Raw genomic sequence first — 57,671 nt, forward strand, 5'->3', positions numbered from 1 at the left:
TACCGCCTGCTCGCGCATTTCCGGATGACGGATCTGATCGACACGCACGTTACCGCACGGTTACCGGGCGCCACCCCGACCTTTCTGATCAACCGGTATGGCGTGCTTTTCCATGAAGTGACCGCATCAGACCTCGTCAAGATAGATTGTGACGGAAACGTGATTGATAAGCGTGCTCATTCGATGCCCGGGCATTTCCGGGTCAACGCCGCTGGATTCACGATTCACTCGGCAATTCACATGGCTCGCGAAGACCTTACCTTCGTGATCCATACGCATACGGCTGCCGGGATCGCTGTGTCGGCGCAAACAGACGGTCTGATGCCGATCAGCCAACACGCGTTGAAATTTTTCAATCGGATCGGCTATCACGACTATGAAGGAATCGCGCTCGATCTCGATGAGCGTGCACGTCTGATCGCGGATCTGGGACCGCATAAGGCAATGATTCTGTCCAATCACGGGCTGCTTGCCGGCGGCACTTCGGCTGCGGAAGCATTTCACGAGATCTATATGCTCGAGCGCGCGTGCCAGGCACAAATTCAGGCGATGTCTGGTGGCACGCGCCTGATCATGCCTGGCGTCGAAGTATGTGAGCGCACTGCGAGACAGTTCGAGATGGATTGCGCTGACGGCGTGATCGATCTCGCGTGGGACGCCGCCTTACGCCTTCTTCAGGACTAAGCGTCTTTTGATGGACGCACACAACTGCGCTTTCAGACCGGCGCCAGAACACTGCGTGCCCGCCCCGCGCCCCTCCTCGTCTATCACCAATGCCATATAGCCGGGCCCATACCCGACACGCATACTGCAATCAGCCTAAGCGTCTCTGCAACCTCGCCCGATCGCACTCACTCCGTTCCACGGAGCGACCCGCTTTCTCCCTGGACACGGCGCACATCGGCGCTTCGGTTCGGCGCAGTGGGTGCAGGCGCCGCCACTTCTAAAGGAGAGTCAAAATGAAGACAGCACTTTTACTGGTCAGCGGCGTGCTCTGCGCGTGCTCATGGCAGGCAAACGCGCAGGACACCACCGCGCAACAGCCGCCGACGGCGACCGAAATCATGAACAGTTCGCAAGGGCCAGACATGTCGACCAACTCGATGTCGGGCGGCGCCGCGACTCAGCAGGGCAAAACCCGCGCCGATGTCTATCAGGACCTCGTGCGCTCGCAGCGGAACGGAGAAGCCGCAAGGCTCCAGGAGCTTTTCAAGGGAGGTCAATGATCTTCCTGTCCGCTCCGAATGCCTGCAGCGGACGCACGTGATGCACATGACGCAGGTAACGCACGACGAGGACCGGGTGAACAAGACCCGGTCCTCGGCGCGCTATGGCTTCGCTACAGCTTGATACCTCTTTTCTTCCAGCGCGGCGAAGGCAACCTGCCGGAGCCCGCCCGAATCGCAGGCAGACGCGGCACATAGGCGTGTTGACCGATCGCTACCGGCGGTGGGTTCAACGTGCCGACACATGAGCCTAGCAGGTGAGGAACCGACGCGACCTGATCCGGATCGAGGGAATTCGCCTCGGTTTCAATCCACACGCGAGCGGAAGGCTGAGGCGTGAACGTATTGGGCTGCAATCCATTCGCGTGCTCGATGATTTTTTGCCTCGCCAGCAAGCGTGCCACCTGCGGCGCCGCGGCGCTGGTTCCACTCAACGCAACGAGGCAGCCGCTGCGCGTACTCGCAGCCAGCACACCTGCGCATGCGACGGAGTCTTCGCTGACCGCCGCCGCATCCGGACCCAATCGCTGCGTCGCCAGAAGAGAAGGTCCGGTCGATGAGTAAGTCGCCGCGCGTCCATCAGTCCTGCGATAGGCACCGACCACGACGGTGTGCTCGCCGGTCGCAATGGAACTCAACGTGCCGCCACGCTTGATCCACGTCGGCGGATCGCCTTGGTCGAAGTCCCGCACGTGGGCTCCAAAAACAAACCGCTTGTATGCCGGATCCTCGAAGCGCGACTGGCGCCCTCGCAATGGATAGCCGTAGGCCGTTTCATTACGCTGCACCCACGCATGAATCTCCAGATCGTCACTCGACCCGTTCGTCAACGTCACGGTCCAGTTGCCCGCCGGCGCCGGATCGCGCTGAGACTGATTCATCGTCGTAGGGGCGAGTGCAATCAGGATCATCTTGCAGTCCCCCGTCGCGACGCAGTCCAGATAGACCACCGTGCACAGCACATTGCGCCCCGGTTGCCACGTGTAGAGATTCTCGACGGGAAACGCGGGGCTTGTGTCTCCCCCCGGAGGTGTGATCTGAACGGTCAGCTTGGATACGTCGACATGCTTCGGCAACCATATCTCAAGAAAGCCAGGCGTGGCGCAATCGGGCAGGACACGCCACGTAAGCGGGCTCGACGTTCCTTTTTTAACCAGGAGTTCCGCGTGACAGCGCAGCATGTTGCTGTTTCCCGCGGGTATGACGATGGATAGATCGCGATGCAGACCGATCAGTTCGTCCATCGCGCATTCAATGATCGAACTGCCGTCGTGCGGACCCGCCATATAGCCATAGCTCAGGTTGAGTACAACCGAGTACTCTGCGCCGTCGGCAAGATCGTCGGCGCGACGCAGGAGGTAGCGGATCGCGTCGAGCGCGTGAACGGCGAACCAGAGCCCGGAGGTGTCGCGAATCGTTCGCCCTGCCGTCTTGAACTGGACGCATAGGATACGCGGCGGTTGAACCGTTCCCGTCCGCTCCCCTTCAAGGGTCAACGCGGCGGCCTCGATCTTGTTGGGCCTCACGCCGCACGCGAGATCCATGACCTCCGTGCCGTGTGCCCAGCGTTTGCGCGCACCGACGTAACCGTTGAGTCGATACACGGCGTCTTCATCGACGAGTCCGTTGCACGCGCACTGTTTAAGCAAGCCGTTAATCCGGTCGCTGTCTAGCTCACGCCCATAGTGCACATTGAGCGGTCCTGCCGCCGCGTCATCCTGATTCCAGAAGTATTCGATGCGAGTCGACGGATCATCGCCGACGGTACGAAAGCGTTCGTGAGCGAACGCCAGGCCATCGTCCATGACACCCATGAACACGGCGTGCGGCTGGTCAGCCGCGGCAGTGGACGCTGCGCCTCGTTGAGCGATGGGAACGAAGACGGGCGCCTTTCCCGGCAAGGGCGCTTTGGAACCAGGAGCCAAAGACGGCGCCGCGTCGCCAGGAGCGATCGGCATTCCGAGTTCGAAGCGCTTTACGACACCCTTCATGGCACGATCGATTTCTTTGAAGAACCGCTCTGTCACGATCGCAGTCAGGAAGCGCGACGCTTCCAGGTCATGCGGCGGAAAGAGATAGACGGTCGATACCTGAATCCACGTCTTCCACGCGGCGTTTCCGTTTTCCAAACTCTCCGCAAACGTCTGCGCGGTAAGGGGCGTAGCGGCCGCTCCTGGCCAGTGCGCTTCCAGTTCGAGGATGACGCGCACCCACGTGGGTTGCCCTCCGAGGTGAGCAAACGCCGTTGTGTCCGCCCACGCCAGATAGGGGTCGGCACGAGTGCTGTTAGCAGCCCGTCCGATCCAGTTGAGACCGCTCCACGCGCCGCCACCCGCCAAAGATTGCCAGCTCATATGCCACCTCGTATGCCACCTTTTCCGCACGCATCGACAGCTTACGGCTAACGCGTGTTCTGGAGACTCTTGCCCGTCCACTCGCTCGCCGCCTGGTTCCATAGCCACGACAGAATGGCGGATCCATCCACGGCCGTTTGCGTAGAGTCCCAGTCGATGAACGAGAAATAGGCTCGCACCTGTGGCGCGGTCATGCCCGAATTGTTCAGGATGTAGGTGGCGACATCGGTGTTGCTCAGCGGCTCGTGATAGTCGAAGTCCGGGTTGCCGCGCGGACCATTGGCGTTGATGCTGTTGCCCTTGAAATAGCGCGGAGTAATCATGCCGTTGCCGCCAAGCTTTCGCTTACACCGCGCAACAAAGTATTCCCCGAGTGAAGTACCGAGCACGTGCCCCGCAATGCTGTCGATCGGAAAATGCACACCCGCTACCGTGCGATTCACCGCGACGCGGTACGCCTGCCTCATCACCTGCTGTTGGAATACGGAGCCAGGCCCCTCATTGAACAATGCGCACAGCACTACCGCGATAATGAACGCCTGGGTCGAATGGCCGCTTGGTAGCGAGCCATGCCCTGGCGTCTGGATCATCGGCTGGACCTGGGTCGAATACTCGATCGGCCTTTGTGCCGCGATCGCATGCTTGAAACGAATTTCCGCGAAGATCGCGAATCGCACAGCGGTATCGAGCAGTTCGAGCGTCTTCGGCGTGCGGCTCGGGTGCAGAAAGATGAGAGTGCTCCAGAACGCCACTTGCGGACCCATCTGACACAGTATCTCCGCGGCGCGGTCCTCGCGCAGGTCCGAATAGAAGTCCAGCCAGTCGAGTTGTTTCGTGAAAACGGCCACGTCCGGGCGGCTCAAGGAGACGATATCCACGTCCGCGCCGCCTTGTGCGATTGCCCGGTGAGACAGCGTGGCGGTAGCAGGGTTTGGAAACGAAAAGCGCAAACTGCTCAGCAGTTCGAAATCGAGCACCGTCGCGCGGACCCAGGGCTCCCAGCGCCACAGTTGAGCGGGATCGTCGAGCGCAGGCGCGGTAGGGAGATCCTGCAGTTTCTGATTGTCGAAGTTGAGCGTCACCAGTTCCGGAGTCCGCCAACTGCCCACGATCCCGTCGCGGTGTCCGATCAGCGCTTCCGCGAGAAGCCGCGGGTCGCCCGAACTACCGCCGCCCGCATCATAGACACCGCCCGCGCCGCCACCGCCGGGCGGAATGCCAGCGCCGCCCGCCCCACCAGCACCACCCGCACCGCCTGCCCCGCCCGCACCGCCAAGTCCGCTCACGATATGTCTCCACTCTCAGGGATCCAGCACCGCATTCATTGCTTCTTTTATCTAACCAGGCAATCCCGCCTGACGAAGTGCCTCCGACCAGATCTTGCCGGTCTTGTATGCGCCGCTAGGCGAGCGTTCGAGATAACGTTGCACCGTCAGCGTCGGATCGATGGCCAGCACTTCGCCGACCGTCAGACGCGCCGCCTCGACGTTGCCGAGCAGCGACTGCGCGATCGCCAGCGCGCGTAACGTGGACGTGTTGGTACGGTTCACCCGCAGGGACCGTTGCGCCAGTTCCACCGCGCGTTCGTAGCGGCCTGCGGATAGCGCTGCCGTGGCTCCGAGCGATTCGTAGAAATAGCGCAAGGGATCGAGCGGCGAAAGGCGGAGGGCACGCTCGGTTGCGTCGACCGCCTCCTCGCCCTCGCCTTCGAATGCGTGCAGCGTGCCTTTGAGCAGCCATGCAAGCGAATCGTTGGGATTGACCGAGAGCGCGAGCGCGTAGCGCTGCTGCGCGACGTCGAGTTGCTTGAGCAGATTCGTGTACACGAATCCGTCGATAGTCAACGCGAGCGAACACTCAGGATCGGCGTCCAGCGCCTGTCGCGTGCATTCGAGCGCTATATGCGCTTCACCGCGGCGGTCGTCAGTCCAGCCGCGATTGAAGCGCAGGACATGCCACTTGGCGAGCCAGGCATGCGGCAATGCCTGTCTGCGCGCGCGCTCGATCACCGCGTCCAGCATGTCTCGCGCGCGATTGAAGTCGTCCGCTACGCCGCGATGCATCAGCACGATAGCGCTCATCAGCAGTGTCGAGATTTCGAGCGTGGGCAACGCCTGCGATCGTGCCCGATGCAGTTCGCGATTGATGATCGCATTGCTGACCCCGCCGACCACCCGGCCGATCAGTTCGTCTTCGCCGAGCATGATCTCGGACGTGCGGCCTCTGATGCTCTCGGTCCACAAGATGTGACGCGATTTGGCCTCGGCGAGTTCGGCGACGAGCACGAACTGATCGCCCGACATGCGATATGCGCCCGACAGCACGTAACGCGCGCCGAGAAACCCGCTGATTTCGTCGAGCGACGCGCCGCGCTCGCGAAACGCGGTCGTGGACAAACGCGAGATCACCTGAAGCTCGGCCGTGCGAGACAAGGAGGAAATGATTTCGTCAGCGAGCACTTCGCCGAGCATCCGCTGTTCGACGCCGCCGCCACGCAAGATGAAAGGAATCACCGCAATGGTGGGCCGCAGCTCCGGCAAAAAACCAGCGCCACGCTCGATCAGCGGACGTGGCCCAGGCGGGCCGATCCGATAGGCACGCACCGGATGCTCGAAATGCTTCAGATGGCATTCGCCGAGGTCGTCGATTTCCGCATCCAGTTCGGACGTCAGCTGGTCCCGTACCTGCGCGGACACCACGATCTCTCCCGGTCCCGCCAGCGTGTAGAGGCGCGCAGCCAGATTGACGCCGCGGCCGTACACATCACGCTCGTCTTCGTACAACTCCGTGACGTGCAAGCCCATCCGCAAGAGCATGTGCGTGCTCGCCGGCTCGCCTGCGTTGGCCTCGCGCGACGCGCGCTGGATCGCAAAGGTCGCGGCGAGTCCATCCTGCAGGCGCACGAACGTGACCATGAGTCCGTCGCCCTCGGTTCTGATCAGGCGGCCGGCATGCGCAGGCACCAATTCATTCTCGATCCGCGCCTTGAACGCGCGCCAGCGCCGCGCTGCTTCGACCTCGTTATCCTGCATCAGCCTGCAGGATTCAACGAGATCCATAAACAGCACGGAGCGAACGACACAAACCAGGCCATCCGGTAAATGGGGGAAATCTGCCATGACGTTTATTCAAGCCATTTTGTGGGCGTGCACGGTCCTATACGCAAAGGACTTCACTGTCCCAGCGCATTCTTTCAAATGTCACGTCGGAAGAGCCGCGCCCACGCAAGCGCAACCTTTCAGCGTTGAGCCGAAATGCTCGAAATGGTGAATCTCGCCGCCTGACGGGGCGACGCGGACGCGCGGCCGATGTCTTCAGCAGACTGGCGATTTGTATGTGTTATAGGTCAAAAAAACATCGGGAAAATGGCTTTTTTTGCCCGCGGTCCGCTTTATGTCAGTCGATATCGGACAAAGTTGAAGCACGTTGAATTGCCGTGTCTGCAATAAGCGTTCGAGCGTCGCGATTAACGCTTCGTGCGCAGCTTATCGGCCTCCAATCGGCGGGTAATCAAGTGAATCAGAAAGGTGGCGAAATCCGGATCTTGGTAATAAAGTCGCATCGCGTCGGTCGCCGAGACCACCAGTAATTCGCATTCGCTTTTGCAACGGGCCGTGCACGTGCGCCGATGGTCCGGAGAGAAGAGCCCGATTTCGCCCAGTATCGTGCCCTGCCCCACCTCGATGCCGATCTCCTCGAGCATGACTGTTCCGCGCACCATGTAGTAAAGCGCATCGCTTCGGTCATCTTTGTGAAAGAGAACGTGGCCAGATTGAAAACGGGTGGGCGCCGTATAAGCCAGCAGTCGACTGATTGAAAGCTGGCCGTCCAGCGCGTGGTGAAGCTGCACATCGCCGACCTTCTGCAAGCGCGCCGCGGCAACGCTCGCCTGCCCGCGACTGCCAACCTTGAGTGCTTTGTACACCGTATATAAGTGCACTTTTACGGTCCCTTCCGTAATGTTCAACTGCCGCGCGATCGACTTGTTCGAATCGCCGCGCGCCGCGAGCGCCAGCACTTGCAGTTGGCGAGGGGTCAGAAAGTCGGAATTGGGTTCGGCCGCGCCGGCGGACTTTGGCAGCGCGTCGGTGGAAGCGGTACCGGCGGTGTCCGCGGTGGACGCCGATAAGCGAATGTCCGATGGCAGATGCCGCCCGCCGGCAGCGAGGAGGCGCAGCGCACTGATCAGTGCATTGGTGGACTCCGATTTACCCAGGTGACCTGCCACGCCTGCCGAGATGAATTGCTCGACGGTCTGAGGATCGACCGAGGTCAGCAGTGCAAGCACGGGCAGATTAGGTGCACCGTGGCGAGAAGCGCTTGCGGTAGTAAGCGCTTCCGGCAGATAGTCACCGTCGAGCACGAGTACGTCGACCGTTTGCCCGTGGTCGAAAGGGTTCAATGTGTAGTCGGCGCATTTCACTTCGGCGCCGTCCGCCACCTCACCAAGCAGACGCGCGACGCCATCGCGAAACAGACCTGCGGGCGCAATGAAAAGGATCAGCATGAGCCGTGCACGCCACACATGGCGCCTCGGACTGATCGACGTCTCTTCACGACAGCGAGGCAAGCATGATCGACAACCTCTTCATGTGTGCCTTGAACGCGTCGCTCGCTTCCCGATCGGTTGTCGGATTCAGGTGCGAAGTCCCGGCGAGTTCAACCTGCTCATGAAAATCGTTGGCGACCGCGCGTCTGATGTCCGGAGGTAACGACCGTACGATGGAGACCAGTAAAGCCTCTTCGGCGTGAATCATGCCCAGAATCGAATGAGTATCCACGGCAGAACCTCCGTTGAAGGCGTCGTAAGTACACTCTAGTACACGCTGGTCAATCGTTTCAGGCTACCTGGGAGTTTCCTACTGATGGCGTCGGGCAGTCAGCGAGTATCACCGCCCGGCATCGTTACGGGGCGCGTAAGGCACCCTTTCCTCCTCGTACAACCGGTAGATGAGTTCAAGCAGTTCCCGAAGGTCGCGCGACTCGTCGAGCATTCGCGTGCTCATGATGATTGGGGACACCAGCGTGGGGTCGTCCAGTTCCTTGTAACTCACGTCGTCTCGCTTCAGGCCATACACGCTACTCGGAACGACGGAAATGCCTTCCCCCGCTGCGACGAGGCCCAGCGCAATCTGCAACTCCCGTACTTCATATATGCGACGAGGCTTGAGACCACGGTCTGCGAATGCCGATAGTACCTGGTCTGCATAACTGGGCCGCGGCGCCTTGGGGAAAATAATCAGGGTCTCGTTGACCAGGTCGCTGAGCCCGAGGACGGGCTTGCCCAATGAGAGTGCATGGCCCTCCGGGAAGGCGACAATCATCTTCTCCTCGCGAAGAATCACCCGGCGGATGTTGGCGTCCTCATGCCGGATACGGCCGAACCCGACATCGATCTGACCGTCTTTCAGCGCGCGAATCTGGTCCATCGTCGACATCTCATGGAGGCTGAGTTCGACGGTCGTGTTCTCGTCGCGAAAGCGCCGGATGATTTTTGGCAGCATGCCGTACAACGTCGAACCCACGAAACCGACAGAGAGGCTGCGCTCGATGTTGCCCACGCGCCGCGTCATTGATTCGAGTTCAGACGTCTGAGCCAGCAACTGGACGGCATGAGCATAGAAAAACTTGCCCGTCTCCGTGAGCTTCAACGGGCGCGAGTCGCGCTGGAATAACTGCACCTCGAGAATCTCTTCAAGTTGCTGTATCTGACGGCTCAGAGGCGGTTGGGCCATGTTCAGCCGCTGCGCAGCGCGCGTGAAATTACGTTCCTCGGCTACGGCGACGAAATAGCGAAGATGGCGCAGCTCCATTTCAATACCTTGTAGATATAGACCGATACTAAATCAGTGTTGGACGAGGCCTTCCGGCGTCCACTATCCTGCATTCACACTCTGTTTCAGCACCCATTATACCTTTCAAGCATATCCAAGGGGTCGCTAAAACAAGGGTTTACCCCAAAGAAAATAGAGATTCCGGAGCAGACATGAGCGTCAAAGTGTTCGATACGAAGGAAGCGCAGGACCTATTAAAGGCCGCTGCTAACGTCGGTAGCCAGGACGGCAGTGCTCGCGCCCAGCAAATTGTCCATCGCCTGTTGGGCGATCTGTTCAAGGCCATCGACGACCTTGACATGACGCCCGATGAAATCTGGGCCGGCGTTCACTATTTCAACAAGCTCGGCCAGGACGGCGAAGCGGCCCTGCTTGCCGCAGGTCTCGGTCTCGAGAAGTATCTCGACATTCGCATGGATGCAGAGGACAAGGCTGCTGAAATCACCGGTGGCACGCCGCGTACTATCGAAGGCCCGCTGTATGTCGCCGGTGCGCCGGTGCACGATGGCGTGTCGAAAATTGATATCGATCCGGACGAGGATGCTGGCCCGTTGGTGATCCGCGGCACCGTGACCGGCCCGGATGGCAAACCTGTCGCAGGTGCGGTGGTCGAATGCTGGCACGCAAATTCAAAAGGCTTCTATTCGCACTTCGACCCGACCGGCGCGCAGAGCGACTTCAACCTGCGCGGAGCGGTCAGCACCGGTTCCGACGGCAAGTACGAATTCCGTACGCTCATGCCCGTGGGCTACGGTTGCCCGCCGCAGGGCGCGACCCAACAACTGTTGAACGTGCTCGCCCGCCATGGCAACCGCCCGGCGCACGTGCACTTCTTCGTCACCAGCGACAAGCACCGCAAGCTGACGACGCAAATCAATATTGAAGGCGATCCGCTGATCTGGGATGACTTCGCCTACGCGACCCGCGAGGATCTGATTCCGCATGTCGTCGAAAAGACCGGCGGCACTGCGTTGGGTATGAAGGCCGACGCGTACAAGGAAATCGAGTTCAACATCGCGTTGACTCCGCTGGTTCAGGGCAAGGATAACCAGGCCGTCCATCGTCTGCGTGCGTCTGCTATCGCCTGACCGCTAAACGCGGCAGCTACGTCGTACCCCCGCTGCCGCTCAATCTTTCGCAAGAATCTTTCGACACCGATGCGCGTGCTCCATGACCTGGCGCACGCGTAGGGAGAGCACGCATGTCTGCAATTATCGACAAAGCCTCGCAACTGGATGAACTGCTGCATACCGCCGTTCAGGACGACAAGCAAAACGGCGTATTCCGTTGCCGCCGCGATATTTTCACCAACGCCGATCTGTTTGAGCTCGAGATGAAACATATCTTCGAGAGCAACTGGGTGTACCTGGCTCACGAAAGCCAGGTTGCCGACAACAACGACTACTACACCACCTGGATTGGCCGCCAGCCGATCGTGATCACTCGCGACAAAAACGGCGAACTACACGCGGTCATTAACGCCTGCGCGCACAAAGGCGCCATGCTTTGCCGGAAAAAACACGGCAACAAAGGCACCTTCACCTGTCCGTTCCATGGCTGGAGTTTCGCCAACACCGGCAAGCTCCTGAAAGTGAAGGACGTGAAGACCACCGAATATCCGGTGCAGTTCAACACCAACGGCTCGCACGATCTGAAGAAAGTCGCGCGCTTCCAGAGCTATCGCGGCTTCCTGTTCGGCAGCCTCAACGCGGACGCGAAACCGCTCGAGGACTACCTCGGCGAGACCAAGGTCATCATCGACCAGATCGTCGACCAGGCTGCGAACGGACTTGAAGTATTGCGGGGCAACTCCTCCTACATCTACGACGGCAACTGGAAGATGCAGATGGAGAACGGCTGCGACGGCTATCACGTCAGCACCGTGCACTGGAACTACGCTGCGACGATGGACCGCCGCAAGGTCGATGGCACGAAGGCTGTGGATGCGAATAGCTGGAGCAAGTCGGTAGCCGGCGTGTACGGCTTTGACCACGGCCACATTCTGTTGTGGACCAAGACGATGAACCCGGAAGTCCGACCGGTTTATCAATACCGCGAGGAAATCAAGGCACGCGTCGGCGAAGTCAAGGCGGATTTCATCGTCAACCAGACTCGAAACCTGTGCCTGTATCCGAACGTGTTCCTGATGGACCAGTTCAGCACCCAGATTCGCGTGATACGCCCGCTGAGCGTCGACAAGACCGAAGTCACCATCTTCTGCTTTGCCCCCAAGGGTGAGAGCGCAGCCGACCGCGCAACCCGCATTCGCCAATACGAGGATTTCTTCAACGTCACGGGCATGGGTACCGCGGATGACCTCGAAGAGTTCCGCGCCTGCCAGGCCGGCTATGCCGGCACCACGGCGATGTGGAACGACCTTTCGCGCGGCGCGCCCTTGTGGGTCGAAGGTCCCGACGCGAACGCGAAAAGCATGGGCATGAAGCCGCTCATCTCAGGCGAGCGCAGCGAAGACGAAGGCCTGTTTGTCTGCCAGCACGAATACTGGGTGCAAGTGATGCGCGATGCACTGAAGAAAGAACAAGAGGAGACCGTGGCATGAGCTTCGACTACCCCAAAATCTGCGCCACGCTTTACCGCGAAGCGCGTCTGCTCGACGACCGCCAGTGGGACGATTGGCTCGCCTGCTACGCCGAGGACGTCACCTACTGGATGCCCGCGTGGGACGACGACGACCGGCTCACCGATGACCACGAGAGTCAGATCTCGCTGATGTATTACCCGGACCGTGGCGGCCTGGAAGACCGGGTGTTCCGCATCAAGACCGAACGCAGTAGCGCGTCGATGCCTGAACCGCGGACCAGTCACAACGTCACCAATGTGGAAGTGCTGGCCGAACGCGGCAACGAAGTGGACGTGCGCTACAACTTCGACACGCTCAGCCACCGCTACAGAATCAACGATCATTTTTTCGGCACGATGTTCGTTACGTTGCGAAAGGTCGACGATGCCCTGCTGATTGCCAGCAAGAAAATCGTGCTGAAGAACGATTACATCCGCCAGGTGCTTGACATTTACCACGTTTGACGTCGAGCGCCGGGAGGGAACTGGAAGTAGAGGAGACAACATGTCCACTTACAACATTGCACTGAACTTCGAAGACGGCGTGACCCGCTTCGTCGCATGCAAGCCGGGCGAAAAGGTGCTCGATGCCGCCTTTCGCGCGAAAATCAACCTGCCAATGGATTGCTCCGATGGCGTGTGCGGCACCTGCAAGTGCCGCGCCGAAAGCGGCAGCTATGACCTTGGCGACGATTACATTGAAGACGCGCTGAGCGACGACGAGAAAGACAGTGGCCTTGTACTCACCTGCCAGATGGTGCCGCAAAGCGATTGTGTGATTGCCGTGCCCGCCTCTTCCACTGCATGCAAGACTGAACAGAGCCGGTTCGCCGCGACGGTATCGAAGGTGGAGCCGCACAACGATGCGGCAGTCGTACTCGAACTGGACGTGGATGCAAGCGCGCCGGTATTCCTGGCGGGCCAGTACGTCAACATTGATGTTCCCGGCAGCGGCCAGCATCGCTCGTATTCTTTCTCATCGGCTCCGGGGCAATCGAAAATCAGTTTTCTGATCAAGCGGATTCCCGGTGGCGTGATGAGCACCTGGCTCGATTCCGCGCAGCCTGGCAACAAGCTGGAACTGATCGGGCCGCTCGGTAGTTTCTATCTGCGCGCCGTGGAGCGGCCGTTGCTGTTCCTCGCTGGCGGCACGGGTCTGGCTCCGTTCCTGTCGATGCTGGAAGTGCTGGCGCGTACCGACTCGCAGCAGAAGGTCCACCTGATTTATGGCGTGACCCGCGACCTCGATCTGGTGCAGGTCGATGCCATTGAAGCCTACGTGGCGAAGTTGCCGAATTTCACCTACGCCACCGTCGTGGCCGACACGGATTCGACTCATCCCCGCAAAGGTTGGGTGACGCAGCACATGCCGGCCGAGGCCTTGAATGATGGTGACGTCGACGTTTATTTGTGCGGGCCGCCACCGATGGTCGATGCAGTGCGTAAGCATTTCGACGATAACGGCGTGAAGCCCAACAGCTTCCACTACGAGAAGTTCACTCCTAACGCAGCACCGAGGACCGCATGAGCACGCAACGATTTGCCGGCAAGGTCATGGTCGTCACAGGCGCGGCACAGGGCATTGGTCGCGCCGTAGCGCTGCGTGCGGCCGCTGAAGGTGGCAAGGTGCTGTTCGTCGACCGCGCGGAGTTCGTCTCTGAAGTCGCTGCTGAAGCAAGCGGCACGGAGACGGCAGGCTTTGTTGCCGACCTCGAGACGTACGAAGGCGCGGCATCGGCGATGGCTTTTGCAGTGAGCAAGTTTGGCGGCATCGACATACTGATCAATGGCGTTGGTGGCGCGATTCGCATGCGTCCATTCGCTGAGTTCGAACCTGAGCAGATTGACGCGGAAATTCGCCGATCACTCATGCCTACGCTTTATGCCTGCCATGCTGTGTTGCCGCACCTGCTCACGCGCGGTGGCGGCACCATCGTCAACGTCTCCTCGAATGCCACGCGCGGTATCCGCCGTGTACCCTATTCGGCGGCCAAGGGCGGTGTCAACGCGATCACGCAGTCACTGGCGATGGAGTACGCGGAGCACAACGTCCGTGTAGTCGCCACTGCACCGGGCGGGACCGACGCACCAGCGCGACGCGTTCCTCGCAATACCGCTGGCGACAGCGAACAGGAAAAGCTCTGGATGGGCGACGCGGTGAAGCAGGTCACGGAATCCACCTTCTTCAAACGCTACGGCAGCATCGACGAACAGGTCGCGCCGATTCTGTTCCTCGCTTCAGACGAGGCGAGCTATATCACCGGCACGGTGTTGCCGGTAGCGGGTGGTGATACCGGCTGAGGCGTGAGTGAACAGGATATTCCTTCAGCCCACTCCCCGCGAGTCCGCCGTCTGCGCACACGTACGCATCGCCGGGGCGCCATCCGCGATACTTGTGCTCCACGAATAGACGCTGCGGCGCATTCAACGAGAGCCCGTGAGGCGCCCGCCGAGCCACACGCGCAACGCCGCGATCTCCTCCTCACACACCGAATGCGGCATCGGATACGCACTCCAGGCGACGTTGCAACCTCGCGCGATCGCAAAGTCACGCGCGGCCTCCCCTAGCCGGATTGGCAACACGTCGTCGTGTATGCCATGCGCGGCAAAAATCGGCGTGCTGCTGTTTGCGGCGCTCAACCGGCTGTCCACAAAGCCTTGCGACGGTATATAGCCCGACATCACGATCAGGCCGGCAAGCGCCTCAGGGTGCGTCAGTCCTGCTGAATAGGTCATCGCCGCGCCCTGCGAAAAACCCGCGAGAAAGATGTTCGAAGTCGGAATGCCGCGCTGGTTCTGCACTTCGATCAATCGCCGCACGGTCGCGCAAGACGATTCGATACCGGCTTCGTCAACTTGTCGATTAACGTCCTGAAACGACCGTATGTCGTACCACGCGCGCATCACGTAGCCATCGTTTGCCGTAACGGCAATCTCAGGTGCATTGGGAAACACGAAGCGCACAGCGGGTCCGCCGGTGAGGCGCAATTCGGGGACAAGCGGCACGAAGTCATTGGCGTCGGCGCCGAGACCGTGCATCAGGATGACGGCGAATCTGGGATCTGGCGCGGTTTCGATTTCGATGGCTGGTGATGGCTCGGTCATGTTTCGCAACTCCTCGGCTTCGGAAAACGTTCAGATGATCGGGATCGATACAAGTAGGATACCGCCGGGCGGCACCAGCGCTTCGGTTGGTAGTCGATACGGCTCATCCTGTAGGAGAGACCGTAGTGGAAGAGCTGAGGCTTGCTCCTGCAACGCTAACGACCACCAATCCTGTTTGCACCGAAGCCTGCCGACGGAAAGCGGAGCGCACCATTCTGTGGATCAATGGTCCGCACTGGACGACCGGGCGCCGCCGGAACGGCAGTGGTGGGCGTGCTGCGCAGCCCCGGCGCAAGGTAGATGAATTTCCACCCGCCGTAAGTCTGCTCGGTCTCGAAGTCTACGTATCGCCGCGGGAACTCCGCGCGCTTGATCGTCGGCGCCTCCGAGCTACTATACACACCATAAAAGCGATCGCCCTGCCGCAAGAAGAGCCAATCGGTCTTGCCGGTGACCGGATCCGGGTATGCCTGACGCAGGTGATGCATCGGAACCGGGAAGCGCGCGTCGTCCAGCAGATCGTCGACCGACGCGGGGTAGACGCGACCAACGCGGTAATACCGCACGATTGCCTGCCGGTACTGGTCACCCACGAACAACAGTTGCTTCTCCTGCTCGCGCCGACGTTCCAACGACCAGACATCCAGCGCGCCCGCTAACGCAATCGACATCAACATCAGCGCGATCAATAGCGCCAGCATCACGAGCCCACGCTGGCGCGCGGCGCAAAGCGAGGCACGGCGTCGCGCAGCCCGCTTCGATACCGACGAAATGCGCGCGCCGCCTCGCGCTGAGAATGCGCCGCGACTCACTTGCCTGCTCCTGCCGGATCGGCAGGCGTGCCCTGCGCACCACTCGCCGGCACGACGTCGTACACGCCCGTCTTGCTTTCATCGGGCGAGGCGATTACCGCCCACTTGTCGTCGCCGTTGACCGGATCGACCGGAACCGCCCGCAGATAGTGTTTCGTCACCAGTTCATCGAGCGTATCCGGGTACTGGCCGTTGTCACCGTAGTATTTATCGATCGCATCGCGCATCACGGCGACGTTCTGCTGCCGGACCTGCTCCTTGCCGCGTTCGATGCTGTGCATATAACGCGGCAGAGCGATCGTCAAAAGCAGGCCAATGATCGCCATCACGACAACCAGTTCGATCAGCGTAAATGCGCGGAATCTGCGCGTATGAGCGGGTTTCATGATGCACCGTCACCATTGTTTGTACGGAACGCCGTTGATGCCGGCGCGATTGGATTTCGACGACACATCGAACACGTCCTTGCCGGCCTGATCATTCCCGGACGGCCCATCGGCGCCGGTCTGATCCGGCGGCACGCCATAGGACCGCACGTTCCAGGTGTCTTCCGCGGCCGTGTCCGGATCGCCAGAAAAAAACGGATCGCGCGGCACGTGGCGAAGGAACATCAACAGACTGCCTTTCGGATCCTTCGCATTGGGCACGCCCGTCACGAGCACGGTCAGCGACGGCGGATAGCCGGACGCCTCCGCCTCCTTGTCGATCAAACCCACGTCGCTCGAATCCTTATATGCGTCGAGTGCCGTGCGAATCTCGCGCAACGCGGCGCTCAACTGCTGTTCCTTCTGACGCTGCACGATCAGTTCGGAGAACGGCATGATCGCGAGCGACAGGATAGCCACAAGCGCGAGCGTAATCACCAGCTCGATCAACGTGAATCCACGCTGATCGGGCCGGCTTGCGCCACGCGAGCGGACTGTGTTCGTCGGCATGGCCACGGCTCAATACCCGTTCTGAATCGAGCGAAGCGGGTTATCGTTGCCCATGTCACCCGGCGGCATCTGCAAGATCGACGGAGCGGGCGCGGGCGCCGGTGCGGGTGCAGCCGGGGGAGGCGCGGGCGGCTGGGTGGCCGCCGGCGCCGCGTTCGCCCCAGCGCCCGGTTCGGCCTCTCCTCCCGCCTGCTCCGCTGCCGGCGGCGCATTGGGAACCGGCACCGGCGCCGGCGCGGTCGATTGCGGCGCAAAGCGTCCGCCGTAGGGTGCGGGTGGCGGCGTCGTGCGCTGCGGCGGCGGTAGTTGCCCAAACGAACCGGTCGCGGGCGCCGTCGTCGAACCGTTCGCCGCCGCACCCGCCTGTGCGGACTTGCCGCCCACCGTGCCACCGCCTACGCTGCCAGGCAGCGCCCTTACAGCAGGCGCTCCGGGCACCGCCGCGGCGGCCATGACGGGATCGAGCCGAAGCTGGTCGGCGTGCACATTGACGTCGGTGCCGGACCAGACCTCCTGCGTGTCCACATCCGCTGCGAGCTGCGGCCGCACAATGTGCGGTGTGATCTGCAATACGATCTCCGTCTTCACATGGTCGCCGTTGTGGTCCGAGAACAGGCGCCCGAGGATGGGCAACTGCCCGAGGCCAGGCACCTTGTCGGCCGACCTGCGGTCCTGATCAGAGATCAGCCCGCCGAGAATCTGGCTTTCGCCGTCTCTCAGACGCAGGCTTGTCGACGCGCTACGCGTTCCTATCTGATAGGCGAGCGAACTCAGACCTGTTTGCGAATTGCCGCTCTGGATCGTATTGGTGATATTGCTGACTTCGAGATTCAGTTTGATGCCGACATCGCCATCCCGATAGACCTGTGGCTCCACTTCGAGCTTGATGCCGACATCGATGTACTGAATCATTTGCGTGTATGACGGTCCGCTCGTGCTGGGCGTGCTGGAACTCGAAATCACCGGCAACTTGTCGCCGATCAGGATCCGGGCCTTCTCCTTGTTGCGCGTCCGGATACGTGGACTCGCCAGCAAATTCGCGTCGGTATCCGTAAGCTTGAAGTTTGCCGTCGCAGACAGACCGCTGACATTCAGCGCATTGATGGGAAGATGGTGCAACGCGCCCCATGTGTCCACCGTGGACGGTGTCGACACCGAGAACGAATTTGGCCATTCGATCCCGAGATTGGACAAGCGTTCGTGCGAGACCTCCAGCACCTCGACTTCCAGCATCACCTCCGGTTCAGGCAGATCCTGCGCGGCGATCATCTCTTCGGCAACCTTGATGGTGTCCGGGGTGCCGCGGATCGTTACGGTATTCGCGCGCTCGTCGATCACGACTTCCTTGATCTTAAGCAGGCTCTTCAGCAACGACTGAATCTGTTTGGCTTCGACGTTCGACAACTGGAACGTGCGTACTTTCAATTCCTGATATTCAAGCTGCTTGGCGGGAGTCGCCGGGTAGATGAAAAGCGTATTCGCGTTGAGTTGCTTCTTGTCGAGCTGATTCTGCATCAGGATCATATCGACCGTATCCTGCAGTGACGCGTTCGTCACGAAGATGGTCGTCTTCAAATCCGCACGGACATCGCGGTCGAAGATGACGTTCAATCCCGAAGTGCGCGACAACGCTTCGAAGACCATGCGCACGTTGGCATCGCGAAACTGCAGTGTGATCGGCGTGCGCATGATCGACGAAGCGGCGAGCCCCTCTTCCCTGTCCGCGCGTTGCTGCCGGATCTTATCGTCGATTTCCTTTTTCATCTGCAACGCCAGCGCATTGGTCGGATTCCTCAACAACACGCGGTGCACGCGATCGGACGCCGGTGCAAGCGAGCCGCGCTGCATCATGCGGTCCGCTTCCTGCAGGGTCGTAAGATCCCGGCGGTCCTGGTCGATCAGCGCGCCGATCTTGCGGCCGCGTTCGCTGGTCGGATCGATCTGGCTTGCCGCGTAGAGCTTCTGGATCGCGGCATCGAACTGGTAGCTCAGACGGAACTGGTCGGCCTGATCGAGCAGCGCGTTGACCTGACTATTGCGGTCGTTCAGATAGTCGACTTTCGCCTCGGCGCCGGTCGGATTGTCCTGCCGGGCCGGCATTTGCATGCAACCGCTGACGGCAAGCATGGCGATAGCGACCGCGAGCGCACGCTTTCTCGCGATCCCTCCGATTGGGGTGCACTGAGCACGGAACGGGACAGATGGCAAGAGATGGTTCGCCGGGCCGCTGTCCCCATTGCGGCTCGCACCCCGTGTGCGTGAGGTTTTCATCTACTTTGCCTCTCTTGGAATGGATACGGACTGCGTCTGGTTAAGCGGTAGATAGGTCAGCACCACGTCGGATTCCGAAACCGATTCGACGCGGTACTGGTCATCAACCACTTCGCCCGGCGAAACGATCAGCAACCGCTCGCCGTTGCTGAGAAATACCTGCGGCTTGGCCGCCTTCGCATCCAGCTCGCCCACGTACGTGAAAGGCACGGGCGGCGCAGTCGGCGCCGGTGCCCGCACCTCGGGTACGACCGGCACCTCGACTGGAGGCGGCGGCGGAAGCCACGAAGAGGCGGCGAACGGATTGTTGGCCGATTCGACGGACAGCGGCGTGCGCAGGGCGATCAGCTTTGCGCGTGGCGTCACCGCTATCGTCGGCTTCGCATTGGCAGCGCCGACGCGCGACGCAGGAACCGGGACTGGCGCCGCTCCCCGCGAGGTTGCTGGCACGGCAGACGCGGCGGACTGAAGATGAGCGGAAGCAGGCCGCGCCCGCACGTCGTCATGCCCCTTGCCGTGGAGCGCGGCAAGCACCACCGGCGTCTGGGTCGCCGCCACCTGCGCGCGATACCCGAGTCCCACGACGGCGATCCCGCAGAACGTCAGCAACACGCGTGTGACCAGAGCGGGTTTCATGGCTGCGCTGTCCGGCAGATGCGCTCGAACGCGTTTGACCAGAGCGAGGTTCATGGCTGTGCAGTCCGGTAGATGAGCTCGAAGCGGACCCGCGCATCGAGAATATTGCCGTCGACTGCGGGACGTTCGACGTGGATCGCCTGGAGCGCCGCATTGGGCACGTTGTTCAGGACTGCCGCGAGAAAACGCCGGATCGCACTGTACTGGTCCTTGACAGGCAATAGCACCTGATACCGCGTAAAGGGCGCACCGGCTTCGGTCGTCACCTGGTATTCGGCTGAGCCGAGCGTCAGATTGCTATCGCGGGCCTGCGCGAATATCACCGCGATATCGTTCGCGCTTTGCGTGAAACCCGGGAACAGTCCCGGCAAGGTATCGAGTGCGACTGGATCCACCGCCGCGCTACGTTCGCCGGCAAGGTGATGCGCGTTCGCAGTCCGCGCGACTCGCGCGGCATCCTGCATCTCACCCATTCCGTGCGTCCCGGACTCCACACTGGGCGTCGAGACGGCCACGATGGCGGCAACACCAATCACCAGCACGCCGAGCAGTCCCGGCAGGCCGAACGAGCGCTGCATCTCGAAGCGCAGCGTCAACAGCATGTCCTGCAACTGGTCTGCTTTCATCATTTCCTCCAGACGGCAGTGATCTGGAAACGCACGGGTTTGCCCGGTACGTTCGTCTCGATCAGGTGATCGTTCAGCACGGCTTCCCGCAGCAGAACGCTGCTCTGCAGATACTTCAGGTAGGCAATCATCGCGTCGAAGTTCTTCGCCTCGGCCGTGATACGGATCTGGCTTTGCGCGGGGTTCTGATCGATGCCGATCAGCGCGACATCGTGATCCGGATAGTCTTCGACGATCGAGAAGAGGTCCTGCCACGGCACGGTCAGTTCACGCAGAACCGACTGGCTCTGCTTTTCCGCGAGCCGGGCAGCCGGCGTCAGCGGCGTCTTCGCCACATGCCGGCTCGCCATTGTCTGCCGCTGGACGGCCTCCAGTTGTGCCTGCGCACGATCGTTTTCCGAGTGCGCATGCCAGAGCCGCGCGCCGCTTGCGAGCAACAGCACGGCAGCGGCGCACAGCAGGATCAACCCGCCCGCCGCAGGGGTGGCGCGGCGCCGGCTGAAGTCGAGGTCAAGGCGCGGGATCATTGCGCACACTCCATCAGCCGATGCGCGGGCGAGTGGTCCGCCGGCGGCGCCTGCCGGATTGCCGCGGCGAAACGCGCTTCGAACGGCGCCAACTCGGTCTCGATCCCGAACAGAAAGATTTTGCAGTCTTCGTGCTTCAGGTTCGCCCGGGTTGCCGAGCGTTCGAACAACTGCTCGGCCAGTTCGGCCAGCCGGGACGCGTCGTCCGCATCTCCAGGAAACAGGCGTTGTGCATCGTAGGCGACCCAGCGATTCTGTTCGATCATGACCGCCTGCATCTGCTCGTCCGCGACGAACAGCAGCAGCGCCTCACCGCCCTCGGCCGCATCGCCGATGCGATTGAGCATCTCCGGAAGGCATAACGTCAAGCGGCTAATCCCGACATGTTCGGCTGCGCTCACGTCGTGGATACCGGCAAGCAGTTCGCGCGACATCGCGCTGGCAAACAGAGCCCGGCCGCCGCGCTGCACGCCGAAACGGACCACCAGCGACGCACCGTCAATTCCATAGGTATCGGTGAAATGCGCTAACGCGATCTCTTCGAGTTCGCGCGCGCGCAGCGTGCGGAAATCGCCACGCAAGATCGCGTGATTGCCCCAGAAATCATCCAGCACCACGTGTGCGTTGCGCTTCTGCACAAACTCCTGCGGCACTGGCGCCGCATCGGCGGCGGGCGTTGCGATGAGCGTGTCAGCAAGCGCTCTGCGCAGCGTGTCGAGTGCACCCGGTTCAGTGCAGCACTGCTCCTCGGGAATCGCAACGCTGGCAGGCTCGGCGGCAGATGCCGATTTGCGCAGGCGTAACGGCCAAGGCACGCGCGCACCGACGACAATCTCACGTGTGCCGACTCCGATTGCAACCGGACTATTCAACCATGGTGACACGGTTAATCTCCTCGAGAGTCGTTTCGCCGCGCTTCACGAGCTCGACTGCAGCGGTACGCAGCGACTGCATGCCGTAGCGCATCGCTGCCGCCTTGATAGCCCCAAGCGGTGCGCGTTCCGACAGCAGTTGCCGCAACTCGTCGTTCATGCGCAATGCTTCTGCAATTGCGCGGCGTCCGCGGTACCCGCTGCCGCGGCACGCCGCGCAGCCCGTGCCGCGATGAAACAGGTAGCTGCCGGCGGTATCCGGATCGATGCCCGAACGGACCAGCGTGTCCGCGTCGACCGCTTCATCGGTCGTGCAATCCGGACAGCACTGCCGCAAGAGACGCTGGGCAACGACGCCGTTGAGCGCGGACACGAAGCTGTAAGGATCGACCTCCATGTTCGTGAAGCGGCCTATCACGTCGAAGACGTTGTTCGCGTGCACGGTGGTGAACACCTGGTGGCCGGTCAGCGCTGCCTGCACGGCGATTTGCGCTGTTTCCGGATCGCGGATTTCGCCGACCATGATCTTGTCCGGGTCATGCCGCAAAATCGATCGCAGTCCGCGCGCGAACGTCAGGCCCTTCGCTTCGTTGACCGGAATCTGCAGGATGTCGCCCAGCTGATATTCGACCGGGTCTTCGATCGTCACGATCTTCTCAAGACCGTTGTTGATCTCAGTCAGAATCGCGTAGAGCGTCGTCGTCTTGCCGCTGCCGGTCGGCCCGGTCACGAGCAGCATCCCGTACGGCATCGATGCGACCGAGCGCATGAAACGTGTATCAGCCTGCTGAAAGCCCAGCGCCTCGAGCGTCAGACCGCCGGAGGCCTGCGAAAGCTGATAGCGGTCAAGGATCCGCAGCACCGCGTCCTCGCCGAACTGGTTCGGCATGATCGACACGCGGAAATCGATGTCACGTCCCGCGTACTGCGCTTTGAAACGCCCATCCTGCGGAACGCGGCGCTCGGAAATGTCGAGTTCGGAAATCACTTTCACGCGCGACAGGACCTGGTCCGCGACATCGCGGCCTTCGACCCGGCCGACCACAGTCAGCACACCGTCCACGCGGCACTTGATCATTAACCCGTTGGCGCGGCATTCGAGGTGAATGTCGCTCGCCATCATCTTCAGCGCGTCATAGATCGTCGAGTTGAGCAGCCTCACCACCGGGCTGTCGTCACTACTGATGCCCTGCAGCGTCAACGCGAGCGAAGACGGATCGACTGCACTCTGGATCGGGTCGTCGAACGCGAGCGAGTCCATCGCCCGCACGTCTTTTTCGCGCACGGCCAAATACGCGCTGATGTCCCCAGCGCTCGCGAGCGCCCAGCTGTACGGCACGGTCGGCCGCGAGCGCATGCGGTGTTCGACACAGCCTCGCGTGCGCGCGTCGAGCGGATCGGCGATGACGAACAGCAGACCCTTGCCACTGTTTGTACCGCCTGAGCCGTTTGTGCCGCTTGTTCCATCTGCCTCGCGAAAACACACGCACAGGCGGGTCGTCGCTTCGACAAACGACATCACGTCGAAATCAGGCTCGTACTGATTCAACTCGCGCATGCTGATCGGCTTCATGCGAAATTGCACAGCCAACTGGGCGCGCATCTCGTCCGCGCTCAGTGCCGTCTGTGTCATCAACTCTTCCAGCGCGCGAATACCGGAACCGTGCCGCTCGCCGAGCGTTCGCAGTGCCTCGCGCAACTCGACACGCGGTTCGACACGCGTTTCGACATTTAGGCTTGCCGGAATCGTGCTGACGGTATCCACGTGCTTTCTCCAGGTGGGTCTATTGAATGCTCGATGCGATTTCGAAAATCGGCATGTACATCAGCACGACAATTCCACCGATAACCACACCGATAAAAATCATCATCGCGGGTTCGATCAAACGCGAGATCAGATCGATCGTGCGAGACACCTGCGCCTCCTGAAACGCGGCAATTCTGTCGAGAACGGGTCCAAGGCCACCGGTCTTCTCCGCCACCGTCAGGAGTCGATAGGAAATCGGGTTGGCGAGTCCGCCCTGCTGAAACGCGTCGGATATCTTTGTGCCGTTGCGCACCTGCTGCAGGGCGTCCGCGAGTGCGGCCTGGTCCGCGCGGCCGACTAGCCCACGCGCAAGATCGAACGCGCGCACAGCGGGAATACCGCCGTCGACCAGCATGGCGGTCGTGCGATAAAACTGCGACTGGCGAAAGATGCGGAAGTGTTGCCCAATGCCCGGCAGGGCAAACATGCGATCGGCGATCCAGCTCCGGACCGCCGGTCTGCGCAGCGCGAAACCGGCCGCCACCGCCAGCACAGCGAGGCTCGCGCTCAACTCCGCCCCGTGGGCGTGCACCATGCTGCCCCAGGCGATCAGCAAGCGCGAGAGCAACGGGAGCTCACGCCCGCTGTGCTCGAGCAAGGTCGCGAACCTCGGCACGACGAAACCCAGCAGGAACAGCACGACCGCCGCGCCCACCAGCAGCAGAACGGATGGATAGATCGCTGCCGACACCACCCGGCCGCGCAGTTCGTGAAGCATCGCGCTGTTGCGCGAATAGCGGGTCAAACTATCCGCGAGGCCGCCGGTTTGCTCACTGGCTTTCACGCAGGCGACAAGCACCGGCGGAAAGATGTGGCTCGCGTGTTCGAGCGCCGCGGAGAGTGACTGCCCCTCTTCCAGTAGCCGCAACAGTTCGCGATAGACCTGTGCCGATGCCTCGCGGCGCTCGTTGCCCCCGAGCGTGCGCAATGCATCGACGACGCCGACGCCTGCATCGAGTAATGCCGCCAGTTCGCGCGCGAACAGTTCGACGTTGAATCTGCCGCCGGGCAGCGCCGCCCAGTTTTTCCCCTGGCGCCGCCGGCTCGCGTCTGCGCGAACCGATACGACACGAAGGCCGCGCGCGCGTGCAAGCGACGCCGCAGTCGACGAAGAATCGCTATCGATGCGAAGCGTCTGAACCGCACCACTGGTATCGAAAACACGCAGCACGAACTTCACGTCGACTCTCCTTGCAAACAACCCACTACTGGCCCGGCGTCGCGGCAACCGCGCGGTGCACCGTTACCACGAAGAGACGGTCGTGTTCTCGCCGACGCCACCGCCTCGTCCATCCTTGCCAAGCGAAAACAGATCGTAGTCGCCGTGCTCGCCCGGCGAACGATACTGGTACGGTCGATCCCACGGATCGACCGGCACCGCCTTCGCCAGATACGGCCCGCTCCAATGCGCCGCGTCCTGCGGTTTGGCGATCAGTGCCTGCAGCCCTTCTTCGGTCGACGGATAGGAACCGACATCCAGCCGGTATTGATCGAGCGCCTGCCCGAGCGAGACAATCTGCGCGCGCGCGATCTTCGTATTCGACTTGCCGACCTGTTCGAAATATCGAGGAGCAACGAGACCTGCCAGCAAGCCGATGATGACCATCACCACAAGCAGCTCGAGCAGCGTGAAGCCGTGGCTGCGTCGCGCGCCCCTTTCAAGGCGGACGCACTGCCACGGACGCCCGGGCATGCCGGGCTTGATAGAGGACAATTCGTTGTACACGGCTCCCCCTGTAACGACCCACCGCTTCGACGTTGCCGAAGCCGTTGAATGCATTCTTGTTCAGGTCGATACGGGCAAGAAGTAGGGAGAGCCGTCCAAAGACATGGGTAAAGACCCTCCAGTTGCGCCGCGCTTATACGGAGGGGTGATGCACGTGCTCTTCGTCCGGCAGCGTCAGCACGCCCATGTCGATCGCGATGCGCACCAGACCTGTCACGTTCGTGATGCCCAGCTTGCGCATCAGATTCGCGCGATGCTTTTCAATCGTTTTCGGGCTGAGCTTCAGGTGCTCGCCGACCTGCCGATTGGTGTGTCCCTCGACAACGAGCCGCAGCACCGACCGCTCGCGGCCGGTCAACGCATCCCAGAGGTGCGCTTTTTGCCGGGTAGCCGAAGCGAAGTCCGGTGCACCGGCACAGCGACCGCAAACGTCGAGACTCGTGTTGCGCTTGCCCTGCATGACAAGCCGCATCTCGCCGACGAGGTCTTCGAATGACGCATCCTTGATCACATATCCGTCGGCACCCGCGGCGAACGACTCTCGCACATGTTCTTCGCTGCGGTGAACGGTGAGGACGATAATGCGGATCTGCGGCGCGCGGCGCTTGATTGCGGCGATCGCCTCGAAACCGCTGCCGCCCGGCATCGACAGGTCCATCAGGATCAGATCGGGCATCGTAGCAATCGCAAGACGGTATGCCTCGAGTCCGTCGCTCGCCTCGCCGACGATGCTGTAGTCGCATAGTTCGGACACCATGCGACAAAGGCCGCTGCGCAAGAGATGCTGATCCTCCGCAATCAGCACACGGTGCTGTTTTGCCAATTTCGTCGCTCCTGTCTGCACCGTGCGCCGCTAGTTGGACGCGACAGCGTCATGGTAGGCGCTCAGCAGTTCCGCCGGCGTCGCGAAGCCGTCAATACGCAGCCACGGCTTTCCAGGCGCCGCCCGCACAAATGCAACCGGCGTGTGATTCATCTTGTCACCCCGATAGACGTTGAAGGCGCGCTGCGTCGCAATGCTGGCCTCGACCGTGCCGGTGTAGTGCTGCCACTCGGGGCCGGCGTCGAATCGGGCTCCATACGTTCTAAGACGTGCCGGCGTGTCCTGCTCAGGATCGATCGAGATCGACACGATGTGCACCTTGTCCCGGTCGCTGCCCAACTCGCTTTGCAACTTCTCGAGCGTCTGGCTGACCATCGGGCAAATAGTGGTGCACGTGGTGTAAATGAAAGTCAGGATTACCGGCCGGCCGTCATTCAATTCATCGATCAACGAGACCGTCTTGCCGTCGTCCCTGACCAGTTTCACCGGCGGCAGCGTGTAGTCGACTGTGGAGCGCATCGTCCCCGACATCATGTGATGATGCATATGCGCGTCGGCGCCATCGGCAGCGTCTGCGGCAGACGCGCACCATGCCGCGGGACCTGCCAGTCCGGCGCCGGCTAGCAGGACCGCGCCGATCAGGACTACGTTGGTCGTTCTCATCGCTGGCTCCAGAAGTATCATGAGCACGGCGTCGATACCCGCGTGAGCGCATGAAAGGCGCGCCACCGTGCATGTTCAGTCTCATGAATTTGCGCGCAAGCGTCATTGGATGAGAGCCCCCAAAGCACGGTAGGGCATGTCCGCCTGCGGGAAAACCCGCCTCGTTCAGCCGGGGTGTCCCCACATCGCGACTCAGTACTTGCCCGGTTGCAGAGAGCGTCAATCGAGGCCTACAATCACTTATAGCCTTAAGGTTTCCTTAAGAAAACGCATCGGGAGCTCCAATGGATGCAAACGAGCCCACGGGATTGCAGATAAAGCTGGCCGACCTGATCGAGGCCATGCGCAAGCTTTGCATCGCGGCACGGACCCACGAGCCAGGTACCGCCAGCGTCACCGATGCGCGCGGCGCGGCACTTGCCCTTCTCACGCCGGATGGAACATTCCTGTCGGCAAACCGCACTGCGGCTGCCCTCCTCGGCTACTCGAATGCCGACCTGGTCGGCAAGCAGCTCGCCGACATGGCGCCGGCCAGCTCTTGCGCGCCGCTCGCGAGCGAATTGTCCGTGAGCGCTCATCGAGAATTTCACTCCTTTCCTACGGTACTCGGCGGCCGCACCGGCCAGCCGATCCAGCTCATGCTGCACCAGCAGTCGATCCCCACCGGCCAGACCGGGCGCAGTGCGTTGCTGACGCTTTTTGAGGAGCCACTGGTTTCCGGACCCGAGCTTGCGAATGCCACGCGTTTGCCCGATGCGAGTGCGCGGGACCACCTGACGTATTTAACTATGGGTCAACAGAAAGAACGTCAACGCCTTGCAGCGGAACTGCACGACGGCCTCGGGCAAGCATTGACGCTCGTCAAGCTGATGGCTGAGGATGCGTTGATGCGGATACGCCGCGGGCAGGTCGACGACGCAGCCCAGCTGCTGGATGCAACGGTGCTCAGAATCCGCGAGACGATCGGCGACGTGAGGCAGATATGCGGCGAGCTGCGTCCGCTGATGCTCGATCAGCTCGGCCTGCCCGCCGCCTTGGGTTCACTATGCCGGCGCATCGAGCGCGGCGCCGAAAACGTCTCAGTTGTGTTCAACTGCGATGTCGACGACGAGGACGTGCCGGAGCATCTGAAGGCCGACATGTTCAGACTCGCCCAGGAAGCGTTGAACAACACCGTCAAGCATGCAGCGGCCACGGAAGTCACGCTCGGTTTCCGGCGTATTGCGGGCGGCCTCCTGATGACGATTCAGGACAATGGCATCGGCTACGAAAACCGTTCTCTGTCAACGGAAGACGCCTGTACAACCGGGCTTGGTCTCATCGGCATGCAGCACCGGGTCGAGTCGCACGGCGGCACGTTTTCAATCCAGTCGTTCGGTACGAGCGGAACGCTGGTCTCGGCGGCATGGAACGCCTAGCGCAATTTCCGTTCGCGCTCAACGCCCCGCTCCCAGCCCGTACCTGGGCAACCCCGTGTCTTCAGGCGATTCCGACTGTCGATCCAGATCGGCCGACAATCGGACAGGTGTGTCGTCAATTTTCGGCTCGGAACACTTCTCGGCCAGGGAAGTCAGCAGACCCATGCTGATAGCGACCAGGACCAATTCCGTCAGATTGGCGATATTGAGCTTGTGCATCATGCTGGCCCGATACTTCTCAATCGTCTTTGGACTGAGATTCAAGTACTGCCCTACCTGCCGGTTGGTGCGCCCTTCTGCGATCAGTTTCAGAACGCTGCGCTCCCGCGCCGTCAGAATGTCCCACGCCTTCTTTGGCGCGGGTGCCTCGCGGCCTGTGACGAACGAGTCGACCATGTAGCCATACACGTCGGCGCTCAGATGCTTCTTCCCCTGCATAACCATACGCATCGCGACCAGGAGTTCATCGAACGAGACATCTTTCAGCACGTAGCCTTCGACACCGGCGCGCAGCGCCTCACGCACATACTCTTCGCTCTGGTGAACCGTGAGCACGACGATTCGTACGTTCGGCGATCGGCGTTTGATCGCCGCGCTAGCATCGATTCCGTTCATACCTCGCATCGACAGGTCCATCAGCATCAGATCGGGATTCAGCGTCATCGCCATTTGACAGGCTTCCTTGCCGTCCCTCGCTTCGCCGATGACGTCATAGCCCCCCTGCGCCGAGAGCATCGAGCGCAGCCCGTTCCGTAGCAGATCGTGGTCTTCGGCGATCACGACACGGCAGTTGGTATTCATGTGTTTACCCCTGGCAACCATGAACCGGTCGCGACAATGCAGTACAGCCGTCAAACGGCACCCACTGCATGCCTCGTCTTTTCCTTGCGGCCAATCCTTTCGAATTACTAACTTTATTTTTCACTTGCCGGGCGGCAACGCCGCACGCGTGTCTCCGTTGCAAGGTTCGCGCCATGTCTCTGCAAGCCAGCATTGATCAGCCTGCTAAATTCATACGACGTTTGAAATGGCCGACGATAGCTACGTGTATGTTTCAAATCTGAACTGTTTTTCCCAGGACTGGAGATTAGTAGCAATACCGATAGAGTAGACATTGCGCGACGAATCGGTCAGCGTGACAGGACTTGCCAATTAACAATCAGAATCGGAAATATTTTCCCTCGACGGATACGCCAGGTCATGGCGCATCTGATTACCCACGGTTACCATGCATTACGAATGTAACGGTTTTGTACAGCCCTCCGATGCGTCCGTCTTGCGTCTCAAAGTGTAGGGAGGTGCCCCATTGCCGATGCGCATTTCTCCACACCACAATTGAGGTGCGGGAGAACACGACCATGCGCCATTGCCCTTCATCCAGACCGGAAAACGCGATCCTCATCGCATGCGCGGTGCTTGGCATGGCATCACCAGGGGTGGCACGCGCAGAGATTTTTGGAGCGGTGGCGAGTAACGGTGCGATCATCCTGACCAACGTACCTGGCAAAGCAGGGTTGGCCGTCATCGTTGCTGGCGATCCGCCTGCCGAACGCGATGCGAAGCGTGCGCAAGCCTCATCGTCCGGGAGCGGCGACGCGTCGCGGTTCGCGGATGTGATCGACGAAGCAAGCCGCACCTTTCGCGTTCAGCCCGAACTCTTGCGCGCAGTGATCGACGTCGAATCGCGATACAACCCGAAAGCGGTTTCAGACAAAGGTGCGCTGGGCCTGATGCAGGTCATGCCGGAGACGGCACGGCGCTTTGCCGGTGGAGACATGCTCAATCCGCGAGACAACGTGCTGACCGGAGCCCGCTATCTACGCTTCCTTCTCGATCTCTTCAAGGACGATGTCGAACTCACCGTGGCCGCGTACAACGCCGGGGAAAATGCTGTGATTCGGGCCGGCTATCGCGTGCCCTCAGTGCGGGAAACGCGCCTTTACGTGCCACGGGTTCTGGAGCGCTATCGACGCATGCTCGCAGCCGGTTAACCGTTGCGCGCTCCGGCGGCAAGCCGGCACCCATATCGATGACATCCAGGCGTGGCCAGCCGCCGGCCTCGTCGTACTGTTGCCGAGTGCGGGAACAGTTTACGGAAATGCGGGAATGGTCGGCTCCGTTCCCCGGATCTCGGCCTCCGCGTGGTGGAGCTTGATCATCTCTTCAATTTCCTCGACGCGGTCCTTTGGGACGTCGATCATCATCAGCAATTCGCCCCGCTCGATCGCCTCTTCGAACCGTTTCAGCCGCGTATTCGGTACATCGACACCGATCATCGTCGCCGTCCATGCACCGAACCCGGCGCCCGCGAGCGTGAGCGCAACGACAACGCCACCCGCAATGGTCAGGCCCGCCGGCGGATAAGCCAATGCAACCAGGCCCGTCAACATGCCGGTCGCGCAACCCGCCGCTGTACCTCGTGTCAGTGCGTGAAGCAAGTCGCTGCTCTGCGCAAGCGTGGCCTCCGGCAAATCGTCGAGCCGTACGCTATGGTTGGCAATCACGTGGATATGCCGCCAATCGACTCGCCTCACCAGAAGCTCGTCAACAATCATCCGCGCACATTGCGTGCTCGGCAGCAAAAAGTATATGCGTCTCATGGCGACCTCGCTGACCGTGGATCGGGGTCCGTCCGGACCCGTGACTACATTCTTGCGCGGAGTGGCAACGAGAAAAAGTAGGAATGCTCGCCGAACGGAATGGGTAGGGACCCGCAGTGCGTATCGCCGCTCGAACCATGCTCCGCCAAGCCGGAGCTTCGGGCGAAGGGTGTGAGCGCTCCGGCATTCATTTACAGCTTGCCGTAGCTATGCAGCCCCGACAGGAACATGTTGACGCCGAGGAACGCGAAGGTCGTCACCAGCAGGCCGGTTAGCGCCCACCATGCCGCCACCGCGCCGCGCAGGCCCTTCATCAGGCGCATATGCAGCCAGGCCGCGTAGTTCAGCCACACAATCAGCGCCCACGTTTCCTTCGGGTCCCAGCTCCAGTAACCGCCCCATGCTTCCGCAGCCCACAGCGCGCCGAGAATCGTCGCGATCGTGAAGAACGCGAAGCCGACGGCGATCGACTTGTACATCAGGTCGTCGAGCACATCGAGCGGCGGCAGGCGGTCGGCCAGCACGCCGCGTTCTTTCGCCAGATATGCGACGCCGACCATTGCCGACAGCGCGAAGCTGCCATAACCGATGAAGTTAGCCGGCACGTGGATCTTCATCCACCAGCTCTGCAGCGCCGGCACGAGCGGCTGGATCTGCTGGGCGTCGCGCGCGACCGAGTACCACATCAGGAAACCGACCGCCGCACTGATCACCAGCAGCACGAATGCGCCGAGCGCACGCGTGTTGTAGTGCTGCTCGTAGTACAGATAGAACAGCGCCGTGATCAGGCTGAACAGCACGAACACTTCGTACAGGTTCGAGATTGGAATATGGCCGACGTCCGCGCCAATCAGGTACGACTCGTACCAGCGCACCATCAGACCGACGAAGCCCATCACCACCGCAGCCCACGTCATTTTCGAACCGATCGCGGCGCCGGTCGGGGAACGCGACAGCAGGCCGATCCAGTAGAAGACGGTGGCGAAGACGAAGAGCGCGCTCATCCACAGAATCGCGGACTGGCTCGACAGGAAATATTTGAGGAAGAACGCGTTATCCGCGCGCGTCAGATCGCCGTGGTAGATCTGGATCGCCAGCAGCGACAGCGCGGCGATGCCCACCATCAGCGGACGCACCGGCTTCCAGCGCCAGCCGAGTACGACGAACACCGGCACCGCCAGGCACAGCACCAGTTTGTCGTAGTAGTTCATGAACGGGTGATAGCGCGACAGCGCAAACCCCGCGCCCGCGACCATCACGACGGCGAACAGCCAGTCGACGACGCCGAGCCGTTTCAGAAACGGCCGCTCGTCGAGCGGAGCCACCGTTTGAGCCGCGGTCTTTGAGACATCCCACTTAAGCACGGGCACCGGGTCCGGCGCAGCGGCGTCAAGAGACGATTGGGTCAGGTTCATGGTGCTCTCCGTTGTGCCGATCGCGTCGACATGATGCCGTCGGCACACAATTGACTGCTTTCCAGACGCGCTTCGTTCGACGGCCGGGCCGCAAGGCATGCTCAACCGGTGGTGGTCCCCGTCGCGCAAACGCGCCGCCAGACGTGACCGGAAGACCCCTTGCGACCTTGAGCGCCCGCTTTCCGATTCGCTCCGTAAGTTTCCACTGCAGATTGAAAAAAAAGCGCCCGCCGGGGGGAGACGGAGCGCAAACTATTCGCCACATCGCCGCCGATGCCCCCACCCGGGGCGATCTCAACAACGACGCAGGCGTTCTTGCCGGTGCCGCTGCCGTGCAACGGTGCATCCGCGTTGCACAGACCAGACGGACGGCCTGGACTCTGAATCGCCACGTCCACGGGCGCAGCGACACGTAAGTCAACTTGTTCATTGATCGGCCGGCGGGCTGGCCGCTGCCTCGGTTTCTGGCGGAAACGCTTCCACGAAGGCAGCTACTGCGCGCATATCCTGCTCCGACATATTGCCGCAGACCGCCTTCATGACCTCACCGCGAGGTCTTTGATCGACGTGGCTCTGGAAAACCAATAGCTGCTTGACGATGTAGTCCGCATGTTGACCGGCGAGCCGCGGAAACTGATTCATTCCCTCGCCATGCTGGCCGTGACACGAAACGCATGCCGCGACGCCCTTGTCCGGCAACCCGGACACAAAAATCGCTTTCCCTTCGCCAATCAGCGATTGGTCTCCGGATTCACCCAGAGCCGCCTTCTGACTGGAAAAATACGCGGCAAGTTCGTCGATTTGCGCCTCGCTCAAGTGCGTAAAACCCCACATAAACCTCTTGGCGTTCGGGTCCGATCGGGCATGCGTCTTGAAGTCCGTCAATTGATCGACAATGTATTCCTTTCGTTGCCCCGCCAGCTTGGGAAAAGCCGGCGACACCGAGACGCCGTTCACACCATGACAGTTCGAACAGACCTGCAGAGCAATGGTTTTTCCGGCGACTGCCGGGTTATCGACCGCCCTTGACCGATCCAATTCGTGACAGCCCGATCCTGCAAGCAGCATCCCAAGGGAGATGATTTGCGCCAACGTTTTCATGTCACGAACCTCCTTACCACCAAATTTCACCAGTACGCGGCCCATAAATAGACAAACAGCGTGTCGTTGTCCGATGCGTTTCGCCCGGTGCCGTCGTAATTGGATCGGGACCCGAGGTATTTGGTGAAATGCGTGTATTGCAGGCCGACCCGAATGTTCTGCACCGGAATCCAGAAGATCTCGGGTATCCATCCCTGCGTGGCGGGAGAAAAGTTCGCGCTGCTGGCGTAAGCCACGCTATCGGTGCTGCCCGTCACATTGAAGAAGGCGAGGCTCACGCCATACTTGGCCTGATAGATGTACGACATTTTCAACAGCATCGATTTGAGATTTGCTGATTGACTGTCGCCTAAAACGAAATTATTCGGATCGCTAATGTTCTCGTGAACGTAGCGGGCCTGCGCGGTAATCGTATGCGGATCGAGCAGGTACTGATACTGCGCATCCACGCCAATATCACGATAGCGGGTTACACCCTGCGTGAATATCGGGAAAGCGTTTGGATCGTTGGGATAGACATCGGCAAGCAACCCGAACGTCCCCACCATGATGTTATGCGCGCCCCATTCGCGAGTCAGCGCAAGGCGCCAATACGGGTTGTAGCCTTTCAGATAGGTCTGCGGGTGGGCCAGGTCTCCGGCCTTGCTGCCATGGCTCATAAACGACCAGATTCCGTCGGCTGTGCTGTACGCAGTCAGTTCCGCGTAGATCAACTTGTTCCAGTACAGGTAGCCGCCAATGCCGACGACCTGCTGCGCCAATGCGCCCTCGATGAGCGGCGTAAACTGCGGAGACCCGACCGCGCTTGTCGACGAAGAAAGGTAGGGGTAGCTCCATGCAGGCGCAGTATTGAAGGCGTCCTGCACAGTCGGATTGTTGTGCAACGTTGCGCCCAGTATGAAGTCGCTCGCTTCGCCGATGATCCGTTCCACATAACGGACATCGGTGTTGTCGGATGCCCATTTACCGATCCACCTGCCGTCGCCATTCTGGTGATCGTAGTTCGTGTAGGTATATTGAGCGAACGCGCCGATCTTGTCGGTGATCTTCCCCGCGAGGAAAATGCTGGCCGCATCCCATGTCAGATTGCCGTCTTTGGGCGAGATGGGATTGCCGTTAGCGTCGTTGTTGTGCCGGGTTTTGGTCACATCGACTGTTCCCATCACAGCAAGCGGGATGGTGCGTTCGCCGAGCGTATATCCGTTCAACTTGAACATGCGCCCATACGGCGTGAGCTCGGGAAACTGACCGCCTGCGTGGCACGCCACGCAGCTTTGTCCCGTTTGGCGTGCGAATATAGGCAGAGCATGTGCGGTAGAAGCATGGAACAGACAAAGGGCCATCAAGATCGCCGCCCAACCACAGTGAAGCATCCTATAAAATGCAGGAATACTGATAATAGTCTTTGCCATGGCTATCTCTCCCTGCGCCGTGCTTCACACAGTTACCAACGGCGGCAAAAGTCACTGACTTCGTTACTACGTTGCGCCCGACTGCAACTAGCGAAGTGAGAAAGAGGTGTTGCGACTACAGTGATCCATTCCGATGAGGCATTTGTACTCTTCGCCACGTTTTCATTGTGCAAATGGGCGACGAGAAACGACATGGGTCAACGTCCTATTCTTGCGGTAGGGGAGACGCCCGGCCGCGCAGGCGATAGCGTCTCGTGAGTTCTTGCGCGCCGGTCCACGCCTCGTCTCACGACATCGTCACGGCACCATCCAGGCCCCGTCGGCAACGAGCCTGACTCGGTCGGGCCCGGCAAAGCGGACGATATAGCCGCCCTTCGACGCGAAGCGCTGCCCTGGCGCCAGTGTCAGGCGCGGGTAGTAGCCAGTCAGGATGCGGCGTTCAAGCATGTCCTGAATGCGCTCGATCAGGTAATCCCTCTCGAACGCATCGACCATATGACCAAGCGTCTCCGCCAGTAAACCGCATGCGAGATAGGTGTCCGCCTGGACCTGCGGGGCGACCATCGGGATTTTGCGAATCGAGAACCAACCGAATGCATAGTCGACACGGACACGCCGTCCGTCTGGCAAGTCGAATGGATACGCGAGGCGCGTGACGCCGCGCCAGCTCGCCGACAACGGTGTGCTATCGAGCCCGCCCAGCAGCCCCGACATGAACACGGTGTCCGAAGGCGGTGGCAAATGCCCAAGCGCCTCGACATCGGGCGGACGCAGCCATAGCACCAGCACGTCGGGCCGCGAAATTCCGCGCAGGGAACGCGCAACGCTGTCGCCTGGCGCAAGAGCGCGGCTCGACACCGCGACGCCATGGCCCTTCAATGCCGCAGCAAGCGCCTCTGCACCCCGTTCGCCGCTGTCGCCCGTGCGATAGACCTGCCAGACCTTTGGCTTCGCTTGCATGGGCTTGCCACTGCCTTCGTCGAGAATCCGCCTGGCGAGCAACGCCGCCTCGAGCAGCACGCCTTTCGAAAAATACACGGAATAGAAATCCTGGTCGGTTTCGACCGGCACTTCCACGTTGGGAAAAAGGCACGGCACGGCCTCCTGCTCGCAGAACTCGTGAACCGGCGCCCAGTTCTTGCCGCCGAGTCCCGACAGCACCGCAAACACCGGCTGCTCCGCCAGATAGCGCTTCAACTGTTCATGCCACGTCGACGGCGGTCCGCTCAGCTCCCAAACATGCAACTCCCAGCGACGATTGACCATGAACATCATCTTGCGCGAAGAGCGCAGCGGCGGCGTCGCACCGAGCGGAAATACGTTCTTGTCATCGAAGTACTGTTTGAGCACATCGAGCATGCCGCGTCGCTTCACGGGGTCCGCATCCGGCGTGATGATCGTCGCGAAGTGCAGCACCGTGTCAGTGACACCCGTTGACGCACGTCGATCGAGGTGCTTCAGATAGCCGATCAGCGCTGCCATGTCGGTGTCGTTCAGCGCGTACTGCGGCATCAGATTGCTGAGTGGCTTGCCTTCCGAGTCAAGCCCTTCGCGTATTGCTCTTGCAATCGTCGCATCGGTGTAAGGCTCGCGATTGGTTCGCATGCCGGGAATGTAGGGAATGTCGAGATCGTCGGGACTGTCCGCGCGAGGATGGACCAGATAACGGTCAGTGATCGGCGGGATGTTGTTATTCCCCTCCCTGGATCCGAGGCCACTGCGCCGATGGCAATTCATGCAGGCCGCGGCGGTGCCTCGCAGGTTCACGCCACCGTCGTGCATCGCCTCGAGCTGGTCACCCGAACCCAGCACGCCTTTCTGGAAGATCGCTTCCCCCGTGTTCCCTGACGTAACCTGCGGCGTTGACGGGGCAGCGTTCGCCTTGCCCACCGGCACCGTCAACGCGGCGAACAAGGCACATTGAATGAACACGAGCGCCGCGAGCGATCGTACCCGCGCGATGGCACGTCGGCTAACCCGGGCGCGGTCCATGGCTAGGGGCTCGGCCGGCTCAGGGCGGGCGGCGTCGACGGCGACGGCTCGGCGTTGATCGAGACCGAACTGTGCCAGCCTTGCGAGGCCGGTCTCGCGAACATCCCATCGTCAAGCGGCGGATTGAGCGACACCTTGTCGATCGTCAGCTTGTCGCTCTTGCCGGCCGCCACCACACCGCTTTCGATCGTGAACGGTATCTGCAAACCCTCGACGTTCTTGTAGTCGCTGTACTTCACTTCAACGGTGATCGGCCCGTGAGGGCCCCGCACCGCGCGGTCGTACTTCACGTCAAGAAAGCTCTGTGCGTCGACCCACACATGACGGGTCACACCAGAAGGCAACTTTACGCCGAGGCGGTAAGCCTCGTGTCCGTCGACCTTTTCGACACCTTCAAGCGCAACATCGACACCCTTCGCCTGATGGTCGATCAGCAAGCCATCGATGACCTGCTCGTCGTGCGCCGACCTCAGCTCGTCCATGGTGTACGGCCGCGCTTCCCCAATGCCCGTGGCGCTCGGACTCACTTTCCAGCCCTGTTTGCCGTTGAACATTCTGACAGCCCGCCGGTTGAGCACGGTTATCTCGAAGCGTGTCATGTTCGGACGTTTTAGCGCGAGGACAAACGGCAATTCCTCCGCGGGTGTATTCGCGCTATCCACGTGCCCGACCCAGACCATCGTCTGGATCTTCCTCCATGCGTCGAGCCCGCCCCTCGCGGCGACGTTCTTCTCGACGATCTGATCCGGGCTCAGATCGTGCTCCGGTATCTGCTCGCTCGCGTACACCGCCGCCGTCAGGCAGCCGATGAGCACCCACAGTGCGATTCGTGTCATGGCAGTGGACCTCGCACGGATGTTGGCTAGTGGCTAGTCGCTTGTGGCTGTTGGCCCGGCACTTTGGCCATGGCCAGTTGCGGTTTCGCGAACAGGGTGTCGTCCGCCGGCGGATTCACCGTGACGTGCTCGATCATCAGCTTGTGCGTCGGCTTGACACCGCTGACTGCGGTTTCCAGCGTGTGCGGAATGACGAGCCCATTTTCTTTCTTGTAATCGCGGTAGAAAATGGCGACGTTGTGCATCCGCCCATCGAGCTTGCGTGGTTCGCCATCGATCTTCAGTTCGAGAAAACTGCTTGCGTCGATCCAGATGCGGCGCGACGTATTGTCTTTCTGCGTCAACTTCAGGACGTACGCGCGATGTCCCTCGACAGATTCCATGCCGAGCGCTTCGACCCGCGAGCCCTTACTCGCATAGTCGATCAGCGGCCCTTCCAGGTCAGCCGATGCCGCTGCCGATTTAGCCTCTGCAGGGGTATACGGTTCGACTTCGTTGCGTCCGAGGAAGGGCCTGACCTTCCAGCCCTGCGCGCCGTCGTATACCTGAAACGCCGTCTGCTCCTTGAAGCGAATCTCGAAGCGGCTCTTGTTCGGCCGCTTCATCGTCATCGTGAACGGCAGCCTGGTGTTCTTCGTGCCACCTGCTTCGATCTGCCCCGACATCGTGATCGTATTGACCGCGTGCCACGCCTGAGGCCCACCGCGTGCCGCGATGTTCCGCTCGACGATCTGCGCCGCACTCAAGTGACTCGCCGCCGCGGCTTGTGCCGTTCCTGCGGTCGAGGCCGCGAATGCAGCCGGGCCGGATGCCAGAACACCGGCCACTGAGGCCGCCGAAATCGCCTTCAAAAGAAATCGAGACATGAGTCACCTCCCCCATTTGTGTTGCAAATCGCCGTGCCGCGATCATTCGACAATCAGTCCGTCGACATGAAGCGAACCGATGAATACGTCGACGCGCTCGCCGGGCTTGATCGGACAGCCCTTGTTGGAAAACACCATCCAGTACTCCTGCCCGGCTTCGAGCGGACCGGTCTGGCGAAGCTGGCCGATCTTGTCCATGACCGGAATCTCGAGCAGCGCGTGACTGGCTTCGCCGTATAGATAGGCGGTGGCGCTCTTCTCGCCGAGCAGATGTGCCGCCACCGGATCCGTCACGCGATAGCTGAAGCGAATCAGATTGCCCGATGCCGTGCTGCGCACGCTCAGGTTGTCGATGCCCTTCATCATCCCGTAGTAGTTCTTCGCATGCTGCGACATGTTCACCGGCAAATACGGCGAGTGCCTGAGCGTGGGCGCTGCCGGTGGGCTCTGCTGGGCGGCGGCCCCTTGAACCAGGGCCGCGGCCAGACAGACGCTGCTCGCAAACCGCAGCGCCGGCCTCATCACGGAGAAGCAAAGTTTCATTGCTGCGCCCCTCTCACTTGACGACCGGCGGCTGCGTCTGCGCCGGGATCAGCGGTGCCGCCGCTGGCGGTGTCACGGCCGGCTTCGGCGTCAACCCCTGGACGAGGCCGAGCAGACTGAGCAGGCCGTCCGACGAGCCGCCCAACGCAAGCGGATCGATCGGGGTGCCGCCGCCGAACAGGCCTGGCTGCACAAACTCGACTGCGCCGATGTCGTATCCGAACCCCTGCGGCCGCGACGTGCCGAAGATGTCATGATTCGGCGCACCGGTCGCCGTGCCGGCATTGATTGCCGGCGAACCGGTATTGATCGAGTAGTTGCCCAGTACTACGTTGTAGCCGGTCATGCCCGACGTGAGCGCTTCGTTGAACAGCGACAACGGACCGTACGACATGTTGATCCACTGATTGCCTTCATCCGGCGTCGCCGACGGCATCAGGGTGAACAGCGGATTCGGAAGAACCGTATCGGCAATGCCCGGAGGCACCGTGATACCGATTCCGCCGGCTTCCGGCGGCACACGCGAACCGTTGCAGTACTGGTGCACCACCGCCGGATTCAGATTGCTGTTGTGCGCCCCCGGGTAGTCAGCGGCGTCAGTCAGAATCGAGTACTGCGGGTGCATCGTCAAAGCCGCTTGACGACTGCTGGCCGAGGTGTCGCCGAACGCGCCAATGTCCCAATAGACTGCGTTCGGATCGCAGAAGCCGGTCGCCTTGCCTGCCTGATTCAACGACGGGTTCAACGTGACCGCGTTCTGCAGGCCCGCGATATTCGGATTCTTTCCTCCCACGGTGATATAGAACGTACGGTTCTGCCAGAAGACATTGTTGGTCAGCACCGGGTTCGAGAACGTCGTGCAGTTGGGCAACCCCGCCGGACACGCCACGCCCGGATTGGTGAACGCGACAATGAAATTCTGCGTGTGGCGCGCGGTCTCCAGCCCAGCCGGCTCGAAAGTCGACGTCGTGATCGGCGAGCACGTCGTTTCCGATCCCACCGTCGTGCAGTTCGGCGGCCCGACGTTGGCCTGGGTGGCCGCGGGCGTGTTGAACAGCACGCCTGCGGACGCTGTCGAGTCGTTGGCGACGACCGTGTTGTTGACGAAGTTCACGGCCACCGCATCCTGCAGCGAGACACCGCCTCCCGCCCAACCGGCTACGTTGTTCGCGATGATGTTGTTGGTCACCTGAACCGAATACCACGCGCTCGGGTTGCTCGGGCTGCGCTGCACATCGGTACCGTTGACGTTCTGAAGTCGCAGGCCACCGCCCTTGCCGCTTTCCGCCGTGTTGCCGACAATCAGATTGCCGTCGATCACAAGCTTCGGGCCAATGCCGTCTGAAAGCTCAGGCGCGCAATCGGTGTCCACCGTAGCGTTCTCGCAGAACGTGCCGTCAGGCGGTACGCCCTGGGCGATGATGCCGCCACCGTAGGTGGGCAGCGTCGGGTTGTTGCTCTGGTTGAACAACACCCAGTTGTGCGAGATGTCGCCGTTGTAGCTGAACCCGAAGTGCGCGACACCGCCACCGTCGCCGGCACTCATGTTGCCGCAGACCCAGTTGTAGTTGAAGTGATAGTAGTCGGCACCGGTGCAGAAGGTCACGCCGCCCGCTGACGAAGGCGTGGTCGAGTTTATTTCGTCGCCGTACGAAGCATTCGACGTCACCGAGTTGTGGTGAATGTTCACATGCTGGTTGAGCAGGAACGGCAACTGCGTGACGCCGTTCGCAGCGATGGCCGCATCGGCGGTTTCCACCTGGCCTACCGTGATACCGCCTGTGAGCGTCCCTGCGTTGGCGAAGACACGGTTGTTCGAGACCTCCGTGTAATGGTTCCAGCCGTGCAGGAAGATCCCGCCGCCGCCTTGCGAACTGTTGGTGAAGGTCATACCGTCGATACGCGACGGATTGCACAGGAAGTTGCTCGGGTAGTTCGTGCAATCCGGCGGGTTCGGCTGAAGCAGGGTCGGTCCCGTGAGCGGCGTGCAAATGCCGTTCGCCGTGCAGTTCGGGTCGGGTTGCGCCACGCCGCCCACCGTCACGTCCTTTACGCCCTTGGCGAGCACGGTAATGGCCGCACCTTCATACGCGCCCATCAGCGTCGGCTCGATCAGCAGTTCAGCCAGGTTTCCGTTGAGGTTGAAATCCCATCCCGAGGCGGGTTCGAGCGGTATGGCATCCACCTTGCGCTGCATCGCGGTCGAACAGGAATACGTGCCAGTCGGATCGTACGGATTGCTCGACGAAATCAGGCCGCCGTTCAATGCATCGCCGAAGAGACAGCCAACCTGTCTGCGCCACGGGTCCATCTTGCCCGACGGGTGGGTGTTCGCGTTGACGGTCACCGCGGTCGCGCCGACACCTTGCAAGCGGACTGGCTTCCACATCAGCAGCATTTCGTTATAGACGCCCGGACCGACGACGATCATGTCGCCCGGGGCCGCCTTGTCGATCGCGGTCTGAATCGCGTTGCTCGTCGCGTTCTCGCCACTCACATAGGTTGGCGTCTTGCCGCCGATCGTGACCGTGACCGTGTCGATCGAGCGCTTGCCGTTGCCTGCCGTGATGACGAGTTCACCACAGAACGTGGGGTTCAGCACGCCGCGCTGCTGGATCGTGCAGCTCGACTGCGTCGGCAGCAGGATCGGCACCAGCACCTTGATCTGCGTGTCGCTCCATGACTGCACGATTGCATTCACGCCGCCGATCGTCACCGATCCCGTTCCCTTTTGTGCCCCGAAGCCATAGTGCCGCGTGAGGAACTTCTGGTTGAACGGTGCGGTGGTCGCGGCCGGCCCCGTGTAGGCATGGTTCGGCACCTGCGCGTTGCCCTGCGCGTTGATGGTCAGCGTGTGCAGTGGAGCGCTGACCCACGGTCCGGAGCCGCCGCTGATCGGGTCGCCCGTTACGCTCGAGATCGCCGGCGTGGCATCCGGGTACGCGCAGTCCGGCTGGTTGTAGCCATCCGCGAAGGCCGAGACCGGCACCACTGGCGTATCCATGTACTGGGTCTGTCCAGGCATGAACGGAATCTCGTAACAGAACTGGCTGTATGCCGGGTTGAACAGAGGATCGCGAATCGTCTGGCCGGGATGCGCCGGATCGGGCATATCAGGATCGTTCATGCAGGCGACCATCATCGTCGGTGCATAGCCGGTCGGGTTCGGCGGATTGACCTGCCAGGTCGAATAGTTCAAGCCGTTGAAGATGCCCCATTGATCCGTATAGGTGCGAGCGACTTCGTTGCCGCCAAAATCCTTCATCGAGATCGGCACGTTCGGCACCGCGAACTTTTCGCCGAATTGCGGCGAATACGGATCGAACTCCGAAGAGAAGTCATCCAGCATGAAGCCGGTGTAGTGCGCGGCGACGTGCGTCGAACTGAAGATCCAGAACTTCGCCAGCGCCGTCATCTGGTTGGACACCGTCACTTCCTTGCGGTCGCACAGGTTCCGCGAGGCGCCCGCGAAAGGCGCGACTTCCTGTGAGCCCGGGAACAGGCTGATGAAGTCGGGCACGATGCGCAATTCACCGACACAAGGCCAGAACGATTCAATGCTGCCCGTGTCGCCCTCATTCCGGGGAAAGGTGTTGGAGCCGAGATTCCCGGTCGGATTCTGCCCGTTGTTGCGGTTATAGGTGGAGTTCACCGCGGCCTGGTCGGGCAGGATGAAGATGTTGCCCAGACCAGCAAACTGCTGTGTCACCGGTGCAATGTAGTTGTCGCCGATGAGAATATTCTTGTCTTCCTCCTTCACCAGTTCGTAGCCCGGCGGCACGATCACTTCGACCACATACTTGCCGGCCGGCAGCATCTGCGTACCGTCGCCCGAAGGATTGGCCACACAGACCGTGCAGTTCGTCGCGGTCGGCTTGCCGGTCGTCGTATTCCGGCCAGTCACGCTGGGGAATTTGTACATGCCGTCGTACGGCGCGGGCTGCAGCTGGTTGAACGCGTGCATGCCGTCGTAGCACTTGAACTGCGAATGCGCCGGCAACGCACGATGCTGCGCGTCGAGCCACTGGGTGGTGTCCTTCAACGTGAAGAAGAACGGGTCGGTGGTCTCCTGTCCCGGACAGTTCATGTTCGGCACGCCGTCGGTGCGGAAGCCCTGCGCCCAGTCATCCCAGCTGGCGGTCTTCGTCGTGTCGACCAGCGTCAGGCTGGTGGTGCCGTCCGCCGCAATGCCCTCCTGATACAGGTTCACGGTGACGTTCGGCACGTCTGGCGTCCAGCTCGTGTGGATCAGGAGCGATGGATCGTCGAACGGCCGCGTCGATGCATAGATGACTTCGCCCCGGATGCCGCCGTTTTCAGTCGCGCCAAACTGCGCCTTGCCAAACTCGATGAAGGAACTCTGCCCGGAGAAGCCCTGCCAACCCATCGTGGTTACCCATGGCGGATCGACTCTGCCGGTCGAAGGAGTCGTACCCGAGCGGTCCTTGCAGTCCGCATCGTTGCAATACACCGCTCCTGGCACCCGCAAATTCGTCGGCAGGTGCGAGGTCGCTGATTCCAGCGTGTTGGCGTAATTGGCAGCAATGGTCGAGGTGCCGCCGCCGGGTGTGCCGTCGGGCGGGCCGCCCGCGTCGTACACCACATGCACGCCAGTCTGCTTGAAGCGCGTTTCGTCGGTGTCGACGACGTACCAGTTGAACAACGGAAACACTTCGTTAAACGACGCATAGCCGTTCATGTCCGTGTTGTTGAAGTTCGAATAGCTGCCGTCGCGGAAGCGGATATTGGTCGGTACCAGCGCGAGCCCCGGATCGCTCGCCTGCGAGACACCCGAGCCGTTCAGGTCCATGAAGGTCCGGGTATAGAGATTCGTGTGCCATTGGAGCACCGAAATATCCCCGACATCCGTGGTCTGGCCGCCCGCCAGTTGCACCGCCGTTGCGAGCCCGTCGACGATCTGATCGTTCCATTGATCGAAGATCGTGATTCTGAACGTGCCTGCGGGCAAGCCGCTAAAACTGAACGTCCCGTCGGCGTTGCACTTGGTGAACGCAACATCCTCGCCGTCCGGATCGCCGACGCTGATATAGCATTGCGTGAAACTCAGCGAGGTGCGCGAGCCGGCGCCATACAGATTCTCGTTTGGCGGACGGCTGTAGTGCAGGTTCGTTACCCTGCCTTTGAGCCCGTTGTTGCATGTCGCGCCCGCGCACAGAATCGGCAGACGGGCATTGATAATTTTCGGGTTGGCAAAACCAACCGCCACGTGAAAGCCTGCGGGCCCAAACTCCTGGAAGTAAGCCGGCCCACCCACCTTGATGAACGCGTCGTGTGCCTTCTGTCCGTCCAGCGTGTTCGTCTGCAGCCATTCCTCGCCCCTGCCGATCCGGTCGGCTGCCGGCGTCGCGACGACGCCGTACCGGCCGGGCATCAGGTTGGCAATGATGGCCTGGCCGACGAGCGGCGAAATCGTCTTGCCATCCGACTCGAATTTCGGACACGTCGGGACCATGCCGACGAGACCGTCGGTCGACGTCGAAATCGGGCAGGCATTGAGCCCCGAGATCGGATCGATGGTCCCCTGCAAGGAATTGGACAGCGGCATGTTGAACATGTCGTAGGTCATCTGTCCGGTCGCGTCACCAGTGCCGCCCGCGTCGTCGAAGAGCTTGATTTCGAATCCGCCGAGTCCCGGTTCGCGCGCCGTGCCGAACGTGTCGGTGCCGCCGCTGACGTCCACTTCGCCATTCAGCGGAGCGTCGTCTTCGAAAACGAACACCGAGACCTTCGCGGTCGCCAGCGGCGTCTCCTGCAGCAGCACGTTGACGGTGGTCTGTCCGGGTGCGATCGGAGCGCCGCCCATGGTGTGGCCGCACTTACCCGTGCCCGGCGCAAAATCCGCGCCGCCGGGACCCGACGGGCAGTCCTTGGAAATATCGAACTGTCTTTGCGGCCCGCTCGGGTTCGCCGGATTGACCGGTTGCGGCGTGCCTGCACCATTCCCAAAGCTGTTACCGGCGTCCCCTGGCAAGATCGAGATGTAATAGTGCTTGGTCGGATCGAGCGACACCTGCGCCGGATTGACCGGCACCTGTTGCGCAGCCGTCGTACGGCACACGCCGTTGCCGATATCGCACACGGCCGGCAAGTGCGAGTTGCTCGCCGGGTCGTACACGGTTTGCCCCGACTCGCAGGCGACCTTGCCGACACAGCCTGCTGCCACCACCGGCATGTAGCTGGTGTGGAAATTGGCGCCCAGGCTGGGAACCGGCAGCGGCGGGCAGCTAGCCGGGCGCGTTGTCGCGGTCGTCTGGCATGCGGGATCGATCTGGAACGTACGGTCTTCCTCGATGATCCAGCGGTAGTCGGCAAGCTGAACCGCGGTCTTGCCCGGCGCCATGCTCGGCGCGTCAAGCGGCTTGACGATAAGTCCGCTGCCGCCCTTGAACGTCACCGTCACGGTCGCGGCGGTGCTCGACGTGTTCTGCGAATTCTTTGCCGTGTATTTGAACGTCATGGTGGCAGTCGCACTGCTGCCGACCGGCGGCGTCGTCGGAATCGCGGTGAACGATCCGTCCGGATTCAGCGTGACGGTCCCGCCTGTCACTGCCCCCGAAATCGCTGCGGTGAGCGGCAGCCCCTTCGGATCCGAGGCATTGGCCAGCACGCCGGGCGCGCCGATCTGCAGCCGCGACGCGATGTTGCTGACGTAAGCGCCATTGCTGGCCACCGGCGGGCCGGACAGACAGCCATTGCCGGCGCTGCAGGCCGACAGCGTGACCGTCGCCGATACCGCGGGATTGCCGTTGGCCTGATACACAAAGCTGTCAGCTGTCGTACCGGCATTCGGCACATAGACGAACGTGCCGTCCGGGTTCAGCGTCAGCGCGCCGCCGGTGGTCGTTGTCTTGACCTCCACGCCGTAAACATTCACGTCCTTGGCTTTCACGCCCTTGGCCGGGTCCGACACGGTCAGCGTGGTGCCAGGGACAAAGAAGTAGGTGGAGGAATTGGCAATCGCATTCTGATTCGCCGCACCCGACGTCGGCAGCGCGCCGCCATTGACGGCGATGTAGGCCTGCATCCCGCCGTCACGCTGATTGTTGGTGGACAGGCTCAGTTCGCGGTCAAACACCGGAAGCGCCGTTGCGCCTGTGGCCGGTGCGTTCATCATCACGTCGTAGGTCTTGCCGGCCGCCAGAAACACTTCAGACTGGACTCGCGGATTGCCGGGCAACACATTGCCGTCCTCGGCGATCAGCGAGAAACCGGAAGCGACAGGATTGCCGGTTTGTGCACCGACTACCGACGGAACGTGCATCCGCAAACCTGCATTCACGAAACGCATGAGCACCTGGCCCGTAGCAACGGGCGCGGTAGCGGCAAACGATGAGCCGCCGGGATTGGTCCGGTCGAAGGCGACGCCGTTGATCAGGTAGTAGCGCGGATCGTAGTTCACGGTCGGCGGATAGCAGGTGCCGAACGCCGTCGACTTCGAATCGCCGCAGCCGCCGGGCTGACCCGACCACGCCAGGGTTTCGCTGAAGCCCGCCGTCGTCACCGCCGCTGCGACGGCTGTGTTTTGCACGGGATCGATTTCGCTCAGCACGAGCGGTACGTCGGCGTCATAGCAGATAGCCGGATTCGTATAAGCCTGATACCGCTGCGACGCTACCGGACAGCTTACGGTGCCGCCGACCGGCGCTTTCACCACCAGCACGCCGTATAGCCCCATCGGCCCCTGGATTGACGGATGCGTTCCCGACTCGATCAGATAGGTGCCCGGGTTGAGGTTGCTCCAGGTGAGCGCCGTAGTCTTGCCGGTCGCCACCTCGGTCGCGAACGACTGGACCCGAGGGCCCTGCGCTGGTGGCGTAAAGGTCGCGCCGCTCGCACTGCTGGCAATCGGCCAGGTCGTCGCGGTTTGCGTTGGATGCGGCGGACTCGGCATGTTCGTCGCCGTCGTCCCCAGGCCGCCACCCAACTGTCCAACAACGACGAGCGAGGTCGGCACGGCACCGGGCAAGCTATTGGTGAGATTGACCGTCAGCGGTCCTGGCGGCACGGTAATCACCACAGGCGACCAGTTCGCTCCGGCGCCCGGATTGGCGGCCGCGCAGGTCGCCGGCGCAACCGCAGCCGGCGTACAGGTGTAGCCCCACATCGGCACCGCCTGCCCGTCGGGCAGCGTGGCCGTCGTCGCCTTCGCTGTCAGATTGACGACTTGAGCACAAGATATGCTGCTGGCAGTCAGCAGAATCGACGCCGTGACCCCTGCCTTGAACACGTCGAAGAGGGTCGCCTTAAACTGAGTGGATCTCATCGCGCTTCTCCCCGCCTCTAATTGGATTCGTCAATCAGGAAAACTTGTGGATCGACGAGCATCATCATCATCATTCCGCCTGGGAAGATGTTGTTCGTGGTGATCTCGCGCTCGTTATGCGAGTGCCACATGAATGCGAAGCCTGCTTCTGTCGTGGGTGGATTCACGACCGTCCCGCTCGGCGGTGTGGTCCCGGTGGGCGCAGTGGCGCGTACGGTCGCGTCGGGCCCAAGATAAGGACTGCCGCCATACCAGAAGCCGTTAGTCAGCACGTGCGAGTCCGGCAGGGTGACCGGCCCGCCGCTACCCACGTTGCCGAACGGATGCGCTTCGAGTGCCTTGCCGTGATCGGCGCACCACTCGTAGTAGTTCGGCGCCAGCGGGTCGGCCGTGTAGTAGCCGTTCACGTCCGGGATGCAGACAACTGGCTTGCCGAGATAAGCCGCGTATTTCGGATCGGTATCGGTGTACAGGTCGCCGGGCTTGTGTCCATAGACATCCCAGTTCAGGCCCCTGCCCGTCCAGTAGAAAATTCCGTCCATCGCGAGGCCCGGCGTCGTGGTCGTCGTGAACAGCAGCGGTCCGGCCACCTTGGTCGGGTCCGTCTTGCTCAGGATCATGTTTCCATCGCGCGCCAACACCCGCACGTGATTGCCGTGCTCGTGGAACGGATGCTGCCAGCGGCCGGTGCCGATGATCCGCAACAGCACCAGTTCACCCGGATGCATGTGCGGATTACCGTTGTAGGGTTGATGCGGATACTGCACCGCGTAGTTCGGGTCCATGTCGTCCGGCATCGATCGGCCGTTAACCATGAAATAGGCCGGGTGGTAGGGTTCCGTCTCGACGGTCATGCAGCCGTTCGGCGCCGTGCACGCGTTCGCCGCCTGCTGTTCCGCCTGCGCATGAATGCGCGGATCAATTTCGGAGAACTGAAAAAGATACTCACGGTCATAGCAGGCTGCGCTGTGGTTATAAGCCGCGCCGGCATTGCGGAAATCGGGTTGCCCATCGGGCAGCGTCGCCGCGACCGCGCGGCAACCAGCAGGCACCGCAACCGTGCCCGGTGAGGAGGTCGGCAAAACGATGATCGCGCCGTACAGGCCCATTTCGATCTGCAGATCGCCCTGCGTGCCGCTGTAGTAAGCGTGCGTGCCAGGCGTCGCCGCAACGAAGCTATACGTCACCGTGCTGCCGTGGGCGGCCTCGCGGGTCAGCAATCCCGGCGAGCCGGTGAGCGCGGCGGGACAGGTCCCGTCGGGGTTCAGTGCCGCGGCGCAGACCTGGAATCCCGGAAAGAGGATCGACGTGTTGCCCGCCGCCGCCGGCAGGTTATTGGTGAGCGTCACCGTGACGACATCGCCCTGCTTCACGATTAGCGTCGGACCGGGAATCTGCATGCTCGGACAGTTCGCGCCCGCGATCGTGGACGGCGAAAAGCCGGCCGGCGCCGTGCGGCATCCATAGCCCCACGAATAGACACTCGCGCCGTCGGGTTGGGTGATGCGATTTGCCTCGGCACTCAGGTCGAAGTGCGTCCCCGTGATGCCGGGCGCGGCGGCTTGCGCGTGCATGCAGACGAGCGTGGCGAGCATCGCCGCGCCGAACCGTGCAAGCCGCCCAAGGCGCGCGAGCGTGGCGATCCATGTGTTGTGATTGATGTGTCCCACGGCTCTTCTCCTAGGTGCAGGACTTCTTGGTCGGGTCCACTGCGTTGCAGATGTGGACCTCGGTCATCAAGCCGCCGAAGTTTTCCTGGTCGTTGGCCAGGTGATCGAGATTCGGGGTGTACAGGTAAAAGATCGCACCCGGCTTATATTTCGTCGTGTCGCTGGCGTCGAGGATCACGTCAATCGATTCGCCGCCGCCCAGCGTGATCGAGTTCGTGTTGTAGGTCAGGTCGTTGCCGGACATGTCGCGCAGCAAGCGAGCGTTGACACCGACCACGTGCATCGGGATGCCGAGCGACGCCAGCGTCTGAAACTCCGTCACGTCGAGGTCTGAGATCCGCAGCAGTGCCTTGCCACCAGCCGGAATGTTGATCAGCGTCGGCAGCGGTTGCGAAAAATGCTGCGTGCCATCCGCCACCGTCGTCGACAGCGGGTTCGAATTCACGGTGTCCGGATAGCTGCGCCCGTTCAACATGAAGAACTTGTCCTTCATGTCGGTGAACGGCTCCGGATTGAACGTCATGCCGATGAAGTGGAAGTTCGGATCGAAACCGTGTATCTGCACCGGATATTCGACGTCGTAGGCCGTCGAGCCGTCGCCGTCGTTGTACGCGTAGAGCGTCGGCTTGCCGCTCTTGTTGTTGACGTGGAGAACGCTGTTCGCAGGTGGCAGCGGTGTCGTGCACAGAATGTCAGTGCCGCATTTCGTGCGCAGATCCAATTGCTGCTGCTGCAGCGAGCTGTACAGCGACGCACCGCCGGGAACGCGGTTCTGGCGCGGCCGCACGAAGATCTGGCCGACCATGCCCATCTGCAGGTGCTCTGGCGGCGTGATGTGGCAATGCCAGAAGTAGGTGCCCGCGTCCGGCGCGAGATAGTAGTACGTGAAGCTCGCGCCGATATTGATCGCCACCGACGCATCCGGCACGCCGTCATAGAACGACGAGGCGTTCGGATAGCCATGGAAGTGCACCGTGTGCTGCTCGAACAGATCGGGGCGCATGATCATCCCGACGTTCGTCAGCGTGAGGAAGAACTCGTCGTCCTCGTCGATCGCCATCGTCGGCGCCGGCTCGTTGCCGTTCATCACGCCGATATCCATGATGGGGCGTGGATCGACATGGCCGGTCAACTGGCCCGGAGGCACAGACTCCGGATCAGGCACGAGGCCGACCGCACCGTTGTAGGTCGGGTCCGACCTTGGGTCGCCGACTGTGTTGAACACCGAGGCGAACTCGGTGCCCGGAAGACCGGCCTTGATGTCGGCAAGCCCGGACAACGGGCCAAAAGCGAACAGATAGGTCTGCACGCCGTTCGCCATCGTGGCGTAACCATCGCCGCCCGAGATCTGCTGGCACTTGATCGCGCCGTTGACGACGCCTGTCGACGTGGAGGTCTGTCCGGTGTAGGACGGCCCGGTATAGGCGGGCTCCCCCGTACCGGGCGGCAGCGCCGTCGGATGCGCCGGCGTGGTCGGCGGGCATTGCACCCGGAACGACTGGCCGAACGAAGGAACTGCAAATAGCAGGAACAGCAGCGCGGCAACACTGCTGCGATAAGCGCGGGTACTGAACATATGACCTCCGTCCCAGGGGTCAGCCGGTGCGATACGCGCCGGACGTCATGCTCTACTGCGAATGCGGGCTGGTTACGTTGTTACATCAGCCCGTATCTGGATTCTGAACAAGAGCGACGGAGCCTGGGATGGGTCACCCCCCTACACTTGCGGTAGGGCAAACCCAGTGACGTTCTTCAGATCTGGCTGGCTAGAGTGGGCCTAGAAAGAAATTGCAATTTATGTGTGCTCTTCCTAATATCGACCAAACGTTCGGATGGGTAGAATTCCTACCATCCGCATGCTGCATTGCAATACGCAACCGTCGGCGCTTTGACCATGCGCTCAGGCGGACACCCACACCCTTGTCCTTTATCGCCCAAGGGTTTGACGCAATCACGAGTGGGGAGCGCCATGGAGTTTTTGGAAAAAAACGTCGCGACGGAATTAGTTGAGCGGAAGGATCACACCCTCGAACATGTTGGATTGGATGGCGAGAGGCAGACATATTTTCCGGCCAGGTCAATGTGGTTGAGGCTGGAACAGCTTCATGTGACGCAACAGCTCGCAGAGCCTCTGGACGCAGACAAGCAACCAACACTTTCCACCTCGCTGCATGGAGTGGCGCGCCTCGATGGCCAGGAACTGTCGATCATTGGCGACGCTGGACACGCGATGCGCACTGTCGAGGTGTCCTTCGAGGCACGCGACGTCAGCAAGGCTGACCGGTTAGGTCTGCGCGAGTTGGAGGACGAACTCGGCATTTCGTTTTCCGACGTGCCGCTCGGTACTGCTCGTCTCGGCGCCAATCGGGCCGACGCCGAGACTGGTGAACCCGATCAGTGGTGGCTCGCCTGCCACATTCCCGAAGCCTGTATACATGCGCTTTCGAAGGCGATGTCCGATGGACAGTTTGGCGCAGTCGAGCTGGGACTGGCGCTGCGGCACCTCTACACAGCCGAAAGTGCTTTAGCTGACCCTCAGCGCGAGCCGAACCTTTTTCTCAGGCCCAGCAAAAGCGACGGCGCAATTGAATGTCCGGAAATCGCAATTGGCTACGTCACCCACCTTCGTATTGACCTGGCAGCGGCTCAATTGCGTACCGCGACGGCGAGCGGCGGCCGCGGTGATGAATTAACGGCAAACCCTGTCGCGGACGCCGTGAACTCACTGACTGTTCGGCTCACTAGTCTCATGACCACGGTAAGATGGATTGGCTTCTTGATCGGCATATTGCTCTTTCTTGAGGTTCTCGAGAGGCTCTGATCAGGCACGCACGAAAACGTCGAACCACACACCGCAGTGTGCCGAGTCATGACAATAACGCTCGCCACCGGGGACGTCCGGGCGGCGTTTGCTCTTCGCATCCGTCACTTACGCATCTATTGCCTCAAAAGTGGCGTGATAACGCGTTGCAGGCGCTCGGATGTCCAAACGGGATATTTGTCGTCCCATCCGTTGTCCACCAGGAGACCCGTACGTCCAATCGTGAAGCTCACAGGAATGCGCCACATGCGCCCATAATCGCCTGCCCAGGCGCTGCCCAGCAGCCCCACTGGAAAGCTCAAGCTCGCTGCAACCTCGCGAACCGCAGACAGATTGTCGGCCCCATCCAGACTGAACCCGAGCACTTGCAGCCCTCGATCCGCATTGCGCGCGGCGTAGGCGGACAAAAGAGGCAGTTCGTCACGGCACGGCTCACACCAGGTAGCCCAGAACGTCAGAATGATCACTTTGCCGAGCAGATCGGCGGTGCTGATGTTCCGGCCATCGAGCGTATGAAGGACGAGCGACGGTGCGGGTTGACCGACGGCAAGCATGTCAGCGCGGGGCGCGGAGGGTCGGCCCAACGCGCTCGCCCCTAGAGACAATGCAAGCACCGCACGCAACCACGCCCGACGCGCGGTCGATGTCGAGGAGACGGCGTCTGTATGCGCCAGCGGCGCTCGCATTACGTCAGAACGCATAGCTCATCCCCAGATTACCGGTCCAGCGTGGAAACAACTGATAACCGTCGAGTTTGCTGTGTATCGCGAGCTGCACGAAGCCATACACCTCGAGGTTTTTCCATAGGTTGACGGTGATGCCGGGACTGACATAAACGACCGTTCCCGCCGTATTCGCAGTATCCGCGAGCGTGCCCTGGTCGTGGCTCTTGCGGGTGACGTTGATCTGCAACTGCGGAACCCACTTCGGGTTCGCCTCATAGCGCAGTCCCACGCTCAAGCTGGCCAGATTCCCCGGGCGGTATGTCGCGCCAGCGTGATCGAGATTTTCCACGATTGCGGACTGGAATTGCCCGTTAATGAACGCGTCGAAGTTCTGGCTGATCGCCCGGTAATAGTAGGCACCGACAATAATGTCAGTACTGCCAGTGCCGGGCTGCAAGCTGGTGTCTAGCGCCTGGCCTGCGGCTGCATTGGGGCCGTTCGAGAAGAACACTGGATTGTGCCCAACGGTTGCACCCGTATTGACGTTCTGACCACCGTACCGCCCCGTGGGTAACTTGACACCGAGCTGTATTCCAAGATTGCGCAGTGGCAGAAACCCCTGATAGCTGGCGATCAGCTTGATGTCTCCCAAGCCTTTGCTGGTTGCGCCGCTCACATTGTCAGGAGTGAGCTGATCCGTCGTCGCGTTGCCGTACGTCGTGTGGCTACGGTAAATGTAAGGGATGAGAGCACTGAAGTTCCAGCTCGCGCCGGGGCTATAGCTGATGCCGAGATTGATGTATCGGTTGATCGTCTGACGCTCCACCTCCTGGCTGCCGCCGGCGTCATTGATACTGGCGGGCTGTGTGTTCGACACCGAACCGGAACCGCTGCGCAACTGGTTCTGGTTGATGAAGTCGTATTCGATGTTGATTCGCCAGCCTGGAGCGGCGGAATAGCCCATCGCTGCGTCGGTGCTCAAGGAGCAGCCGCAAGTGGCGCATGCGCGAGCCGCAATGGGAAAGATCGCGGCCATAACGAAAGGCAGCGCGCAGCGCAATAGCGCGTTCTGGCTGGTAGACATGGTTTCCTCTCCGCTCGATACGGACGCGCGCCTCCCCTCCTCGGGTGGAAAGACGTGCGTGTTTTCCTGAGACGACAGGCGGCCGCGACGGCCTGATTACGAAGCAGGCTGACGCTTCGGTCGGCAAGTGCGACGACTAGGAAAGGACGGGAGGATCGCGAGGCCGGCCGGATGGAAACGCGGCGGCGTGAGGGACAAACAGGGGCGGCGCCGATACTTGCGCAACCGCTAACAATAGCATTGCAATGAGGCCGGCCGGAGGGACGCTCAGCGCCGCTACATGATGAGAGACGAGATCGCAGTACCCACACGCTGCAAGCTTGTCCGCAGACGCGTGGTGTGCAGCGGGAGCGTCACTGCCGACTGCCGAACAAATGGCGCTGCCCGGCTCATGGGCGCGGGACGCAACCAGCAACTGGCTCACGAGCGGCGCGACAACGACGAGCCACATGGCGATGAGGCCAAGCCATGCGACAGAGTGTTTGTGGGCGCGGAGCTTCATGGCTAGTCAAAATTTTTCGAGGATACTATCCAGTGGATAGCGGGCCCGTATAGCACTTTCCTTACGAATGCCATCAGTCGGAAGGGGCCGGATCGGCTGGACAGATACTTCGTTGGGTAGCTGAAACCCAGGACCGTTTCGCGCCGAACAGAAAGCGCCCGCGGTCAGATCGACACGTTGATCGGCCGAAAGGCTTTGCGAAACCGGCGGTGCGAATATTGCCATCGGGATTGCAAGCAATCTAAGAATCCCGCCAATTTTCGAATAGAAAAGACCAGGCATGATCTTTACGGATTTGCCGACCAGCTAGTGTGTTACAGGCGATTATCGCGCGCGCCCTTTACGGCTCCGATGGGTAGATGTCCTACAAAGGTGTAGGGAAAGAGCGGGATAGGTCTTTCCGTCGGACTGCATGTCCGTTTGGTCGGTAGCTTTGGTTCGACACTGGCAGTTGAAATCCTGCCCTCAGAGCAGACGCTCTCGATTCAAGCTCCCACACGCACCGGTGGCGCTCATCCAATTCTTGGGTGATTCCACCGCCCGCCTGGGTTCGGCGCTAATACGACCCGCCTACGAGCGCCCCATCATGGTTGTCGCGACAAATCGAAAATAAGCGCCGCGTCGACCCATTTCTCACCGGGCGGGGTCCACGGCGTTGGGGCCTGAAATTTCGACATCAGACTCTGCCATTCCTTCAGCACGGAATCATTTGCCTCAGCATCCGCAAACCGTTGAGCGCTGAAGATTGCGTCATCTGTCTCCATCAGCATGCACAGCCGGGTGCCCAAACGGAAAATTTCCATACTCGTGACACCCTGAGTGCGCAGATAATTCGCCACCTCCGGCCAGATCACGCGATGCATGGTTTCGTACTCGGCAATCAGATCGGCGGAATCCTTGAGGTCCAACATCAGGCAACGTTTCATCAGGTTCTCCAAAGGTCGCGCAACGGAGCAGACCGCTCGTGCGCGCCCGTCACCGCGCCTCTCTCAGGCTGCGCGCAGTCCATCATCTGCCTGCGGCCGCGACACGCCCGGCGGGCGTACCAATCGACTTATGTACGTGCAGGCTCGCACGAATCGCGTCCCAGTCCCAATCGATGCCAAGACCTGGCTCGTCCGGCGCGACCGCATACCCCCGCTCGATCTTCACACGCGAACGCGTGAGGGTGTCGATCTGCGGGATGTATTCGACCCACCCGGAATTCGGCACCGCCGCGCACAGGCTCACGTGCAGTTCCATCAGGAAATGCGGGCAGATCGCGATGTTCATTGCCTCGGCAAAATGAGCGATCTTCAACCACGGCGTGATCCCACCGACGCGCGCAACGTCCGCCTGCACAATCGAACAGGCGTCTGCCTTCATATATTCGGCGAACTGCGCGGGATGATATATCGATTCGCCGACCGCGACCGGCACCGCCGTGGCTGCGCTCAGTTGCCGATGGCCGGCAATGTTTTCAGCGGGCAGCGGTTCCTCCAGCCATGCGAGGTGCAGTGGCTCGAACGCGTGTGCTCGCCGCAGCGCCTCAGAAAGCGTGAAGCCTTGATTCGCGTCGACCATCAGCTCGAAATCGTCGCCTACCGCTTCCCGCACGGCCACAAGTCGCCGCACGTCTTCGGAAAGATGTGGTCGCCCGACCTTCACCTTCGCGCCGCAGAATCCCGCCTCCTGCGCCTGGAAGGTCTGCTCGACAAGTTCGCTCTCCGACAGGTGCAGCCAGCCGCCTTCCGTCGTATAAGTCCGCACGCGTGGCTTCGCACCACCCGCGGCAATCCATAACGGCAGTCCGGCCGCACGCGTATTGCGATCCCACAGCGCGGTATCGATCGCGGCCAGCGCGAGACTCGTGATCGCACCGACCGCCGTGGCGTGCGTGTGATAGAACAGATGCCGCCAGATCGCTTCATATTCCGCGGGATTGCGTCCGATCAACTGCGGCGCCAGATGGTCGTGCAGCAACGCGACGATCGACGAGCCGCCTGTGCCGATCGTGTATGTGTAGCCTGTGCCTTCGCTGCCGTCGCTACAACGGATCGTGACCAGCACTGTTTCCTGAACGACGAAGGACTGAATGGCATCCGTGCGCCGCACTTTCGGCTGAAGGTCGACCTGCCGGATTTCTACGGTTTCGATGTGGGTCATGGTTGTTCTATCCTTTGACGCCGCCAAGCGTGAGACCTGCGATCAGGTGTTTCTGAACGATAAACGTAAGGATGATGGCCGGAATAATGATGATCACGGCCATCGAGCACATGCCGGCCCAGTCCACCGTGAATTGCGCTGTAAAGTCCATCAAGCCGACAGGCAGCGTTTTGGTATCGGGGCTGCGGCACAGTTGCGACGCCAGCGCGAACTCGTTCCAACTCGTCAGAAACGCAAAGATCGCCGCTGACGCCACCCCCGAGCGGGCGAGCGGCAGTTCGATATGCCAGAACGCCTGCCAGCGGCTGCAGCCGTCGATCTGAGCGGCCTCGGCCAGTTCCGCCGGCACTTCGCGAAAGAACCCGTCGATCAGCCAGACCGTGAACGGCACGTTCATCGCGAGGTAGACGATGATCACGCCGATATGCGTGTCGAGCAGACCTGTCCACGCCCACAACATGAAGATCGGTAGCGAGAGCGCGATGCCCGGAATCGCACGCGTAAGCATCAGCACCACGAACAACAGCTTCTTGTGGCGGAACTCGAAACGCGCAAACGCATAACCACCGGCCACCCCGACTACGATCGCAGCAATCGTGCTCGCCAGAGAAATCACCACCGAGTTCACGAAATACTGACGAATCGGCAGCGACGCCATTCCACCAAAGCCGAACACATTGCGGAAGTTATCGAGCGTATAGCTGCCGGAATCGAGCAACGACTGGTTGGACAGGATCGCGACATTCGAGCGGAAAGCGTTGAGCATGACCCAAAGGCCAGGCAGGCAGATGACCGCCATGACAAGGAAGACCGCGAGCCACAAAGCGCCCCGCTTCATCGGTGCTCGCAGCGAATCGAATGTGGACGCACGATTGGAAGCGCGATTGAATGTTGTACCCATGATGTCAGGCCGGCCCCATGTGTTTGCGTGCCGCGTTGAGCTTGCGGAAAAAATACAGCGTGAACAGCACCGAGACGAGCACGGACACGTAGCCGATGGCATTCGCGTAACCCATGCGCGAATCGTCGTAAGCGATGCGGCCCACCATCGTCCAGAGCAGTTCGGTACGGCCGCCGGGACCGCCGTTGGTCATGATGCGCACGATGTCATAGGCCCGGCCGACGTCCAGTGAACGGATCGTCATGGCGATATAGATGAACGGCATCAGGTAAGGCAGTGTCACGTAACGGAAGGTTTGCCATGGCGTGCAGCCGTCGACTTTGGATGCTTCGATTGGATCCCTCGGCAGCGCCATCAGGCCAGCGAGCAGAATGACCGCGAACACCGGCGTCGAATTCCACACCTCCGCCGCGATCAGCGAAGCAAGCGCCGATTGCGCGTCGACCAGAAACGGAATCGTGGTCTTCAGTCCGAATACCGTTTGCAGCAAATGGTTGACGACGCCCGTGCTGTCGTTAAGCATGAACTTGAACTGAAAGCCGACGAGCACCGGCGAAAACATCATCGGGAACATCATGATGGTGCGCAGCGCACGCTGGCCTTTCACAATCTGGTTGAG

49 protein-coding genes (2 of these 49 only partly in view) are annotated in these 57,671 nt (G+C 61.2%); 10 read left to right on the forward strand and 39 right to left on the reverse strand.

From position 1 onward, the window contains the following. Together M0D66_RS17740 and M0D66_RS17745 are read left to right on the forward strand one after the other, a co-directional pair. Nucleotides 1-684: the 3' portion of a class II aldolase/adducin family protein gene (locus M0D66_RS17740; protein ID WP_211705517.1), read on the forward strand. The gene continues 75 nt to the left of window position 1, outside the view; only the last 684 of its 759 coding nucleotides appear in the window; its start codon lies off the left edge, out of view; the stop codon is at nucleotides 682-684. A 275-nt stretch (nucleotides 685-959) separates the two neighbouring features. Then, nucleotides 960-1,226 carry a DUF4148 domain-containing protein gene (locus M0D66_RS17745; protein WP_093640156.1) on the forward strand — a complete coding sequence of 89 codons (267 nt, stop codon included), beginning with the start codon at nucleotides 960-962 and terminating at the stop codon, nucleotides 1,224-1,226. 113 nt (nucleotides 1,227-1,339) lie between these two features. Here M0D66_RS17745 and M0D66_RS17750 read toward each other — a convergent pair whose 3' ends face one another. The 6 genes from M0D66_RS17750 to M0D66_RS17775 form a co-directional block, all read right to left on the reverse strand. Then, entirely contained in the window at nucleotides 1,340-3,580 is a 2,241-nt protein-coding gene (locus M0D66_RS17750; RefSeq protein WP_266211087.1) for a S8 family serine peptidase, read from the reverse strand. Nucleotides 3,581-3,627: 47 nt separating this feature from the next. Then, entirely contained in the window at nucleotides 3,628-4,866 is a 1,239-nt protein-coding gene (locus M0D66_RS17755) for a phosphatase PAP2 family protein (RefSeq protein ID WP_200651997.1), read from the reverse strand. Nucleotides 4,867-4,917: 51 nt separating this feature from the next. Next, nucleotides 4,918-6,639: an adenylate/guanylate cyclase domain-containing protein gene (locus M0D66_RS17760; RefSeq protein ID WP_266211088.1), complete on the reverse strand. Its 1,722-nt coding sequence runs from the start codon at nucleotides 6,637-6,639 to the stop codon at nucleotides 4,918-4,920. 407 nt (nucleotides 6,640-7,046) lie between these two features. Further along, on the reverse strand, nucleotides 7,047-8,087 hold the full coding sequence (locus M0D66_RS17765; RefSeq protein ID WP_200651999.1) for a LuxR C-terminal-related transcriptional regulator: 1,041 nt from the start codon (nucleotides 8,085-8,087) through the stop codon (nucleotides 7,047-7,049). Nucleotides 8,088-8,133: 46 nt separating this feature from the next. Beyond that, nucleotides 8,134-8,361, reverse strand: coding sequence for a hypothetical protein (locus tag M0D66_RS17770; protein WP_054035211.1), 228 nt, complete (start codon nucleotides 8,359-8,361; stop codon nucleotides 8,134-8,136). Nucleotides 8,362-8,469: 108 nt separating this feature from the next. Further along, nucleotides 8,470-9,393 carry a LysR family transcriptional regulator gene (locus M0D66_RS17775; protein ID WP_093640171.1) on the reverse strand — a complete coding sequence of 308 codons (924 nt, stop codon included), beginning with the start codon at nucleotides 9,391-9,393 and terminating at the stop codon, nucleotides 8,470-8,472. Between the two features lie 173 nt (nucleotides 9,394-9,566). Between M0D66_RS17775 and catA the strand changes: the two genes are divergently transcribed. The 5 genes from catA to benD all read left to right on the forward strand — a co-directional run bounded on the left by catA (nucleotide 9,567) and on the right by benD (nucleotide 14,295). After that, nucleotides 9,567-10,502 (forward strand): catechol 1,2-dioxygenase, encoded by a 936-nt coding sequence (catA, locus tag M0D66_RS17780; RefSeq protein WP_211705524.1) that lies wholly within the window; start codon nucleotides 9,567-9,569, stop codon nucleotides 10,500-10,502. A 113-nt stretch (nucleotides 10,503-10,615) separates the two neighbouring features. Then, nucleotides 10,616-11,974, forward strand: a complete 1,359-nt coding sequence (locus M0D66_RS17785) for a Rieske 2Fe-2S domain-containing protein (protein WP_266211089.1) — start codon at nucleotides 10,616-10,618, stop codon at nucleotides 11,972-11,974. Next, a complete protein-coding gene (benB, locus tag M0D66_RS17790; RefSeq protein WP_200620149.1) occupies nucleotides 11,971-12,459 on the forward strand; it encodes a benzoate 1,2-dioxygenase small subunit in 489 nt (162 codons plus the stop codon). The genes M0D66_RS17785 and benB overlap by 4 nt, the downstream gene beginning before the upstream one ends. Before the next feature lie 40 nt (nucleotides 12,460-12,499). Then, nucleotides 12,500-13,522: a benzoate 1,2-dioxygenase electron transfer component BenC gene (benC, locus tag M0D66_RS17795; RefSeq protein WP_211705527.1), complete on the forward strand. Its 1,023-nt coding sequence runs from the start codon at nucleotides 12,500-12,502 to the stop codon at nucleotides 13,520-13,522. Continuing rightward, on the forward strand, nucleotides 13,519-14,295 hold the full coding sequence (benD, locus tag M0D66_RS17800; RefSeq protein WP_211705529.1) for a benzoate diol dehydrogenase BenD: 777 nt from the start codon (nucleotides 13,519-13,521) through the stop codon (nucleotides 14,293-14,295). Before benC ends, benD begins: the two co-directional genes overlap by 4 nt. Nucleotides 14,296-14,418: 123 nt before the next feature. Here the strand turns inward: benD and M0D66_RS17805 are convergent, their stop codons facing one another. From M0D66_RS17805 to M0D66_RS17870, 14 genes are all read right to left on the reverse strand, one after another. Next, a complete protein-coding gene (locus tag M0D66_RS17805; protein WP_211705530.1) occupies nucleotides 14,419-15,099 on the reverse strand; it encodes an alpha/beta hydrolase in 681 nt (226 codons plus the stop codon). A 155-nt stretch (nucleotides 15,100-15,254) separates the two neighbouring features. Continuing rightward, on the reverse strand, nucleotides 15,255-15,800 hold the full coding sequence (locus M0D66_RS17810) for a type II secretion system protein (protein ID WP_234487736.1): 546 nt from the start codon (nucleotides 15,798-15,800) through the stop codon (nucleotides 15,255-15,257). A gap of 107 nt (nucleotides 15,801-15,907) precedes the next feature. After that, the gene (locus tag M0D66_RS17815; protein ID WP_093633280.1) at nucleotides 15,908-16,297 is read right to left on the reverse strand and encodes a type IV pilin protein; all 390 of its coding nucleotides are present in this window, start codon (nucleotides 16,295-16,297) and stop codon (nucleotides 15,908-15,910) included. A 9-nt stretch (nucleotides 16,298-16,306) separates the two neighbouring features. Beyond that, on the reverse strand, nucleotides 16,307-16,846 hold the full coding sequence (locus M0D66_RS17820; protein WP_266211090.1) for a type II secretion system protein: 540 nt from the start codon (nucleotides 16,844-16,846) through the stop codon (nucleotides 16,307-16,309). A gap of 9 nt (nucleotides 16,847-16,855) precedes the next feature. Then, nucleotides 16,856-18,973, reverse strand: a complete 2,118-nt coding sequence (locus tag M0D66_RS17825; RefSeq protein WP_244179259.1) for a type IV pilus secretin PilQ — start codon at nucleotides 18,971-18,973, stop codon at nucleotides 16,856-16,858. A 144-nt stretch (nucleotides 18,974-19,117) separates the two neighbouring features. Then, on the reverse strand, nucleotides 19,118-19,807 hold the full coding sequence (locus M0D66_RS17830; protein WP_244869691.1) for a hypothetical protein: 690 nt from the start codon (nucleotides 19,805-19,807) through the stop codon (nucleotides 19,118-19,120). Continuing rightward, nucleotides 19,804-20,379 carry a hypothetical protein gene (locus tag M0D66_RS17835; protein ID WP_211701807.1) on the reverse strand — a complete coding sequence of 192 codons (576 nt, stop codon included), beginning with the start codon at nucleotides 20,377-20,379 and terminating at the stop codon, nucleotides 19,804-19,806. Before M0D66_RS17835 ends, M0D66_RS17830 begins: the two co-directional genes overlap by 4 nt. Continuing rightward, complete coding sequence (locus tag M0D66_RS17840) at nucleotides 20,379-20,906, reverse strand: hypothetical protein (RefSeq protein ID WP_211705533.1); 528 nt, start codon at nucleotides 20,904-20,906, stop codon at nucleotides 20,379-20,381. The genes M0D66_RS17835 and M0D66_RS17840 overlap by 1 nt, the downstream gene beginning before the upstream one ends. After that, nucleotides 20,903-21,790 carry a hypothetical protein gene (locus tag M0D66_RS17845; RefSeq protein WP_167378306.1) on the reverse strand — a complete coding sequence of 296 codons (888 nt, stop codon included), beginning with the start codon at nucleotides 21,788-21,790 and terminating at the stop codon, nucleotides 20,903-20,905. The genes M0D66_RS17840 and M0D66_RS17845 overlap by 4 nt, the downstream gene beginning before the upstream one ends. Then, nucleotides 21,771-23,411, reverse strand: a complete 1,641-nt coding sequence (locus M0D66_RS17850) for a GspE/PulE family protein (protein ID WP_234486822.1) — start codon at nucleotides 23,409-23,411, stop codon at nucleotides 21,771-21,773. Before M0D66_RS17850 ends, M0D66_RS17845 begins: the two co-directional genes overlap by 20 nt. 151 nt (nucleotides 23,412-23,562) lie before the next feature. Further along, nucleotides 23,563-24,765 (reverse strand): type II secretion system F family protein, encoded by a 1,203-nt coding sequence (locus tag M0D66_RS17855; protein WP_093633286.1) that lies wholly within the window; start codon nucleotides 24,763-24,765, stop codon nucleotides 23,563-23,565. Between the two features lie 63 nt (nucleotides 24,766-24,828). Further along, nucleotides 24,829-25,278, reverse strand: a complete 450-nt coding sequence (gene gspG / locus M0D66_RS17860) for a type II secretion system major pseudopilin GspG (protein ID WP_200620156.1) — start codon at nucleotides 25,276-25,278, stop codon at nucleotides 24,829-24,831. Between the two features lie 166 nt (nucleotides 25,279-25,444). Beyond that, nucleotides 25,445-26,134 carry a response regulator transcription factor gene (locus tag M0D66_RS17865; RefSeq protein WP_093633288.1) on the reverse strand — a complete coding sequence of 230 codons (690 nt, stop codon included), beginning with the start codon at nucleotides 26,132-26,134 and terminating at the stop codon, nucleotides 25,445-25,447. A 30-nt stretch (nucleotides 26,135-26,164) separates the two neighbouring features. After that, a complete protein-coding gene (locus M0D66_RS17870; RefSeq protein WP_093633289.1) occupies nucleotides 26,165-26,797 on the reverse strand; it encodes an SCO family protein in 633 nt (210 codons plus the stop codon). A gap of 284 nt (nucleotides 26,798-27,081) precedes the next feature. On the opposite strand from M0D66_RS17870, the gene M0D66_RS17875 reads away from it, so the two are divergent. Continuing rightward, entirely contained in the window at nucleotides 27,082-28,215 is a 1,134-nt protein-coding gene (locus M0D66_RS17875) for a histidine kinase (protein ID WP_211705537.1), read from the forward strand. An 18-nt stretch (nucleotides 28,216-28,233) separates the two neighbouring features. Here M0D66_RS17875 and M0D66_RS17880 read toward each other — a convergent pair whose 3' ends face one another. Further along, a complete protein-coding gene (locus M0D66_RS17880) occupies nucleotides 28,234-29,016 on the reverse strand; it encodes a response regulator transcription factor (protein WP_093633291.1) in 783 nt (260 codons plus the stop codon). A gap of 620 nt (nucleotides 29,017-29,636) precedes the next feature. Between M0D66_RS17880 and M0D66_RS17885 the strand changes: the two genes are divergently transcribed. Further along, a complete protein-coding gene (locus tag M0D66_RS17885; protein WP_244179261.1) occupies nucleotides 29,637-30,206 on the forward strand; it encodes a lytic transglycosylase domain-containing protein in 570 nt (189 codons plus the stop codon). A 99-nt stretch (nucleotides 30,207-30,305) separates the two neighbouring features. Here M0D66_RS17885 and M0D66_RS17890 read toward each other — a convergent pair whose 3' ends face one another. From M0D66_RS17890 to M0D66_RS17940, 11 genes are all read right to left on the reverse strand, one after another. Continuing rightward, on the reverse strand, nucleotides 30,306-30,815 hold the full coding sequence (locus M0D66_RS17890) for a DUF1269 domain-containing protein (RefSeq protein ID WP_093633293.1): 510 nt from the start codon (nucleotides 30,813-30,815) through the stop codon (nucleotides 30,306-30,308). Nucleotides 30,816-31,006: 191 nt separating this feature from the next. Further along, on the reverse strand, nucleotides 31,007-32,230 hold the full coding sequence (ccsB, locus tag M0D66_RS17895) for a c-type cytochrome biogenesis protein CcsB (protein WP_093633294.1): 1,224 nt from the start codon (nucleotides 32,228-32,230) through the stop codon (nucleotides 31,007-31,009). Nucleotides 32,231-32,656: 426 nt separating this feature from the next. Further along, nucleotides 32,657-33,331, reverse strand: coding sequence for a cytochrome c (locus M0D66_RS17900; protein ID WP_200652011.1), 675 nt, complete (start codon nucleotides 33,329-33,331; stop codon nucleotides 32,657-32,659). 26 nt (nucleotides 33,332-33,357) lie between these two features. After that, entirely contained in the window at nucleotides 33,358-34,599 is a 1,242-nt protein-coding gene (locus M0D66_RS17905; protein WP_266211091.1) for a cytochrome C, read from the reverse strand. A 441-nt stretch (nucleotides 34,600-35,040) separates the two neighbouring features. Next, entirely contained in the window at nucleotides 35,041-36,735 is a 1,695-nt protein-coding gene (locus M0D66_RS17910) for a c-type cytochrome (RefSeq protein WP_211705538.1), read from the reverse strand. Between the two features lie 2 nt (nucleotides 36,736-36,737). Next, a complete protein-coding gene (locus M0D66_RS17915; protein ID WP_211705540.1) occupies nucleotides 36,738-37,571 on the reverse strand; it encodes a hypothetical protein in 834 nt (277 codons plus the stop codon). 26 nt (nucleotides 37,572-37,597) lie between these two features. Next, complete coding sequence (locus M0D66_RS17920; RefSeq protein WP_211705541.1) at nucleotides 37,598-38,437, reverse strand: outer membrane lipoprotein-sorting protein; 840 nt, start codon at nucleotides 38,435-38,437, stop codon at nucleotides 37,598-37,600. A 42-nt stretch (nucleotides 38,438-38,479) separates the two neighbouring features. Further along, complete coding sequence (locus M0D66_RS17925; protein WP_244869692.1) at nucleotides 38,480-38,980, reverse strand: hypothetical protein; 501 nt, start codon at nucleotides 38,978-38,980, stop codon at nucleotides 38,480-38,482. 13 nt (nucleotides 38,981-38,993) lie between these two features. Next, nucleotides 38,994-47,264 carry a choice-of-anchor Q domain-containing protein gene (locus M0D66_RS17930; RefSeq protein WP_211705542.1) on the reverse strand — a complete coding sequence of 2,757 codons (8,271 nt, stop codon included), beginning with the start codon at nucleotides 47,262-47,264 and terminating at the stop codon, nucleotides 38,994-38,996. 17 nt (nucleotides 47,265-47,281) lie between these two features. Then, nucleotides 47,282-48,934, reverse strand: coding sequence for a multicopper oxidase family protein (locus M0D66_RS17935; RefSeq protein WP_200622505.1), 1,653 nt, complete (start codon nucleotides 48,932-48,934; stop codon nucleotides 47,282-47,284). 10 nt (nucleotides 48,935-48,944) lie between these two features. Then, a complete protein-coding gene (locus tag M0D66_RS17940; protein ID WP_211705545.1) occupies nucleotides 48,945-50,510 on the reverse strand; it encodes a multicopper oxidase family protein in 1,566 nt (521 codons plus the stop codon). Between the two features lie 393 nt (nucleotides 50,511-50,903). Between M0D66_RS17940 and M0D66_RS17945 the strand changes: the two genes are divergently transcribed. Beyond that, on the forward strand, nucleotides 50,904-51,755 hold the full coding sequence (locus M0D66_RS17945) for a hypothetical protein (protein WP_200652017.1): 852 nt from the start codon (nucleotides 50,904-50,906) through the stop codon (nucleotides 51,753-51,755). Nucleotides 51,756-51,871: 116 nt separating this feature from the next. Here the strand turns inward: M0D66_RS17945 and M0D66_RS17950 are convergent, their stop codons facing one another. From M0D66_RS17950 to M0D66_RS17980, 7 genes are all read right to left on the reverse strand, one after another. Beyond that, the gene (locus M0D66_RS17950) at nucleotides 51,872-52,456 is read right to left on the reverse strand and encodes a TlpA disulfide reductase family protein (RefSeq protein WP_093633303.1); all 585 of its coding nucleotides are present in this window, start codon (nucleotides 52,454-52,456) and stop codon (nucleotides 51,872-51,874) included. Next, entirely contained in the window at nucleotides 52,446-53,504 is a 1,059-nt protein-coding gene (locus M0D66_RS17955) for a transporter (protein WP_211705547.1), read from the reverse strand. The genes M0D66_RS17950 and M0D66_RS17955 overlap by 11 nt, the downstream gene beginning before the upstream one ends. Before the next feature lie 136 nt (nucleotides 53,505-53,640). Then, on the reverse strand, nucleotides 53,641-54,006 hold the full coding sequence (locus tag M0D66_RS17960) for a DUF2946 domain-containing protein (RefSeq protein WP_200622402.1): 366 nt from the start codon (nucleotides 54,004-54,006) through the stop codon (nucleotides 53,641-53,643). A 584-nt stretch (nucleotides 54,007-54,590) separates the two neighbouring features. After that, a complete protein-coding gene (locus M0D66_RS17965; protein ID WP_211705646.1) occupies nucleotides 54,591-54,932 on the reverse strand; it encodes an L-rhamnose mutarotase in 342 nt (113 codons plus the stop codon). 82 nt (nucleotides 54,933-55,014) lie between these two features. After that, on the reverse strand, nucleotides 55,015-56,151 hold the full coding sequence (locus M0D66_RS17970) for a mandelate racemase/muconate lactonizing enzyme family protein (protein ID WP_200622401.1): 1,137 nt from the start codon (nucleotides 56,149-56,151) through the stop codon (nucleotides 55,015-55,017). Between the two features lie 7 nt (nucleotides 56,152-56,158). Next, nucleotides 56,159-56,989, reverse strand: a complete 831-nt coding sequence (locus M0D66_RS17975) for a carbohydrate ABC transporter permease (protein ID WP_211705549.1) — start codon at nucleotides 56,987-56,989, stop codon at nucleotides 56,159-56,161. 67 nt (nucleotides 56,990-57,056) lie between these two features. Continuing rightward, nucleotides 57,057-57,671, reverse strand: partial view of a carbohydrate ABC transporter permease gene (locus M0D66_RS17980; protein ID WP_244869693.1) — the 3' portion only. It continues 327 nt past the right edge of the window; the window shows 615 of its 942 coding nt (coding positions 328-942); the start codon falls outside the window, past its right edge; the stop codon is at nucleotides 57,057-57,059.

The sequence above is a fragment of the Paraburkholderia sp. SECH2 genome, assembly GCF_030464795.1.
Lineage (GTDB): Bacteria > Pseudomonadota > Gammaproteobacteria > Burkholderiales > Burkholderiaceae > Paraburkholderia > Paraburkholderia aspalathi.

What these genes read in the sequence shown, in the direction of transcription:
- M0D66_RS17815 (WP_093633280.1), bottom strand. Translation starts at nt 16,297, where the DNA reads ATGAAACCCGCTCATACGCGCAGATTCCGCGCATTTACGCTGATCGAA.
- M0D66_RS17970 (WP_200622401.1), bottom strand. Translation starts at nt 56,151, where the DNA reads ATGACCCACATCGAAACCGTAGAAATCCGGCAGGTCGACCTTCAGCCG.
- M0D66_RS17960 (WP_200622402.1), bottom strand. Translation starts at nt 54,006, where the DNA reads ATGAAGCTCCGCGCCCACAAACACTCTGTCGCATGGCTTGGCCTCATC.
- M0D66_RS17920 (WP_211705541.1), bottom strand. Translation starts at nt 38,437, where the DNA reads ATGTCTCGATTTCTTTTGAAGGCGATTTCGGCGGCCTCAGTGGCCGGT.
- M0D66_RS17830 (WP_244869691.1), bottom strand. Translation starts at nt 19,807, where the DNA reads ATGAACCTCGCTCTGGTCAAACGCGTTCGAGCGCATCTGCCGGACAGC.
- M0D66_RS17910 (WP_211705538.1), bottom strand. Translation starts at nt 36,735, where the DNA reads ATGGACCGCGCCCGGGTTAGCCGACGTGCCATCGCGCGGGTACGATCG.
- M0D66_RS17975 (WP_211705549.1), bottom strand. Translation starts at nt 56,989, where the DNA reads ATGAAGCGGGGCGCTTTGTGGCTCGCGGTCTTCCTTGTCATGGCGGTC.
- benC (WP_211705527.1), top strand. Translation starts at nt 12,500, where the DNA reads ATGTCCACTTACAACATTGCACTGAACTTCGAAGACGGCGTGACCCGC.
- M0D66_RS17745 (WP_093640156.1), top strand. Translation starts at nt 960, where the DNA reads ATGAAGACAGCACTTTTACTGGTCAGCGGCGTGCTCTGCGCGTGCTCA.
- M0D66_RS17965 (WP_211705646.1), bottom strand. Translation starts at nt 54,932, where the DNA reads ATGAAACGTTGCCTGATGTTGGACCTCAAGGATTCCGCCGATCTGATT.
- M0D66_RS17805 (WP_211705530.1), bottom strand. Translation starts at nt 15,099, where the DNA reads ATGACCGAGCCATCACCAGCCATCGAAATCGAAACCGCGCCAGATCCC.
- M0D66_RS17850 (WP_234486822.1), bottom strand. Translation starts at nt 23,411, where the DNA reads ATGACACAGACGGCACTGAGCGCGGACGAGATGCGCGCCCAGTTGGCT.
- ccsB (WP_093633294.1), bottom strand. Translation starts at nt 32,230, where the DNA reads ATGAACCTGACCCAATCGTCTCTTGACGCCGCTGCGCCGGACCCGGTG.
- M0D66_RS17785 (WP_266211089.1), top strand. Translation starts at nt 10,616, where the DNA reads ATGTCTGCAATTATCGACAAAGCCTCGCAACTGGATGAACTGCTGCAT.
- M0D66_RS17870 (WP_093633289.1), bottom strand. Translation starts at nt 26,797, where the DNA reads ATGAGAACGACCAACGTAGTCCTGATCGGCGCGGTCCTGCTAGCCGGC.
- M0D66_RS17885 (WP_244179261.1), top strand. Translation starts at nt 29,637, where the DNA reads ATGGCATCACCAGGGGTGGCACGCGCAGAGATTTTTGGAGCGGTGGCG.
- M0D66_RS17955 (WP_211705547.1), bottom strand. Translation starts at nt 53,504, where the DNA reads ATGTCTACCAGCCAGAACGCGCTATTGCGCTGCGCGCTGCCTTTCGTT.
- M0D66_RS17765 (WP_200651999.1), bottom strand. Translation starts at nt 8,087, where the DNA reads ATGCTGATCCTTTTCATTGCGCCCGCAGGTCTGTTTCGCGATGGCGTC.
- M0D66_RS17950 (WP_093633303.1), bottom strand. Translation starts at nt 52,456, where the DNA reads ATGCGTTCTGACGTAATGCGAGCGCCGCTGGCGCATACAGACGCCGTC.
- M0D66_RS17930 (WP_211705542.1), bottom strand. Translation starts at nt 47,264, where the DNA reads ATGAGATCCACTCAGTTTAAGGCGACCCTCTTCGACGTGTTCAAGGCA.
- M0D66_RS17875 (WP_211705537.1), top strand. Translation starts at nt 27,082, where the DNA reads ATGGATGCAAACGAGCCCACGGGATTGCAGATAAAGCTGGCCGACCTG.
- M0D66_RS17820 (WP_266211090.1), bottom strand. Translation starts at nt 16,846, where the DNA reads ATGCCGACGAACACAGTCCGCTCGCGTGGCGCAAGCCGGCCCGATCAG.
- gspG (WP_200620156.1), bottom strand. Translation starts at nt 25,278, where the DNA reads ATGCCCGGGCGTCCGTGGCAGTGCGTCCGCCTTGAAAGGGGCGCGCGA.
- M0D66_RS17760 (WP_266211088.1), bottom strand. Translation starts at nt 6,639, where the DNA reads ATGGATCTCGTTGAATCCTGCAGGCTGATGCAGGATAACGAGGTCGAA.
- M0D66_RS17945 (WP_200652017.1), top strand. Translation starts at nt 50,904, where the DNA reads ATGGAGTTTTTGGAAAAAAACGTCGCGACGGAATTAGTTGAGCGGAAG.
- M0D66_RS17810 (WP_234487736.1), bottom strand. Translation starts at nt 15,800, where the DNA reads ATGCTGGCGCTATTGATCGCGCTGATGTTGATGTCGATTGCGTTAGCG.
- M0D66_RS17925 (WP_244869692.1), bottom strand. Translation starts at nt 38,980, where the DNA reads ATGAAACTTTGCTTCTCCGTGATGAGGCCGGCGCTGCGGTTTGCGAGC.
- M0D66_RS17940 (WP_211705545.1), bottom strand. Translation starts at nt 50,510, where the DNA reads ATGTTCAGTACCCGCGCTTATCGCAGCAGTGTTGCCGCGCTGCTGTTC.
- benB (WP_200620149.1), top strand. Translation starts at nt 11,971, where the DNA reads ATGAGCTTCGACTACCCCAAAATCTGCGCCACGCTTTACCGCGAAGCG.
- catA (WP_211705524.1), top strand. Translation starts at nt 9,567, where the DNA reads ATGAGCGTCAAAGTGTTCGATACGAAGGAAGCGCAGGACCTATTAAAG.
- M0D66_RS17835 (WP_211701807.1), bottom strand. Translation starts at nt 20,379, where the DNA reads ATGAAAGCAGACCAGTTGCAGGACATGCTGTTGACGCTGCGCTTCGAG.
- M0D66_RS17880 (WP_093633291.1), bottom strand. Translation starts at nt 29,016, where the DNA reads ATGAATACCAACTGCCGTGTCGTGATCGCCGAAGACCACGATCTGCTA.
- M0D66_RS17900 (WP_200652011.1), bottom strand. Translation starts at nt 33,331, where the DNA reads ATGAAAACGTTGGCGCAAATCATCTCCCTTGGGATGCTGCTTGCAGGA.
- benD (WP_211705529.1), top strand. Translation starts at nt 13,519, where the DNA reads ATGAGCACGCAACGATTTGCCGGCAAGGTCATGGTCGTCACAGGCGCG.
- M0D66_RS17825 (WP_244179259.1), bottom strand. Translation starts at nt 18,973, where the DNA reads ATGCTTGCCGTCAGCGGTTGCATGCAAATGCCGGCCCGGCAGGACAAT.
- M0D66_RS17775 (WP_093640171.1), bottom strand. Translation starts at nt 9,393, where the DNA reads ATGGAGCTGCGCCATCTTCGCTATTTCGTCGCCGTAGCCGAGGAACGT.
- M0D66_RS17890 (WP_093633293.1), bottom strand. Translation starts at nt 30,815, where the DNA reads ATGAGACGCATATACTTTTTGCTGCCGAGCACGCAATGTGCGCGGATG.
- M0D66_RS17750 (WP_266211087.1), bottom strand. Translation starts at nt 3,580, where the DNA reads ATGAGCTGGCAATCTTTGGCGGGTGGCGGCGCGTGGAGCGGTCTCAAC.
- M0D66_RS17840 (WP_211705533.1), bottom strand. Translation starts at nt 20,906, where the DNA reads ATGATCCCGCGCCTTGACCTCGACTTCAGCCGGCGCCGCGCCACCCCT.
- M0D66_RS17915 (WP_211705540.1), bottom strand. Translation starts at nt 37,571, where the DNA reads ATGACACGAATCGCACTGTGGGTGCTCATCGGCTGCCTGACGGCGGCG.